Raw genomic sequence first — 53381 nt, 5'->3', positions numbered from 1 at the left:
GCGCCTCCATGCCGTCGGTCATGGCGACGACGCGGGCGGCCGCCGAGTCGAACGACACGGTCGCGATCGGCCGGGTCAGGTCGAGTGAGGTGACCGACGTCACCCGCACCGCCTCTCCGGCGGCCGGCGACGTCTCCACCGCGCACAGGCCGGTGCCCTGCTTCGTGGACCGCGCGAGCCGTACCGGCACGAGCAGGACGTCGGCGGCCTCCGCGCCGATCACCCCGGTCACGGTCCCGCTCACCGTGCCGTCCTCGCCGAGCGTCGCCACCGGACCCGGCGGCGCGTACGGCGAGGCGGCGAACGACACCGCGAGCGCGGCCGTCGCCTCCCCCGCGGCCAGCCGTCCCAGCAGCTCCGCCGCGACGTCTCCGCGCGCCTTCTGCCCAGCGGCCGTCAGCAGGGCCTGGGTGGCCAGGACGGCGCTGCTCAGGAACGGCACGGGAGCCACGGCCCGGCCCAGCTCCTCCAGCACGACGGCGGCCTCGCGGGCCGACGCGCCGCTTTCACGGGAGGCGGCGCCGCCGAGCTCCTCGGGGATCAGCAGCCCGGCCACGCCGATGTCTCGGGCCAGCGCCTTCCACAGCTCCGCGTCGTACGGCGTGCCCGACTCCGCCGTACGGGAGGCACGGTCGAGCAGGGCGGACGGGGAGCACTTGTCGGCGAGCAGGGCGCGCACGGCGGCCCGCAGCTCCTCCTCCACCTCCGTGTACAGCAGCGTCATCGGGGGAGGTCCTTCCAGGCGACGTCCTTGTCGGCGCGCGACTCGGCGGGCAGGCCGAGGACGCGTTCGGCGATGATGTTGCGCAGGATCTCGGAGGTGCCCCCCTCGATCGAGTTGCCCTTGGCGCGCAGGTAGCGGTAGCCCGCCTCGCGGCCGATGAAGTCGACCGTGTCGGGCCGGCGGAACGTCCAGTCGTCGTAGGCCAGGCCGTCCTCGCGGAGCAGTTCCACCTCCAGGCCCGACAGCTCCTGGTGCAGCCGGGCGAAGGCCAGCTTCATGCCCGACCCCTCCGGCCCGGGATGCCCGGCGGCGAGCTGCTCGCGCAGCCGTACGGCGGTCAGCCGCATGACCTCCGAGTCCACCCACAGCTTGAGCAGCCGCTGGTGCAGGTCGTGGGTGCGCAGCTCGGGCCGGGAACGCCAGGTCTCGGCGACGACGCCCATCATCGTGCGACGGCTCGGCGTGCCGCCGATGGCGACCCGCTCGTTCATGAGCGTGGTCTGCGCGACCCGCCAGCCGTCGCCCACCTCGCCCAGCCGCAGCGAGTCGGGCAGCCGCACCCCGGTGAGGAAGACCTCGTTGAATTCGGCCTCTCCGGTGATCTGACGCAGCGGGCGCACCTCGACGCCGGGCGCGTGCATGTCGCACACGAAATAGGTCAGCCCGCGGTGCTTGGGCACGTCCGGGTCGGTGCGGGCCACGAGGATGGCCCAGCGCGCCGTGTGCGCGCTCGACGTCCACACCTTCTGGCCGTCCACCACCCACTCGTCGCCCTCGCGTACGGCGCGGGTGGCCAGCGTGGCGAGGTCGGAGCCGGCGCCGGGCTCGCTGAACAGCTGGCACCACACCTCCTCGCCCGTCCACAACGGCCGCAGGAAGCGCCTCTTCTGCTCCTCGGTGCCGAAGGCGAGGATCGTGGGGGCCGCCATGCCGAGGCCGATGCCGATCCGGCCCGGCTGGTTGTCGGGCGTGCCCTTCAGCTCCCGGTCGGCCACGGCCTGCAGCCCGCGGGGCGCGCCGAGCCCGCCGAGGCCCTCGGGGAAGTGCACCCACGCCAGCCCGGCGTCGAACCGGGCGCGCAGGAACTCCAGGCGGTCCATGACCGCCGGGTCGTGCTCCGCGCGGAAGGCTCTGGCCCGCTCGGCGACCGACGCCTCATCCCATGTCACCAGCACATCACCCCATGTATCTCTTGAGTTCGCGGTAGGCCAGCGACCGCTTGTGGACCTCGTCGGGGCCGTCGGCGAACCGCAGCGACCGCGCCCCCGCCCACAGCGCCGCCAGCGGGAAGTCCTGGCTGAGGCCGCCGGCGCCGTGCGCCTGGATGGCCTTGTCCAGGATCCACTCCACGGTCGCCGGGCCGGCGATCTTGATGGCCTGGATCTCGGTGTGCGCGCCCTTGTTGCCGACCGTGTCCATCAGCCAGGCCGTCTTCAGCACAAGCAGGCGCAACTGCTCGATGCGCACCCGGGACTCGGCGATCCAGTCCTGGATCACCCCCTGCCTGGCCAGTTGCTTGCCGAACGCCTCGCGCGACAGCACCCGCCGGCACATCAGCTCGACCGCCCGCTCGGCCATGCCGATGAGCCGCATGCAGTGGTGGATGCGGCCCGGCCCGAGCCGCGCCTGGGCGATGGCGAAGCCGCCGCCCTCCTCGCCGACGAGGTTGTCCACCGGCACCCGTACGTCCTCGAACACCACCTCGGCGTGGCCGCCGTGGTCGGCGTCGTCGTAGCCGAAGACCGTCATGCCGCGCCGTACGGTCAGGCCGGGGGTGTCGCGCGGGACCAGCACCATGCTCTGCTGCCGGTGCTTGGGCGCCTCCGGGTCGGTCTTGCCCATGACGATGAAGACCTTGCAGTTCGGGTTCATCGCGCCGGTGATGTACCACTTGCGGCCATTGATGACGTACTCCCCGCCGTCCCTCCTGATGGAGGTCGCGATGTTCGTCGCGTCGGAGGAGGCCACCTCGGGCTCGGTCATCGCGAAGGCCGACCTGATCTCGCCGGCCAGCAGGGGCTCCAGATACTCCTTGCGCTGCCACTCGCTGCCGAACTCCGCGAGCACCTCCATGTTGCCGGTGTCCGGGGCGGCGCAGTTGGTGGCGGGCGGCGCGATGCCGGGCGACCTGCCCATGATCTCCGCGAGCGGCGCGTACTGCAGGTTGGTCAGCCCCGCGCCGCGTTCACCTGCTTTTTCGGAAGAGGGGAGGAAGAGGTTCCACAGGCCGCGCGAGCGGGCCTCGGCCTTGAGGTCCTCCAGCAGGGGCGGCGGACTCCACCCGCTGGCCGCCGCCTGTTCGTGGAAGGCCTGCTCGGCGGGGTGGACGCACTCGTCCATGAAGGCGAGCAGCCGCTCCCGATAGCGCTCCGTGGTCGCGTCGAACCCGAAATCCATCAGACCTCCATCAGCCCGCGGGCGACGATCGGGGCGACCTGATCGCCGACCTCGGCGAAGCCCTCCCCGACCGTGAGCCCCTTGGTGTATCGGAAATGGATGCCCTCGGCGATCACCGCGAGCTTGAAGCAGGCGAGGCCGACATACCAGCCGAGCCGGGACAGGTCACGGCCGGACGCCTCGCCGTAATGCGCGGCCAGCTCCGAGCTGGGCGGCACCTCCCCGGCCGAGCCGCGGTCGAGCGAGGCGACCTCGCCGTACAGGAGGAACAGCGCCAGGTCGGTGAGCGGGTCGCCGAGCGTGGACATCTCCCAGTCGAGCACGGCGCGCACCTCGCCGTCGGCGATCAGCGTGTTGCCGAGCTTGAAGTCGCCGTGGACGATCGCCGGCGGGCCGGAGACGGGCACGTCCCGGGCGAGCCGCTCGTAGAGGTCGTCGATGCCGGGCACCTCGCGGCTGCGCGAGGCGTCGAGCTGCCGCTTCCACCGGGCGACCTGCCGCTCCAGGAAGCCGTCGGGCCTGCCGAAGTCGCCCAGGCCCACACTCGCGGGGGTGATCGAGTGGAGTGCGGCCAGCACGTCCACCAGCCCGTGGGCGAGGGCGGGGGTGAGCGGCGGCTGCCCGCCCCGGACGTGTTCCATGACGTAGAAGGGCGCGCCGACGACCTCGGCGTCCCGGCACAGGTGGTAGGTGCGCGGGACCGGTACGCCGGTGTCCTGGAGCGCGCTCATGACCCGGTATTCGCGGCCCATGTCGTGCGCCGTCGCCAGGACGTGCCCGAGGGGCGGCCTCCGCACGACGTACGTGCTCTCGCCGTCTCCGACGACGTACGTCAGGTTGGACTTGCCCCCCACGATCAGCTCGGCGGTGAGAGGCCCCCGGGTCAGGCCCTCACGCTGCAGGTGTCCGGCGAGGCGGGTGAGGTCGAGGCCGGGCGGGTCAGGATTCACAGGGGAAGGATACCGACCAGCCGGTATGTGTGTCGACAGAGCCGGAAGTGGTCGTCCCCTATCGGCTCCGAGTGGCCCTCCGCTCGCACGATACGTCGCCGATAACGTCGTGCACATGACCGCGAAGATGCCCGCGCCGGCCGTGCTCGACGGCCGCGTCGTACGCCTGGAGCCGCTCGCCCCCGGCCACGTGCCCGACCTGTTCCTCGTGGCGCAGGACGAGGAGGTCTGGCGGTTCCGGCCGGAGCCCGTGCCGGAGACCGAGGACGACACCCGCCGGATGGTCGACAAGCTGCTCGCCGATCCCCGCACCACGCAGTTCGCGGTGGTCCTCAAGGAGACGGGCCGGGCGATCGGCTCGACCGGCTACTGGGACGTCGGCGGCTTCGACGAGAGCGTGGAGGTCGGCTCCACCTGGTACGGCAGGGCCTACTGGCGCACCGCCGTCAACACCGAGTGCAAGATCCTGCTGCTCGACCACGCCTTCGCCCTCGGGTTCGCCCGCGTGGTGCTCAAGACGGACATCCGCAATCTGCGGTCGCAGGCCGCCATCGAGCGCATCGGCGGCGTGCGTGAGGGCGTGCTCCGGCGGCAGTACCGCCGCCCCGACGGCACGTGGCGCGACAGCCCCCTCTACTCGATCCTCGACGACGAGTGGCCCGCCCATCGCGCCCGCCTGCTGACCGCCCGGTAGGTCACATGCTCGTGGCGACGCGGAGCAGGTCCCGGAAGGCGGCGTCCAGATCTTCGAGAGGCGGCACGCCGCCCGCGCCGACGACCGCGTCGAACAGCAGCCCCTCGACGTAGGCGACCATCTGGCGGCCGTGCCGTACCGGGTCGGGCGAGCCGGCGGCGGCCAGCACGGCGGTGGCGAGTTCGCGGAAGCGGCGCCCTATCTCGTCGTAGGTCTTGCGCAGCTCCGGACGCCGGGTCGCCTCCAGGGCCAGCTCGTATCGCGCGATCGTGGTCTCCCGGTGCACGGTGACCGCCGCGTGCGTCATCCTCGCCAGGAGATCCGCCACCTCGTCCCGGGACACCTCGGCCTCGGGTGTGGTCACGGCGGCGAAGACGGCCTCCTCGCGCTCGGCGAGCCGGGCCAGCGTCAGCCCGAGCAGCGCCGCGCGCGTACGCGCGTGGTTCGAGGTGGATCCCGGCGGGAGCCCGGCGGCCTCGTCGACCGCCCGGTGAGTGAGGCCGCGCATCCCCCGCTCCGCCAGGATCGCGATGGCCGCGTCGGCGACGAGGACCGCCCGCTGACTGCTCACCCTCACATCGTAGGGCCGGACTACGGCTGTAGTACGCTTACTACGGCTGTAGTGACGAGGAGGCGGGCATGGCGCACGCGGTGGTGATCGGGGCGGGCATCGGCGGGCTGACGGCGGCCCTCGCCCTGGCGGGCAAGGGGTGGTCGGTGACCGTCCTCGAACAGGCGGCGTCGATCGAGCCGGTGGGCGCCGGGCTGGCGGTCGCGCCCAACGCGCTCAGGGCGCTCGACGTGATCGGCGTCGGCGACGAGGTCCGGAGGCTCTCCGCGATCCAGGGCCGCAGCGGCATCCGGGTGCCGGACGGCCGGTGGCTGTCGCGTACCACCGCGGAGGACGCCACCGCGCGGTACGGCGACCCGATCGTGCTGCTCGCGCGGTCGTCGCTGGTCGGCATCCTCGCCGAGCGCCTGCCGCCGGGAGCCCTGCGGGTGAACGCGCGCGTCGTGTCGGCCGACCCCGCGACCGGGCGCGTCACCCTGGCGGCGAGCGACGCGGGGGCGGCGGAGACGATCGAGGCCGACCTCGTCGTGGCGGCGGACGGGATCAGGTCCCGGACCCGCGCCGCCCTGTTCCCCGGGCATCCCGCACCGGTCTACGCGGGCGTGACGAGCTGGCGGGCGATCGTGCCGCTGCCCGGGGTAACCGGCGCGTCGGAGACCTGGGGAGCGGGGCCGCTCTTCGGGGTCATGCCGCTCGCGGGTGGTCAGGTGTACTGCTACGCCACCGCGCCGGTCCCCGCGGGGCTGCGCGCGACGGACGAAAGAGAGGAACTGCTCCGGCTGTTCGGCCGCTGGCACGACCCGATCCCCGCGCTGCTGGCCGCCGCGGACCCGCAGGCCGTGCTCCGGCACGACGTCCACTGCCTCGACACGCCGCTGCCCGCCTTCCACGCGGGGCGGGTCGCGCTGCTGGGCGACGCGGCGCACGCCATGACGCCCAACCTCGGGCAGGGGGCCTGTCAGGCCATGGAGGACGCCGTCGTGCTCGCCGAGCGCGTCTCGCCGCACGGGTCTCCGATCGCGGATCCGGCCGCCGGGCTGGCCGTCTACAGCCGGGAACGGCTGGCGCGGACGACACCGATCGTGCGGCGGTCCCGGGCGATCGGCCGGCTCACCCGGTGGCGCAATCCGCTGGCTGTCGCACTCCGCGACGGCGCGATGCGCGCGGCGGGCCGGTTCGGGCCGAACGTCGCGATGCGGCAGTTCGACCCGGTCTTCGACTGGCGGCCCTGAGGAGCGCGCGGCTCAGGCGGCCTCGGACGCGACCACCGGTTCGCCGATCCTGTCCGGCTCGGCCGGTGCGGCGGCGCGCTTGGAATGGTCGGGCGCGAGGCGTCCGAGCGTGATCGTCCCGGCGATCAGCAGGGCGGCCGCGAGCAGCGCGGGGATCGCCTTGTCCGTTTCGGTGGGCAGCGACTCGCCCAGCAGCAGGGCCCCGGCGGTGACGGAGGTGATGGGGTCGACGACCTGGACCCCGGCGTAGGCGATGCCGAAGTAGCCCACGGCGTACGACTTCTGCAGCAGCACCACGGCGCAGACCAGCAGCACCGGGATGGCCAAAGTGAACCAGTGCAGCAGGTTGCCGAGGTCGCCTTCGAGCCCGCCGCCGACGACCCGGACGAACGTGGACACGGTCGCGGTGACCGCACCGGCGCCGATCGCCATCAGCAGCGCCTTCGACGGGCCCCTGAGCCAGCGCGCCGCGGTGAACGTGACGGCGGCCACCAGGCCGATGCACGCGATCAGCCCGATGGCGTTCGCGTCCGACAGGACCGGGGTCACGTTGTGCGCCGGGACCAGCAGCATCAGGCCGAGCAGGCCTGCCGCCACCGCGATCGACCCGGCGATCTCGGCCCGGCGCGGGCGCCTTCCGTGCAGGGTGGCGGCGAGCGGCACCGCGAAGACGAGCGTCGCCACGCTCACCGGCTGGACGACGACGAGCGGCGCCAGGCTGAGCGCCACCGCGTGCAGCGACGCCCCGGTGAAACCGATGATGCCGCCGATCCACCAGCGGGGCCTTCTGACGAGCGCGAGGGTCGCCCCCTCGCTCACCGCCTCGAACTGCTGCAGCGCCGCGCCCAGGGCGTACCCCAGCGCGCCGACGAGGGCGATCGCCACTCCCACCCAGGTCATGCGCGCCCGCCGGTGTGTCGAGAAATCACCACGCAAGCTTAGTGGGGCCCGGCGGGCGCCAAGGGAGCTCGCGACACAAGTGGGGCTTTCCGGGCAGGTCCCGGGATCCGCGGCGGCGCGGATCCCGGGAACGGGGGACGTGCGGCTCAGTCGGTGCCGCTGGACAGCGCGATGTCGATGACCCCGGTGTCCTCGCTCCTGAAGCCGGCGGACAGGTCGCCCTCCTTCACCCACGCCTCGCCGGTGACCGTGAGCATGCCGACCCGCTTGCCCGCCAGCGCGAGTTCGAGGACGTTGTAGCTCTGGGTCACCCACGGAGCGGGCCGGCCGCCCTCCTGCACCAGGGCCGCGCCGCCGCTCCTGACGACCCCGATGCGGTCGCCGGCCAGGACGAGCTGCTTCACGTTCGTGTTCGCGGTCGCCCAGGTGGCCGACGGGCCGTCGTACTTCACGAGGGCGACGCCGTCGGACCGCAGCACGCCGATGCGCTTGCCCGCCAGCGCGAGCTGCTTCACGCTGCCGTACTTCAGCACCCAGTTCGCCGACAGCCCGCCCTCCTTCACCCAGGCCTTGCCGTCCGCCGTCAGCACACCGATCCGGTCACCCGACAGCACGAGCTGCTTGATCCCGGCGTCGTGCTGCAGCACCCAGCTCGCCGACAACCCGCCCTCCTTCACCCAGGCCTTGCCGTCCCCGGTGACGACGCCGATCCGGTCACCCGACAGCGCGATCTGGACGACCCCGCCCTGCTGCAGCACCCAGCTCGCCGACACGCCGCCCTCCTTGACCAGAGCGTCGCCGCCGGCCTTCAGCACGCCGATCCGGGGCGGGGCGACGGCCGCCCGCCCGGGCTCGCCGGGCCGGGCCTGCGCACTCGCCGGGCTCGCGGCCGATCCGGCCAGCAGGCCCGCCGCGCAGGCGAACACCGCTCCGAGGAAGACCGGGCCGGGGCGCGTCGCTGAACGAGTCGCCATGAATGCCTCCGCGTCGCATCGGGCGGGCCCCCTGCCCGCCGAAATCGATCACGCTGAGACTAGATTCGTTCACGCGATGTAAGCACGCTGCCTGCATCGTCAGGAGAGTTCAGGACCTCTCCGGGCAGACACAGAAAAGGTGGCCTTCCGGGTCGGCGAGCACCACCCAGTCGCCCGGCTGGAACTCCGGCTTGGTGGCCCCGAGCGCGACGTACTCCTCCACCGCCTTGGCCACGTCGGGCACCCGGAAGTCGAGATGGAACTGCTTGTCCCCGCCGGGCCAGGAGGGGGCCTTCCGCTCGGGCACGCGCTGGAAGTAGATGCTCGTCGTGCCGTCGCCGATCCCGGCGTACTCCTCCTCGGCGTACTGCACCGGGAACCCGGTGATCTGTGAGTAGAACTCGGCGAGCCTCTTCGGCTCGGCGCAGTCGATGGTCACGGCGATGAGCTTCGCGATCGTTGTCATGACCGCCATCCTGCCGCCCAATCCTGTCAGGGAGTGTCAGGTACCCACACCATCGAAATCTTCGCCGATAGTGGGACCATGAACCGGGCATGTGGAACCAGTCCGGCAGGCGAGTCGTTGGAGCGGGTGTGGCGCGGGTAGGTGCATGGATCAGGCGGTTCCTGGACAAGCCGGGAAGTGTCGACCTGGCCCCCTTCCAGCGGATCGTCGCCGAGGCGGGCGAACTCGAGAGCGAAGTGGCCCAGCGGGCCGATCTCCGTCCCGCGGAGCCGGATCCCGCCTGGGTCGGCAGCGCCGACTTCTGCGCGGCGATGCGGGAGGCGGCCCGCCGGGCACTCGGCCAGCGGCCGTACGACGTGCAGCTCGTGGGCGTGCTCGCCATGCTGGAGGGCAACGTCGTGCAGATGGCCACCGGCGAGGGCAAGACGCTCGTCGGCGCCCTCGCCGCGGCCGGGTACGCGCTGCGCGGCGCGCGGGTCCACGCGGTCTCGGTGAACGACTACCTGGCCCGCCGCGACGCCGAGTGGATGGGACCGTTGTACGAGACGCTCGGCCTCACGGCCGGGTGGATCGCCGAGACCTCGGCCCCCGAGGAGCGCCGGGCGGCGTACGCGTGCGACGTGACATACGGCGCCGTCAGCGAGCTGGGGTTCGACGTGCTACGCGACCGCCTGCGCACGGATCCGGCCGAGCTGGTCGTGCCCGCTCCGGAGATCGCGCTCGTGGACGAGGCCGACTCCGTGCTCGTGGACGAGGCCCGCGTGCCGCTGGTGCTGGCCGGCACGGCCGACCCGGGCACGGCGCTGCCCGAGATGGCGGCACTCGTGCGGCGGCTGTCGCGCGGCTACCACTACACGATCGACGAGGAGGGGCGCAGCGTCTTCCTCACCCCGAAGGGCACCGACACGGTCGAGAAGGCCCTCGGGATCGACCTCTACGAGCACCCCGGCGTGGTGACCCAGGTCAACCTCGCCCTGCACGCCCACGCCCTGCTGACCAGGGACGTCGACTACATCGTCAGGGACGGCCGGGTCCACCTGATCAACACCTCGCGCGGCCGGGTCGCGGTGCTGCAGCGCTGGCCGGACGGGCTCCAGGCGGCCGTGGAGGCCAAGGAGCACCTGCCGGCGTCGGAGACGGGCGAGATCCTCGACTCGCTCACCGTGCAGAGCCTCATCCGCCGCTACCCGCGCGTGTGCGGCATGACGGGCACCGCGATCGCCGTGGCCGAGCAGCTGCGGGAGTTCTACGACCTCAAGGTCGCGGTCATCCCGCCCAACAAGCCGTGCGTACGCGCGGACGAGCCCGACCGGATCTTCGCCACGCTGGAGGACAAGGAACGGGCGCTGCTCGAGGAGATCGAGACCCGGCACGCCACCGGGCAGCCCATCCTCGTCGGCACGCTCGACGTCGCCGAGTCCGAGCGCCTGGCCGGGGCCCTGGAGGCCAGAGGGCTGAGCGCGACGGTGCTGAACGCGAAGAACGACGCCGAGGAGGCGCAGATCATCGCGAAGGCCGGCCGGCACGGCGCGATCACGGTCTCCACCCAGATGGCCGGGCGCGGCACCGACATCCGGCTCGGCGCCGGCGACCCCGGCGAGGAGCAGGAGGTCGCCGGGCTCGGCGGGCTCTACGTCATCGGCACCGGCAGGCACGAGAGCAGCAGGCTGGACGACCAGCTCCGCGGCCGGGCGGGACGGCAGGGCGACCCCGGCGGCTCGGTCTTCTTCGTCAGCGGCGAGGACACGCTCCTCACCGCGTACGCGCCGGAGCAGTCGCTGCCCCCGGCCGGCCGCGACGGCGTCGTGTCCGGCGCCGACGCCGCCGGACTGGTGGCGCACGCGCAGCGCGTGGCCGAGGGCGTCAACCTGGAAATCCACCGCAACACCTGGCGCTACTCACGGCAGCAGGAGCGCCAGCGGGCGGAGGTGCTGGACCGGCGCGACCGCGTCCTGCACGGCGACATCGGGGCGCGGGCCCTGGAGCAGGCCTGCCCGGAGCGCTACCGCGAGCTGTGCGAGGAGGCGGGCCGGGAGGCCGTCGAGCGGGCCGCCCGGCAGATCGTGCTGTATCACCTCGACCGCTGCTGGACCGAGCACCTCGGCTTCCTCGCCGACCTGCGCGAGGGCATCCACCTGCGGGCCCTCGGCCGGCTGAACCCGCTCGACGAGTTCAACCGCGAGGCCGTCCCGGCCTACCGGGCCATGCTCGACGAGGTCGAGCGGCGTTCCAAGGAAACCTTCGAGAAAGCCGACGTCACCCGGGACCTCGCGGAGCAGGGCCTCAAGCGGCCCACGGCCACCTGGACCTACCTGGTGCAGGACAACCCGTTCGGCTCAGAGTGGGACCGCGTGCTCAAGCGCGTGGCCGGGACGCTCAAGCGCAAACGGTAGCGGCCCGCGCCGCGTCCTACCGCTTGCGGTGGCGGCCCGCATGCGCGTGCGCGGGGCGGCTCAGCACGGCCTTGGCGCCGACGGCGACGAGCGCGCACACGACGATCGCGACCGAGAACGCGGGAACGGCCGCCTCTTCGAGCTGCCCGCTCGCGGCCGACGCCCGAGTGAACGCCGGGGAGGCCGTCGCCTCGCCGGTCCTCGCCGTCTTCACGGCCTTCGCCGTGGTCTTCGCCGTGGTCTTCGCCGTGGTCATCGCTGTGGTCATCGCTGTGGTCTTCGCGGCGGCCGAGGGTGCGGGAGACCCGCCGCCCTTCCCCGCCGTCGTGGCCGAGAGGGGAAACATCCCCACCCCGGCCGCCTGGATCCGCGCGGCGGGCTCGGCGGGCGGCGCGGGGGCCGCCGACGGAGCCGTGGACTGGGCCGTGGACTGGGCCGTGGACTGGGTCGCTGAGGGAGCCACGGAGGGAGCCACGGAGGCAGCGGGGGCCGCAGGGGCCTGGTTCTCCTTCACGCCGGGGGTGGACGCGGGAGCGGCGTCCTGGGGCGCGGCGGGAGCCGCGGAGGGAGCGGGAGCCGCGGTGGGACACGGCGGCGGGGGCTCCGCGTGGTCCCTGACGCCGTACGCGCCCGTCGAGAACGGCTTGGGCGCGCCCGTCTTGCCGAGGCCCTTGCCCCACTCGGTGATCACGTACTGCACCGGAATGTGGCCGAGACCGCCCGCGTCCTCGACGGTGAGCGAGCGGGTGTTCCAGGTGCCGCCGGTGAGCTCGGCGAACGTCTTGCCGTCGAGGTCGAGCATGACCCCGCTGCTGGAGGGCACGCCGGGACCGCGGTCGCCGACGAAGAACTCGGCCTTCTTCCCCTTGTAGATCACATAGCCCTTGGTGCCCATCGGCCAGCTAGGGCTGGCGGCCAGGCCCTTCTGCATCGGCTTACCCGACGCGGGGGCGCCGGTGTCGCCGTTGATGCCCGACCCGTCGTCCCAGAAGTACGACGCGGTCGTCTTGCCGGAGTGAAGGACGATCTCGCCACCGGCCGTCGGGCAGCCGACCGCCGGGATGGCGGGCGCCTCGGCCGGTTCCGGCCCGAGGACGTGGCTCACGACGGTCGCGATGTCGGCGTGGGGGTGCTGGGGGCCCGCCGGGGCGGGGCGGGCGGGGGCGTCCTGCCGGTTCGGGGACACGGCGGTCGCGTGGTGCGTCTCGCCCTTCGCCGGGCTCGTCTGCTCCAGGAGGGCGTCGTTGTGGGGGTCCGCGTAGCTGGAAATGGGGGATCTCCTGACTGGTCACGGTCGGATAACCGGACACTAGGCCAAGAACACCCCAAATCTCGACATCGCGGACAAAAGTTTTACTTTCTGGACGAATATCCCAGGAAGTGGCAAAGTCAGATGTGGACGCGCCCCCCTTCCGGGGGGCTGGAGGGAAGGAGGGCACGCCACGTACCGGGATCAGAACGACGGCGGACGGCCTCGCGGCGCGGCCCCGAAGGACTCCGGGCGCCGTCGCTGTCTCTGATCGGGGACGCCCCGGTGGAGCGGTCCCGGGCGTTCGGGTCCGGCCGGCACCCAGGCCGGCGGACACGCGCCGGACCGAAGCGTCGCCAACGAGACCGCCCAAGGCAAAGCGACGGACCCGTCGCCCCCGCCGAACTGGGCGTACGTGCCGGGAACGGCTGAAAATTTCAGCCGCTACGCCTGCTCGCCGCGCAGGACGGCGGCGGGGATCGGGATGGCCGGGAACGGGTTGTCCGGCAGGAGGATCAACCGGCGCGGCGCGGCCTGCTCCGCGGCCTCCAGATGCAGCAGAGCCGTCCCGATGCCCGCGGCTCCCACCATGTATCCGGTGTCCGCCGTGACCTCGCCGGGCCGCAGCCGCCGGTACGCCTGGTACCAGCGGAAGCCGGCGTCGTCGCCCGCGGTCGCCCGCCCGATCAGGTCGATCGCGAGCGTGCGCGCGAAGTCGAGGTACGGCCCAGCCCCCGTGGCCGCGTACAGGCCCACGAAGCAGTCGATCAGCCCGGCGGTGCCGCAGCACAGGCAGGCCACGTCCCAGTGACCCGGCGGCCGGGATCCGGGCACCCCGCTCTGCACGATGCCGTGCGCGAGCCGCTCCACCCAGTCGAGATCGCCCGGGTCGCCGGTGACCCGGTGCAGTTCGTAGAACATCCGGGCCACCCCCGCGGACCCCGAGCAGAAGCCGAGGTAGTTGAGCCTGCGGCCCTGCGGGAGGTGATGCGGCACGAGCGCGCATTTGTCGGTGACCACGCTGACCGTCCGGACAAAGTCGGCGCCCCGGCGGGCCGCCGCGAGGAACCGCTCGTCGCGGGTCACGCCGTACAGGCGGGCGAGCAGGAAGGCGGTGCCCGCCGTTCCGGACAGGAACCCGGGGGTGACGGAGTCCACGGGCAGGTCGGGGACGGCGTCCCCGCCGAAGCGGTGCCCGGGGACGGCGAGGCTCGCGATGCGCTCCCCCGCCTCGATCGCCACCTCCTCGTACGCCGGGACGCCGAGGATGCCCGCCGCGTGCAGCAGGGCGAGCACGATCCCCCCGTCACCGCGCTGCGCCGGGTCCCCGGTCCAGCCGATGCCCTCGCCCAGCGGACGGACGTCGCGGACGAGGCGGTCGGCGGCGGCTCGGGCCGCCCCGAAGACCTCCTCGTCGCCGGTGGCCCACCCCGTCTCCGCCAGCACGAAGACCACGCCCGCGAGCCCGTGGTAGAAGGTCGGGTCACGCCGCTCCGGCCAGGTGGCGGCGAGCCGGCGAGCTCCCGCGAGCGCGTCCCGCAGGTACGCCTCGTGGCCGGTGGCGGCGGCGAGTTCGAGGAAGAACAGCACGACGCCGGCCGCGCCGGCATAGAGGGAGGAGGCGTCACCGGCGCCGGACGACCGCCCCCGGGGATCGGGGTTGGCCCGCCATCGCCGTCCCAGGTCGTCGTCGACCCCCGCCGACCGCACCCAGCGCGCGGCCGTGACGGCGGCGGTGATAGGGCTCTCACGGGGCCAGGCGCTCATCACCCCAGTCTCCCACAAATCTGGTAGGAAATTAAGGCTACCACTCTTACAAACGGAAGCCTACGGGGAGTCGCGCACCCATCACACCGTCGGCACGGGAACGTCGGGGTGGCGTGCCGTGGCGACCGGGGCCGGCGGCGGCGCGGACAGGAGTCCGGGCAGTGTCCTGGCGTGGGCGATCGCGGCCGGCGTGTCCGGGAAGACGAGGCCGTCGCGGCGGAGGTGATCGGCCACCCCGAGCCCGCTGAGGACCTCGTCGTGGCCCGGCCGGATGCCCGACAGCAGCACGGTGATCCCCCTGCCCTCGAGCCGGGTGATCACGTCGCCGAGGACCCCCGCGCCGGTGGCGTCGATCGTGGACACGCGCGACATGCGCAGGATGACCACCCGCACGTCGGCGACCTCCGACAACTCCAGCAGGAAGCGGTGGGCCGCGCCGAAGAACAGCGGCCCGTCGAACCGGTAGGCCACGATGTGCTCGGCCAGCAGGCGCCGTTCCTCGTCGCCGTGGTCGCCGGTCTCCAGCGGGACCTGCTCGATCTGGGCGCTGCGCGCGACGGCCCGCAGGGCGAGCACGATCGCGACGCCGACGCCGACCGCGACGGCCGTGACGAGGTCGAGGACGACGGTCACGGCGAAGGTGAGGACCATGACCGCGGCGTCGCCCCGGGTGGCGCGGGCGATCGCGCGCAGCGATCCGACCTCGACCATGCGGACCGTCGTGGCCAGCAGCACCCCGGCCAGCGCGGCGAGCGGGATGCGCCCCACCAGGCCGCCCGCGCTGAACACGATGACGGCAAGCACGACGGCGTGCGTGAGGGCGGCCAGGCGTGAGCGCGCGCCCGAGCGGACGTTGACGGCCGTACGGGCGATCGCGGCGGTGGCGGGGATACCGCCGAAGAGCGGGGAGACGACGTTCGCCAGGCCCTGCCCGAACAGCTCACGGTCGGGGTCGTGGCGCTCCCCCACGCTCATGCCGTCGGCGACGGAGGCGCACAGCAGGCTCTCCAGCGCTCCGAGGGCGGCCACCGCGAGGGCCGCCGGGAGCAGCGACGTGATCGCGCCGCCATCGAGGAAGGGGCCGAGGAAGCTCATCGACGGCGCGGGCAGTCCGGCCGGAAGGGACCCGATGCGGGCGACGTCCAGCCCGGCGACCTCGGCCACGGCCGTGGCCGCCACGACCGTGAGGAAGGAGAACGGCACCGCCGGCCGCCACCGCGCCCCCAGCAGCATGACCCCCGCGACCACGAGCGCCAGCACGATCGGCACCGGACGCGGGTCGCGTGCGAAGTTCGCGACGGCGTCGCCGGCCGCCTGCCACACCCGTTCCCCCTCGCCCCGCACGCCGAGCGCCGCGGGCACCTGCTGCAACGCGATCACGACGGCGATGCCCGCCGTGAAGCCCTCGATGACGGGGGTGGGCATGTAGCGGGCGTACCTGCCGACCCGGGCCAGCGCGAGCACGACGAGCACGATCCCGGCGAGCAGGCCGACCGCGAGCACGCCACCAGGGCCGTGCGTGTGCACGATCGGCACGAGGACGACGGTCATCGCCCCCGTCGGGCCCGAGACCTGGAGGTTGCTGCCGCCGAAGACCGCGGCCACCGCGCCCGCGACGACGGCGGTCGCCAGGCCGGCCTGCGCGCCCAGGCCGGAGCCGACCCCGAAGGCCAGCGCGAGCGGCAGGGCCACCACCGCGACCGTGAGGCCAGCGATCAGGTCGCGGCCGGGGCTGCGGCGGGCCGGCCGCCAGTCGGCGGGCGAGGGCAGCAACCCCGCGACCCGCCCGTACAGCAGTCTGGCCGCGCCGGTCACTTCGCCGCCTCCGCCTGGAGCTCGGCCAGCAGCTCACCCTGGCCGGTGATCATGTCGGTGAGGATCCGCCGGGCCGCCGCGAGCAGGTCGACAACGTCGGGGGTGGCCAGCGAGTAGACCACCGTGCCCCCCTCCCTGACCGCGCTCACCAGGCCGGTACGGCGCAGCACGGCGAGCTGCTGGGACAGGTTCGACGGCTCGACCTCGATCTCGCCGAGCAGTTCGCGGACCGGGCGGGGGCCGTCCCGCAGAAGTTCGAGCACGCGGATGCGCACCGGGTGACCTAACGTGCGGAAGAAGTCGGCCTTGGCCTGATAGAGGGGAACGGGCATCGGGGTCACTCCGTCTCTCCCGCCGCCTCCAGGCTGATCCCGTGGTCGGCGGCCAGCCGCCGCAGGTTGTCCAGCCGGCCGGAGGCGATCTGGACTCCGTGCTCGTCGCCGGCCTCCCGCGCCCGCCGCAGGTCCTCGCGCGCTTCCCCGAGCCGGGCGCGCAGCTCCGCCGTGAACTCGTGCATGTCGTCCTCTCGTCCGTCAGACGAGAACAGCATATTCGCGATATGAAGAATTCTTCAATTCGTCAGCTCTGCGGCCCGCCCGGAGGAGGGCGGGCTTCAGGCGGGGCGCGGCGTGAAGGAACGCTGGTCGCGCCGCAGCGGGTGGCCCTCGGGGATCTCGACCAGCACGATCGGCAGGCCGTCGGGGTCCTCGATCCACATCTCCACCAGCCCCCACGGTTCGAGCCGAGGAGGCCGGGACACCGGCACCCCGGCCTCCACCAGCCGGTCGTGCTCCTTCTGGACGTCGCGCACCTGCATCCAGATCGCGGTGCCCGGCCCCCCGTCGCCCGCGCCGCGGGGAGAGACCTCGAGGAGCCCCTGCCCCAGGAAGAACACCATCCCGGGGTCCTCGGACGCCCCGAACTCCCGGCTGACGGCCAGGCCCAGGACCTCCCGGTAGAAACGGCGGCTCTCGGCCCGGTCGGCCGGTCGCAGAAGTATGCGGCTGCTCAGCACTTCCATGTGACCGTAGTGCCCATCCGGGGCATGCGGTTAAGGATGGATCGGGGAAAGCGGCGGCCAAGGCGCACATGGGCCTTTCGGCCCCTCCGGAAGTGACGGACCGCCGTGCCGCCGGAGAAACAGCGACGACAGACTGGTCGCCGACGCCCGTTGAGGATCACTGTGGAGGTCCGTATGACTGAAGACACCGCGCCCGCCGGCATGCCGCGCCTGGACAAGCTCGACCGTGAGGAGTGCCTGCGGCTGATCTCCCCGGGCGGCGTGGGCAGGATCGCGTTCAACAACCCCAGCGGGCCGGTGATCCTGCCGGTCAACTACACCGTCGAGCAGGGCGCCGTGCTGTTCCGCACCGCTCTCGGCGGCCCCATGGACGCCGATCTGCGCACCGGGGTCGAGGGGGCCGACTTCATGGTGGCCTTCGAGGTCGACCGCATCGACGAGAGCACCCGGGAGGGCTGGAGCGTCCTCGTCCGCGGCGGGGCCCACCATGTGACCGGCGACGTGAACACGAAGGTCGAGACCTGGGCGGGCGGCGAGCGCGAGCTGTACATCCGGATCGCGCCGGTCGAGATCAGCGGCCGGCGCATCCAGCACGGATAGCCGCGTCGTGGACGCCTGGGTCGTGGGCCGGCCGGGGCCCATGGCGACGCGGCCGCTGAGGCGGGCCGTGCTGCCGGACCCCGTGCCCGGGCCCGGGGAACTGCTGGTCCGGGTCGAGGCGTGCGCGGTCTGCCGCACCGACCTGCATCTCGCCGAGGGCGACCTGCCCCCGAGACGGCCACATACGGTTCCGGGGCACGAGGTCGTGGGACGGGTGGCGGGGCTCGGCCCGGACACGCCGGGGCCGCCGGTCGGCACCCGGGTGGGGGTGGCCTGGCTGCGCTCGACCTGCGGCCGGTGCCGCTACTGCCTGCGCGGTGCGGAGAACCTGTGCCCGGCGTCCGCCTACACCGGATGGGACGCCGACGGCGGCTACGCGGAGCTGCTGACCGCCCCCGCGGCGTACGTCTACCCGCTGCCGGAGGACACTCCGGCGGAGACGCTCGCGCCGTTGCTGTGCGCGGGGATCATCGGATACCGCGCGCTGGTCCGCGCCGACCTGCCGCCGGGCGGGCGGCTGGGGATCTACGGGTTCGGCGCCTCGGCCCACCTGACCGCCCAGATCGCGATCGCCGAGGGCGCGACCGTGCACGTCATGACGAGGTCGGCGGCGGCCGGGGAGCTCGCGCTCCGGCTGGGCGCGGCCTCCGCGGCGGGCAGCGCCGACCCGCCGCCCGAGCCCCTGGACGCGGCGATCCTGTTCGCCCCGGTGGGCGACCTCGTGCCGGTCGCGCTGGCCGCGCTCGACCGGGGCGGCACGCTCGCGGTGGCGGGGATCCACCTCACCGACATCCCGGCGCTGAACTACCAGCGTCATCTGTTCCAGGAGCGGACGCTGCGCAGCGTCACGGCCAACACCCGCGCCGACGGACGGGAGTTCCTGCGGCTGGCGGCCCGTCATCACCCACTGGTCACCACGACGCCCTACTCCTTCGACACGGCCGACAGGGCCCTGGCCGACCTGGCCGCCGACCGGGTCGAGGGAGCGGCCGTCCTGCTCATGGACAGGTGACGGCCGGCACCGGCTCCAGATGGAACAGGCCGCCCTTCACGTCCGCGAGGTCGGCGGCCGGACGGGGCGTCCTCCCGGCCAGCGCCATCAGCACGTCTGTGGTGGTGACCAGGCCCCGCAGGATGTCGTCCGGCCCGAGCACGGGGACCGCGCCGCAGCCGGAATCGGCCATCAGCGCGGCGATCTCGGACAGCGGGGCGTCCGGGGCCGCCCGGGGACAGCGCACGCCCCGCACGAGCGTGCGCACCTGCTTGCGGGACTGCTCGGCGGGCCCGCCCGACCAGTTGCCGGCGATGTCCTCCCGTGCGAGGACGCCGACGAGCCGGCCGCAGGCGTCCACCACTGGCAGATGGTGGACCCCGGCCCGCCACATCAGCTCCCACGCCATGAGGGGCGACTCCTCCGGCTCCACCGTGACGAGCGTCCGGGTCATCACCTCGGACGCCGTCATGGTCTCGACGCTCATCACTTCTCACCGCCTTCCGCCGGACCGGTCCCCCACGGCCCGCCCGCGGATACGGCCCGGCTCACGTCGTCCGTCTCGTACGTCATGGAGGACTCGACGTCCACCACGCCGTCCACGCGCCAGACCTCGTCGATCAGGGCGCGGAGCTGGGACCGCCGCTCCACGCCGCCGTCGAGGTGGACGATCCCGTCCTCGACCCGTACGGCGCACTGCCTCGAGTAGCGCACCACGACCTCCAGGACGTCGTCACGGATGTCCTCCCCCGGCCGGCAGAACGCTCTGATCAGGTCCGACTGTTTCACCAGCCCGGTGATGCGGCCGCTCTGCCCGTCCACCACCGGAAGCTCCTTGATCCTGTTGCAGTGCATCAGCCAGGCGGCCCGGCGCAGCGGGGTGTCCTCGGTGACCGTGATCACGGGGCTGGTCATGATCTCGGACACGGTGCGGCCCCTCGCCTTCCTGCGCTCCCTGCGGCGGGACGGTCCCTCGATGAACAGGTCGCCGGGCCGCCGGTCCAGATCCTTGAGCAGCAGGTCGTCGTCGCTCACCATGCCGATCACGCGCCGGTCCCCGTCCACGACCGGTACGGCGCCGACGTGGAACCGGCACATGGCGGTGACCACGTCGCTGAACGAGGCCGTCGCCTCGACCGCCACCACGAACCTGTTCATCACGTCCCGGACGGTCATCGGCATGGCGCCCTCCTTCGACTCCCCCAGCCTTGGTCATGACCGGCTGCGAGGCGACCGGCGAATGTCACCGCACTATGGGACCTATGTCCTAGGAGTGTCATTCGCCGGAGATACGCCAGTACCTTGTGAGATGTGCAGAATGCCGCGATCCTCACCGTCGACGACGACCCTTCCGTCTCCCGGGCAGTGGCTCGTGACGTCCGCCGCCGATACGGCGACCGCTACCGCGTGATCCGGGCCGAGTCCGGCCTCAGCGCGCTCGACGCGCTACGCGAGATCAAGCTGCGCGGCGAGCAGGTCGCCGTCATCCTGGCCGACTACCGGATGCCCCAGATGAACGGCATCGAGTTCCTCGAAGCCGCCATGGACGTCTTCCCGCTGGCGCGCAGAGTGCTGCTGACCGCCTACGCGGACACGGACGCGGCCATCAACGCGATCAACATCGTCGACCTCGACCACTACCTGCTCAAGCCGTGGAACCCGCCGGAGGAGAAGCTCTATCCGGTGCTGGACGCGCTGCTGGAGTCGTGGCTCGCCACCCCCGTCGTGACGATGCCGGAGACCAAGATCGTGGGCCATCGCTGGTCGGCGCAGTCGTTCGCGGTGCGCGACTTCCTGGCCCGCAACCTCGTGCCGTACCGCTGGCTGCGGGCCGACGAGGCCGAGGGCGCACGACTGCTGGCCGCCGCCGGGATGAGCGAGACGGACGTGCCCGTGGTGATCACCACGGGCGGCAAGGCCCTGGCGCGGCCCACGGAGGCCGATCTCGCCGCGCACGTCGGGATGGCCACCACCCCGGCCTCGGAACTCTACGACCTCGCCGTGATCGGCGCGGGTCCCGCGGGCCTCGGCGCCGCGGTGTACGGCGCGTCCGAGGGGTTGCGGACCCTGCTCGTGGAGCAGCGGGCCACCGGCGGGCAGGCCGGGCAGAGCAGCCGCATCGAGAACTACCTGGGCTTTCCCGACGGGGTCTCCGGCGCCCAGCTCACCGACCGTGCCCGCAGGCAGGCGCTGAAGTTCGACGCCGAGCTGCTCACCACCCGCGAGGTCGTCGGCCTCGAACGCAGCGGCTCGGCCACTCTGCTGCGCTTCGGCGACGGCACCGCCGTGACGGCGCACACGGTCGTGCTGGCGACCGGGGTGTCCTACCGGCTCCTGGACGCGCCCGGCCTGGCCGACCTGACCGGCCGGGGCGTCTTCTACGGCGCGGCCGCCACCGAGGCCCCGAGCTGCGCCGGCGAAGAGGTCTACATCGTGGGCGGGGCGAACTCGGCCGGGCAGGCGGCGGTGTACTTCTCCCGGTTCGCCCGCAAGGTGCACATCCTCATCCGGGGCGACGACCTCACCCGGTCGATGTCGCGCTACCTGATCGACCAGATCGAGGCCATTTCGGCGATCGAGGTCCACCCGCGCATCCAGGTGGTCGGCGGCGAGGGCCGCGACCACCTGGAGCGCCTGATCCTGTGCGACGGGCGGAGCGGCCGGACGACGTCCGTGCCCGCGTCGTGGCTGTTCGTCTTCATCGGCGCGGAACCGCGCACCGACTGGCTCGGCGACGTGGTCGCCCGCGACGGAGGCGGTTACGTGCTGACCGGCTCCGACCTGCTCGCGGACGGCCGCCGCCCGCCCGGGTGGACGCCCTCCAGGGACCCCTATCACCTGGAGTCGAGCATGCCCGGCGTCTTCGCGGCCGGCGACGTGCGGGCCGGTTCGGTCAAGCGGGTCGCCTCGGCGGTGGGAGAGGGCGCCATGGCGGTCTCACTCGTGCACCGCTATCTGGAGGACACATGACCGACCATCCGAGCGAGCCGACCCTGCCGCCCGGCGAGCTGCGCACGCTCTTCCTGTTCGAGGCGCTGGACGAGGCGCAGCTCGCCCGGCTGTCGGAGGCGGGCCGGGTGGAGCGGCGGCTCGCCGGGACCCGCGTCTACCAGGAGGGCGAGCCGGCGACCTGCTTCTTCGTGCTGCTGAGCGGCACGGTCGCGATGAGCAGGCGGGTGCAGGGCGACGAGGTCGAGGTGAGCCGCACCGGCCAGCGCGGCGTGTACGGCGGCGCCACGCAGGCGTACATCACCGGCGAGTTCTCCCAGCTCTACATGAACACGCTGACCGCGGTCACCGACGCCGAGTTCTTCGTGCTGCCGGCCGAGGTCATCAGGGAGTGCGTGCGCGAGTGGTTCCCGATGGCGATGCACCTGCTTGAGGGGTTGTTCCTCGGCATGCGCGCCACGCAGACGATCGTCGGCGAACGGGAGCGGCTGCTCGCGCTCGGCTCGCTGTCGGCCGGTCTGACCCACGAGCTGAACAACCCGGCGGCCGCCGCCGTACGGGCGACGTCCGCGCTGCGCGGGCGGGTGGCGGGCATGCGGCAGAAGCTCGCGATGATCGCCGACGGGCGGCTGGACGGCAGCCAGCTGCACGACCTCGTGGAGCTGCAGGAGGACGCGGTCAAGCGGGCCGCGTCCGCCCCCGAGCTGTCCCCGCTGGCGCGCTCCGACGCCGAGGACGCGGTCGCCGACTGGCTGGACGACCACGACATCGTCGGCGGCTGGGACCTGGCGGCCACGCTGGTGGCCGGAGGCGTCGACGCGGTCTGGCTCGACCAGATCGCCGGGGCGGTGGGCGAGGACAACCTGGAGCCGGCGGTCCGGTGGCTCACCTACACCGTGGACACCGAGCTGCTGATGTCCGAGATCGACGACACGGTCAACCGGATCTCCGGTCTGGTCGCCGCCGCCAAGCAGTACTCCCAGCTCGACCGCGCTCCGCACCAGACCGTCGACGTGCACGATCTGCTCGACGCCACGCTGACCATGCTGCACGGCAAGATCCCCGAGGGCGTGCGCACGCTCAAGGAGTACGACCGGTCGCTGCCGCTCATCCCCGCGTACGCGGCGGAGCTGAACCAGGTGTGGACGAACCTCATCGACAACGCGCTCGGCGCGATGGACGGCGCGGGCACGCTGACCCTGCGCACCCGGCGCAAGGACGGCCACCTGATCGTCGAGGTCGGCGACACCGGCACCGGCATCCCGCCCGAGGTCCGGCCCCGCATCTTCGAGCCGTTCTTCACCACCAAGCCCGTCGGTGAGGGCACCGGCCTGGGCCTGGACATCTCCTATCGGATCGTCGTCAACAAGCACCACGGGGACATCCGGGTGGAGTCGCGCCCCGGCGAGACGTGGTTCCGGGTCTACCTGCCCATCGCGGCCTGAAACCGGCCACGCCAGGCTGACCGTACAGTTGGGGCATGGGCATGGTCAGCACCGTGGGTCTCGTCCTGCACCCGCAGCGCGACTCCAAGGAGGCGATCGACACGATCGTCGAGTGGGCGCGCAAACGGGACGTCACGGTGCTCGGACTGCCCGACGAGGTCGGGCGCATCGACTGCAGCGCGGTCGCGGTGGACGCCCCGGCCCTGGTGAAGCGGTCCGACCTCCTCGTCAGCCTCGGCGGCGACGGCACGATGCTGCGCACGATGCGCCTGATCGCCGGGCGGCCGACCCCCGTCCTCGGGGTGAACCTGGGACGGCTCGGCTTCCTCGCCGAGATCGACGTGGACGAGCTCGCCCCCGCGCTGTCGGCGATCGACGAGCACAGATACACGGTCGAACCGCGCATGGCGGTCCGGGCGACGAGCCACGACGGCCGGATGGTGACGGCCTTCAACGACATCGCCCTCGTGCGCATCCCCGGCGACGGGCTCGCGGCGGTCTCCGTCTCCGTCTACGGCGAGCCGTTCGTCCGGTACGCCGCCGACGCCGTGATCGTCTCCACCTCCACCGGGTCCACCGCGTACAACTTCTCGGCCGGCGGCCCGATCGTCTCCCCGACCGTCGAGGGCTTCCTCGTCGTCCCCGCCGCCGCCCACTCGGCGTTCAACCGGGCGCTGGTCCTGTCGGCGGACGAGGAGGTGACGCTCGACGTGCTCTCCACCAGCGGACAGCTCGCCATGGAGGTCGACGGCACGATAGGCGGCCACCTGTGCCCCGGCGACCGGCTCACCGTCACCGCGCTGCGCGCCGCCGCCCGCGTCGTACGGCTGGGGACGACCACCTTCTACGAGCGGGCCCGCCGCAAGCTCCGCGTGAACGGCAGCGCCGAGGTCGACTGAGCCGCCACCCTTCGCCACTTGATCACCTGGTCGTCCGGCGAGCGTGCGGCTTGACCTGGAGCACGCTCCAGCTCCTACGGTCCTCCTCATGACGGCACAGCACAGGATCGGCAGTGGTTTCGGCCCCCGCACCACCGCGCGCGAGGTGCTCGCGGGAATCGACCTGTCCGGGCGGACGGCCCTGGTCACCGGGGGATACTCCGGGCTCGGCCTGGAGACGACGCGGGCGCTGAGCGCGGCGGGGGCCCAGGTGATCATCCCCGCCCGCAGGCCGGCGGCGGCGAAGGAGGCGCTGCGCGACATCCCGCGTACGGAGACGCACGAACTCGACCTGGCCGACCTGCGCGGTGTTCGCGTGTTCGCGGAAACGCTCGTGGAGACCGGCAGGACCATCGACCTCGTCGTCGCCAACGCCGGGATCATGGCCTGCCCGGAGACCCGCGTCGGGCCGGGGTGGGAGGCCCAGTTCGCGGTCAACCACCTCGGTCACTTCGCCCTCGTCAACCGCCTGCGCCCGGCTCTGGCCGACGGCGGGGCACGGGTGGTGTCGGTGTCCTCGGGTGCCCATTTCGGGTCCGGGATCCGGTGGAACGACATCCACTTCCGGGACGGGTACGACAAGTGGCTGGCCTACGGGCAGTCGAAGACGGCGAACATCCTGTTCGCCGTGCATCTCGACGCGCTCGGGGCCGCCGCCGGCATCCGGGCCTTCTCCCTGCACCCCGGCAGCATCCTCACCCCGCTCCAGCGGCACATCCCCCGTGCGGAGCAGGTCGCCCTGGGCTGGATCTCTCCCGGCGGCACGCCGGCGGAGGACTTCAAGACACCGGAGCAGGGCGCGGCCACGACCGTCTGGGCGGCGACCTCCCCTCTGCTCGAGGGTCACGGCGGGGTCTACTGCGAGGACTGCGACGTCGCCGAGGTCGCCACCGGCGACACGGCCGGCGGGCGGGTCGCGCCGTGGGCGGTCGATCCCGGGGAGGCGGCCCGGCTCTGGGACCTGTCCGCCGAGCTGACCGGCGTCGACGCGTTCTCCTGACGCGCGCCTCGCCTCCGGCCGCGGGCGGCCCATCGTGACGGGCCGCCCGCCGCCGTGAGGACTACAGCAGGTTCTCGATCTCGGCCAGTTCCTCCGGCGTGAGCGCCGGCGCGTCGAGGGCCGCGATGTTCTGCTCGAGCTGCCCGACCGAGCTCGCCCCGACCAGCACGGACGTGATCCGCCGGTCGCGCAGGATCCACGACAGGGCGAGCTGGGCGAGCGTCTGGCCGCGCTCGAGTGCGATCTTGTTGAGGCCGCGCAGGGTCTCCAGCAGGTCGGGCGTGAGCCGGTCCCGCGTGAGGAAGTGGCCGATCGCCATCCGCGAGCCGGCCGGCACCTCGCCGTCGAGGTAGCGGCCGGTGAGCAGGCCCTGCGCCAGCGGCGAGTAGGCGATACAGCCCGCTCCGGCCTGCTCCAGCGTGTCGAGCAGCCCGTCCTCCACCCATCGGTCGAGCATCGAGTAACGCGGCTGGTGGATCAGGAGCGGGGTGCCCAGCTCGCGCAGCACGGCGGCGGCCCGCTCGGTCTGCTCGGCCGAGTAGTTCGAGATGCCCACGTAGAGCGCCTTGCCGGAGCGCACCGCCGTGTCGAGGGCGCCCATCGTCTCCTCGATCGGGGTGTCCGGGTCGGGCCGGTGGGAGTAGAAGACGTCGACGTAGTCGAGTCCCATCCGGCTCAGCGACCGGTCGAGGCTGGCCAGCAGATACTTGCGCGATCCCCACTCGCCGTACGGGCCGGGCCACATGTCGTAGCCTGCCTTGGTCGAGATGAACAGCTCGTCGCGGAAGGGCCGGAAGTCCGCGCGCAGGTGGCGGCCGAAGTTCTCCTCCGCCGAGCCGTACGGCGGGCCGTAGTTGTTGGCCAGGTCGAAGTGGGTGACGCCGAGGTCGAAGGCCCGGCGCAGGACGGCACGCTGCACGTCGAGAGGGTGGCCGTCGCCGAAGTTGTGCCACAGGCCGAGGGAGATCTCGGGAAGCAGCACCCCGCTCCTTCCGCTGCGCCGGTACCGCATGTCGTCGTACCGGGTGGGGGCGGGGGCGTAGGGGTTCGGGATCATCCGCGACCTTTCCTCGTGCGACCGTGGCCCGTCCTTTGCCCGGGCCTTGCTCCAGCAGTACCAGGAAACCGCACGTGTCAACGGCCGGGCAGGCGGGGGGAGGGCGTTCAGGCCGGAGACGCGGGCCGGCGGGGTCGGAGCGGGGGCGCCCCGGCGCGTGCCGTCACCGTACGCCTCTCGGGCGGAACTGGACGCTGATGCGGGCGCCGATCACCTTTGTGGACTTCGGGATCGCGTGCTCCCAGGTGCGCTGGCAGCTCCCGCCCATGACGATGAGGTCGCCGTGGCCCAGCTCGTGCCGCAGCGTCGGGCCTCCCCCGCCGCGCGGGCGCAGCAACAGCGGGCGTGGTGTGCCGACCGACACGATCGCGACCATGGTGTCCTGCGTGCTGCCGCGTCCGATCGTGTCGCCGTGCCAGGCGACGCTGTCGCGGCCGTCCCGGTAGAGGCACATGCCCGCCGTTCGGAACCGCTCGCCCAGCTCCTCCTCGTAGTGGGCGTCGAGCAGGTCCCTCGCCTCGGCCAGGACGGGATCGGGCAGTTCCTCGCCCTCGTCGTAGAACTTCAGCAGCCGCGGCACGTCCACGACCCGGTCGTACATGTGCCTGCGCTCGGCGTGCCAGGGCACCGCGTCGAGGAGGCGTTCGAAGAGCACGTCCGCCCCCTCGACCCAGTGCGGCCGGACGTCGATCCAGGCGCCCCGGTCGAGCTGCGTGCGCCGCACCGACGAACCGAGCGGCCCGATCTGAACGTCCCTGCCCCAGTCCAGCAGCGAGGCCTGAAAAGCCGTCATGGCATCGATTGTATTAGAACAGGTATTCGATCATGCCATGTGCCTGGAGCGGCGACCGGGATGAGGCACAGTGCGCGCCTTCAGCCGGTCCGGGCCATCGCCGCGAGGCGGCGGGCGAGCAGAGCGGCGGCCTCCCGCAGCTCCGGGGGATCAAGCACCTCCGCCTCGAACCCCAGCAGGGCCACCCGTACGGCGAGCCACTGCGGGTCGTCCCCGCCGACGACGAGCACGCACGCTCCGTCGCGGTCGTCTTCGACGCGCCCCACCTGGGGCGGCACCAGCTCGCGCACCCGATCGGGCGGGGCGTGCAGCCGCACCCGGGCGAGACACCGGTACGGCGCCTCGGTCACGGACCGCTGCACGTAGGCGACCGGGTCCGGATGCTCGCCCGGCCGGAAGCGCCAGGTCGTCGTCACCGCCTCGCGCATCCGGTCAAGCCGGAAGGTGCGCCAGTCGTCGCGGTCCACGTCCCGGGCCATCAGGTACCAGCGGCGGCCCGCGACGACCATGCGCACCGGCTCGACCGTGCGTTCGCGCTCCCCTCCGTCGCGACCGGCGTACCGGAACCGCACCCGGACGGCGTCGCGACAGGCCCGCGCCAGCGTCATCAGCAGTTCCGGGTCGATCTCGTCGGCGGGACCGGCCAGAGTCTCGGTCGCCCCGTACACCGCCCGGATCTCGGCGCGCAGCCGGGGCGGCATCACCTGGTCGAGCTTCGAGAGGGCCCGCAGCGCCGCCCCGCCCGCCCCGGCGACCGTACTTCCCGACGCGAGCCGCAGGGACACCGCCGTCGCGATCGCCTCCTCGTCGTCCAGGAGCAGCGGCGGCAGCCGGGTGCCGGCGCCGAGCCGGTAGCCGCCGCCGACGCCCGCCGTCGCGTGCACGGGATAGCCGAGCGCGCGCAACCGCTCCACGTCGCGGCGCACCGATCGGTCGGTGACCCCCAGCTCCGCGGCGAGCTCGGCGGCGGTCCAGGACGGCCTGCGCTGCAACAGCACCAGCAGCCGCAGCACCCGCTCGGTCGTCGACTCGGCGCTCATGCGGCCATCGTACGGATCACGGAACGAAACTGTCCGCTATGTGGGGGAGCCTGAAGCCATGAGCGACCAGACGTGGAACCCCCTGCTCCGAGAGCAGATCACCTGGCACTGGACCCACCAGCTGCGCGGCCGCCTCGACGGGCTCACGGACGACGAGTACTTCTGGGAGCCCGCGCCCGGCTGCTGGAGCGTGCGCCCGCGCGGCGCCGGCGCCGCACCCGTGCAGGCCGGGTCCGGCGCGATGACCATCGATTTCGCGATGCCGGCACCCGACCCGCCGCCGCTCACGACGATCGCCTGGCGGCTCGGGCACGTAATCGTCGGCGTGCTCGCGATGCGCAACGCCGCGCACTTCGGCCGCCCGCCGGTCGACTACCAGTCGTTCGCGTACGCCGCCTCCGCGGCCGAAGCGCTGGCCCAGCTCGACGCGGAGTACGCCACATGGCTGGCCGGGGTCGAGTCCCTCGGCGAAGCCGGCCTCGCCCGCCCGTGCGGGCAGGCGGAAGGGCCGTACGCCGACCATCCTCTGGCGGTGCTGGTGCTCCACATCAACCGCGAGCTGATCCATCACCTGGCCGAGGTGTGCCTGCTCCGCGATCTCTATCTCCACACCCGCCGGCAGGCGAGCTGACACGTCCTCGTGGTGTTCTAGCGCTGCTTCGTCCGCGGCGCGAACGAGGGCGCGGAGAAGGGCCGACGTCCCGGACCGGACCGAGCCGGGCCGGTCCGGTCCGGTCCGGGACCTCTTCAGCGCCCGCCCAGAAGGCGGACGGGGCAGCCCAGCTCGGCGCCCACCCGGTCGAGCAGGACGGCGAAACCGTCGCGCGTCCGCGGTCCGAACCGCCGGAAGAACCCGTTGGCCAGGGGCACTCCCCAGCGCAGGCGCTCGGCCACGTTGCGGACCTGGTGGACCAGCAGCGTGCCGGCCGGATCGGGCGCGAGGCGGTATTCACCGCGGTACCACCAGCCGCCCTGCACGGCCAGCCGGTCCGGGCCCACCTCGACCGTCATCGCGTGCCCGGGCGCGGCGAGCACGAACCGGTCCGGTCCACCGGTGAGCGCTCCGCCGTGCTCGGCCAGGAGGAAGCAGTTGTGCCGCCCCACCTGCCCCGGCCGTACTCGCAGGATGAGGCCGGCCACCCGGTCGACCGGCGCCTCGACGACGCCGCGCACCTCGCACAATGGGGCCTCGGCGGACGTCACGGCGCACCGATCCGCGTGTTCTGGAACGACGCGAGGCGCCAGCCGTCGCCCGCTCTGACCACGGTGAACGTCATGATCGAGTCACGGCCCGAATCGGAGTCGCCGTCCGGCAGGGACGATCCCCCGGTGGTCACGACCAGCGCCGCGTCCGGGCTCAGCAGGCGGATCTTCCGCAGCGGGGGCGCGGCGGCCGGCGCGCCCAGCCGGGACCCCTTCAGCGGGCCCTCGAACAGGGCCCGGTGGCTGTCCTCGATGGCCCGGCGGCCCTCCATGTGGGCCCCGAAGTACGTCACATAGTCGGCGTCCTCGGTGAACAACCCCGCGAAGGCGGCGGCGTCCCCGTCGTTCCAGGCCGCGGTCAGCGCGTCCAGCAGGCGGTGGATGTCGCCGGACACGGTCTCCAGCGCGGTCTCTGACATGGTTGCGACTCCTCTCGGATGACCGCGAAGCCGCCTATCCTTCGGAGTGCGAGCCCTGATCGGCCGCTTCGCGGGTGGTCGGGTCGAGCGCCGGCCGGATGTTGGCGCATCCGGCCGGCGCGTCACTGCCGGTCGAGCTGTCCGGCGTTCGTCTCGGTGCTCCAGGTGATCCGGCCCGACCGGATCTCGGCGAGGGTCGCGCGGACCCACGCCAACTCGGCGGCCTTCATCGCCCGGTCGTACTCCACTTCGAGGACCAGCACGCGCGGCAGGCCCGAGCCGTCCAGCGTCTCGATGTGCGCGTCGGCGGCGACGATCGCGCCCTCCAGCGTGGCGGCGCGGGTGCTCAGCGCCCGCTCCGCCTCGGGGACGGAAAGGCATCCCATCAGCGACACCGCGGCCAGGAAGACCTTGGTGTCGCCGTCCGGCTGTTCCAGCAGACGACGCAGCCGGGTGCTCAGCTCGGCCCGCCCCTCCTCGGTCACCCGGTAGACGGTGCGTTCCGGCCGACGGCCCTCCCTGCTGGTCTCGACCGGAGCGATGAGCTCGTCACGGGCCAACCGGTCGACCGCGTGGTAGAGGCTGCGGGGCAGGCCGCCGATGTAGTCCTTGTGCGTGTCGATGACGAACCGGTGCAGCTCATAGGGGTGGGCGGGCCGTACGGACAGCAGGGCGAGCACCGTGAGCCCGACCAGATCCCTGTCCGCCCGCCCCATCACACCCCCATCGTCTTATTGCAATCCGCACTATAGCGAGACGCAATCCGACAGGGAACCCCCTGCGCCGAAGCACACCGGCGACGCGCCCCGCGAGGCACAACACCCGGGCCTCGCGGGCGGGTCGAAACGAAGGCATATACCCCCATAAATCGTCATCAAAGAAGAATGCTCGCACTCCCATTTCGTTGCTGAACAGATATTCACGGCGGTAACCATTCGGACGCGGAAACGCGTCCAACACCGTCACACCGATGACCAGCGAACGCCCCGAGCATCGCGAGGAAAGGTGCACTTCATGAGCGATCAGACGTCCGAGGCCCTCGTCGCACCCGAGGCGACTACAGCCCCCCTCACGCATGAGGGCGACGTTCGCGGACCCCGGAAGGCACCCGCCACCCCCCGCACCATGCCGAAATGGGAGTCCGAGGCGCGCAACCGCATCCGCACGGCGATACGCCGGTACGGCAAGCCCCTCAGCGATCTCATCGCCCGCGACGCCAACGAGGGTGACACCCGCCTGCTCGTCACCGATTTCCTCTGCGAAGGGCTGGGGTACGACAAATACGAAGATCTGACAACCGAATACCAGGTCAAAGGCGAATTCGCCGACTACGGCATACGCGTGGACAAACAGCTGGCCGCGTTCATCGAGGTCAAGCGGTGCACGCAGAAACTGGGCGTCAAACACCTGCGGCAGGTGCAGATGTACGCGGTGAACGAGGGCGTCGAATGGATGGTGCTGACGAACGGGCAGGTGTGGCAGGTCTACCACCTCACCGGCGGTCTCCCGGTCGTCGTCGACCTGGCCCTGCAGGTCGACCTCCTCGACGAAGGAGGGCTGAGCGGGAAGGCCGACGCGCTCTTCTACCTCAGCAAGGAGGCGTTCAAGCGCCGGCTGATCGACGACCTGTGGAAGGCCCGCGCGGCGACGGCGCCGAGATCCCTCATCCGCGTCCTCCTCACGCCCGTGATCCTCGACGCCGTACGGAAGGAACTGCGGCGGCAGACGGGACACAACGCGGACGAGAAGGAGATCGAGCGCATCCTCCAAGCGGAGGTCCTCAGGCCCGATCTCCTCGCCTGAACAGCGGAGGGCAGGGGCGGATGGATCCGTCGCAGGCGCCGGCAACGGCGCCTGCGCGGTCCACGTCGTCCACTACATCAGGGACCGTCCGCGGCACGGCCGCTGACCGTGCCGGCGGCCCTCGGTCACCCGGTGATCGCGGGGTCGGCGGTGACCGCGGCGGTCAGCTCGGCCTGGGCCGTCAGCGCCGCGGCGAGGGCCTCGGGGTCGTCGGCGTCGAGCGTCATCGCGCATCCCCTGCGGATCGCGTCGAGGTTCACCGGCCCGCGCCTGGTCGCCCACCAGCGGCCGACGTCCGACCGCCAGATGATCCAGCCGGCGTGGTCTCGTGCGATGTCCTCCAGCGTGGTCATGTCACCCATCTCCAACGGCTGCTCGCGGAAGTGGGCCAAGCTAAGCGCTTTTGAAGCGGTTGGAGTATCAGCCAGAGGACGTCCAATCACAGCCAGTAGCCGCGCGAACACGGAATCTCCCGTAGTGTCGGCGTGTCACGCTGACACAGTGTGCTGGGGGTGCGACATGCCGGCCAACCACCGCCATCCGCAAAATCGCCGGCTCGCGTGGGAACGCCTGCAGCGCGGGTGGTCCTACGAGGAGCTGTGCGAACGCATTCGCACGTCCATGCGGTCGTGCGACGAGAAGGACACCGGCCTGACGGCCAACACGGTCAGGCGATGGGAGACCGGCGAGCGGTGGCCGGATCCGCGCTATCGCAAGCATCTGGTGACGATTTTCGACAAGCCCGCGAGCGAACTGGGACTGCTCACCCCCGACGAGATGGCCATGCGGCCGGTCACGGAGGTGGTGGACGAGATACGGAGGCTGCTGAGCATGATCGCCGCAGACGGCATCGACCGCTCCACGTTCCTGCGGGGGCTCTTCGGCGCGGGCGTGCTCGCTCCGCTCCTCGGTGAGGGCGGCGAGCGTCTTCCCGCGGCGGTGGAACGCGGGCGCGGGGTCGACGCCGAGTCGGCCGAGGCGTTCGCCCGGGTGGTCGACAAGCAGGCCGCCCTCTACTGGACCTCGCCCCCGGACGACATCTTCCAGGCGTCGGTCGCGCACACGCGGCTCGGCATGAGCCTGCTGCGGGCGGCCCCGGAGGGGGCGGTCCGGCACACGCTGGCCGAGGCGGCCGCCCGCTCGGCCCTGCTGTCGGGCAGGGTCGCCTTCTTCGACCTGAACGACGGTCCCACCGCGGCGCGGCTGTTCCGCATGGCCCTGTCGGCCACCCGGGAGTGCGGCGACCATCCCCTGGCCGCCGCCGTGCTCGCCCACGCGGCGTTCGTGCCGGGGTTCGAGGGCCACCGTACGGACGCCCTGGGCCTGCTCGACGCCGCGTTCGCGCACGCCTGGCACGGCGTCGGCCCGCTGACCAGGGCATGGCTCCACTGTGTGGCGTCGGAGATCTCGGCCCGCTGCGGCGAGCCGAAGGAGTGCATGCGCCACATCGACCGGGCCGACCACATGATCGACGCGAGCGGCGACGACCCGTCCTGGCTGGACTTCTTCGAGCGGGCCAGGCTCGACGGCTTCGCCGGCTACAGCGCGCTGACGGCGGGCAACCACGAGGAGGCGGCCCGCCGGTTGCGCAAGGCGCTCGACGACCTGGGCCCGAACGGCGGCAAGCAGCGCTCGGTGCTGCTCGCCGACCTCGCCGCCGCGCACGCCTCCGCCGACGGCGACCAGGCCGCCGAGCATCTCCGGGAGGCGGTCGACGCGCTCGAGGACCAGTGGTACGCGATCGGGCACGACCGTGTCCGCGGCGTGCTCAAGGTCCTGCCGCCCGCGGCGGCCACGCGGGCGCTGGACGAACGGCTGGCCGAGCTCGGCCGCGCCCGGCACCCCGAGCTCACGATGTGACGGCGGCCCCCGTCCCCCACGCCGCGCGCAGCGCCTCGATCTCCGCCGGAGAGCTCTCGCGGGCGATGTACGGGATGTCCAGCAGGTGCATCGTCCCGGCGGTGGACAGGCGTTCGCGCACGACGGCGGAGTCGTCGAGCACCTGGCGGTACAGCGACGCCCCGTCCATGCAGAAGACGTCGACGAGCGCGATCCTCCCGTCCACCGCCCGGCGGACGTTGCCGTGGTTGAGGTCGATCCCGTCCCACCACGGCGTCCGCGCCCGCCACTCCTCGTCCACCGTGAGGGCGGCGCGCCGTACGGCGTCGAGCGCCTCGTCGCCCTCCCCCTCGCGCCATCGGCGGGCCACCTCCGCCGCCTCCTCCGGTGCGGCCGAGGCCAGGAACTCCAGCACCGTGAGCGAGCCGCCGCCGTCGAGGGCCTCGGCGAGCGCCACCTGCGGCAGGTACGGGTTGCCGGGGCAGCGACGGCACAGTTCGAGGAAGGCCGGATAGGCCGGGTCGAACGGGCAGATCCGCGCGGCGAACAGGCCGCGGGGCGAGCGCAGCCCGACGGCCCAGTCACCCACGCCGCAGGGCGTCCAGCCGAGCCTGGCGAGGACGGCCAGCGCGTCCCGGTGGTTCACCGCACTCCAGTCGCGGCCGAGCAGCGGCGTGACGTCGGCATCGTGATCGAGCTTCATCCCGGCGACTCTAGAGGCTCGTCGCCCGGCTCAGCTTCTCCCATCGGTCCAGGTCCGCGCGGAGCATCTCGTGGTGGGCGCGGAGGGCGTCGACCGCGTCGTCACCCAGGGCGAGCCGCAGTGGCGGCTCGGCGTCGTCCAGCACCTGGAGGATCGCCCGCGCGGCCTTGGCCGGATCGCCCGGCTGCGTGCCGTCCATGCCGTCCACGAAGGCCCGGGTCGCGCCCGCGGACAGCCGGTAGGCGTCGATGGGCTCAGAACGGTGCATGCGGTGGCCGCCGAACTCGGTGCGGAACGCGCCCGGCTCGACGATCAGCACCCGTACGCCGAAGGGCGCGCCCTCGGCACGCGGCTGTTCGACCGGGACACCCGGGGCACCCGCCTCACCACGGGCGGTACGACGCGGCCTTCACCCGGCCGCCGCTCGTGGACGACCTGAAGACGGTCACGCTGGTCACCGAGCGCGTCTGCGCGGTCCTGCCTACCGGTCACCCGCTCGCCGGGCGGGCCGAGCTGCGGCTCGCCGACCTGGCCGGCGAGCCCTGGGTGCTCACGCCGCGCGGCTCGTGGGAGCCGTGGCACCGCAAGTACGACGAGGACTTCCGCCCCGCGGGCTTCGAGCCGCGGGTGACGCAGCGGGCCGAGGGCGTGCCGAGCCTGCTCGGCCTGGTCGCCGCCGGGGTCGGGGGCACCCGGCTCGCCCGGTCGGCGCACAGCCTGCGACGCACCGGGGTCGTGTTCGTGCCGCTCGCGGATGAACGGGCCGAGACCGTCATGGCCTGGCACCCCGCGCGCGACCGGCAGGCCGTGCGGAACCTGCTCGACGTGGCGGTGGAACTGGCCGCCTCGATCGACCTCACGGAGGCCGGTTGAGCCGTCAGTCGCCGTTGTGCTTGCGGACGAGCGCGGGAAGCTCGGCCAGCGAGTCGACATGGAACAGGCAGGCCCGGGCCGCCGTCTCGTCGCGGAGGATGTGGCCCCACGGGCCCCGCCGTACGAGGGCGGTGCGCAGCCCGGACTTCTGGGCGGGCCGGATGTCGTTGTCGAGGCGGTCGCCCACGTAGAGGACGGATTCCGCCGGGCAGCCGGCCTCCGTCACCAGCCGGTCGAAGAAGGACGTGTCGGGCTTCTCCACCCCCCAGCCGTCAGAGGTGCCGATCACGTCCACGGGCAGGTCCAGGGCGCGCAGGATGGTCTCGGCGCGGGCGGTCTGGTTGCCGGCGAGGCCGACACGCACTCCCATCTCCCGCAGCTCGGCCAGGCAGGGCCGGGCGTCGGGGTAGAGGTTCTCCTCGCCGAACGTCTCGGCCTGGCCTTCCCAGACCCGGCGTTCCCGCTCGGCGTGCAGGTCGAAACCGGGCCGGAAGTGCTGGAAGGTGTCCCGGTAGTCGCCGCCGCGCGCGATCACGGCGCCGAACACGGCGGAGAAGGTGTGCCGCGGGACGCCCAGCCAGTCGGCCCAGGTGCCGTATTCGCGGGTCTCGTCCACCAGGGTCTCTCCGACGTCGAAGAAGACGGCCTCCAGCCGCATCGGTACCTCCCGTCTCTCACGCTGCATGCACCTTACGCGGATTCGGCCGGCCTCCACTGCCCCGTCGGACAGGACCGAAGCCGCCAGGGGCACCGAAGAAGATTCGGTTCCCTCATGGACAGGGGACGGCGGCGGAGGACAGGCTGGACGGGTACGCCTCACGAGCCTTGGGAGCCGCGATGAGCCTGTCCGACCTGCAGCCCGTGCCCGCCGACCAGCTCGCCTTCCGGCTGCCGCCGGCCTTCGCCACCGTGGAGGAGGAGCGGCGTCACCGCAAGGAGCGGCTCGCGGCGGCGCTGCGCCTGTTCGGGAGGTTCGGCTTCGAGGAGGGCGTGGCCGGCCACATCACGGCCCGGGACCCGGAACACACCGACCATTTCTGGGTGAACCCGTTCGGCATGTCGTTCAAGCAGATCAAGGTCGGCGACCTGATCCTGGTCAACCACGAGGGCCAGGTGGTGGAGGGCCGCCATCACGTCAACCAGGCGGCGTTCGCCATCCACTCGATGGTGCACCGGGCCAGGCCCGACGTGGTCGCCGCCGCCCACTCCCACTCGGTGTACGGCAAGGCCCTGTCGGCGCTCGGGACGCTGCTGGAGCCGCTGACGCAGGACGCGTGCGCGTTCTACGAGGACCACGCCCTGTTCGACGACTACACGGGGGTGGTCGTGGAGACCGAGGAGGGCCGCCGCATCGCGCGGGCGCTGGGCTCGCACAAGGCGGTCATCCTGCGCAACCACGGGCTGCTGACCGTGGGCGACAGCGTGGAGGCGGCGGCCTGGTGGTTCATCACGATGGAACGCAGCTGCCAGGCGCAGCTCGCGGCCAAGGCCGCCGGGCCGACGGTGCCCATCTCGCACGAGAACGCCAAGCTCACGCATGGCCAGATCGGCAACGACCTCGTCGGCTGGATCAACTTCCAGCCACTGCTGGACCAGATCCTCGCCTCCGACCCCGATCTCCTCGATTGACCGGTCGCCCGGGCCCCGGACACCGCCGGGACCCGGGCGACACCGGCTACGGCATGGGCACGGTGTCCTTCCACGTGGTGCCGGCGCTCCGGAACGCGTTCACCCTGGAGGTGATCTCGGCCGGAGCCACGGCCTCGTTCTTGCTGAAGTAGAACCAGTCGACCTGCTGCGTGTAGACGCGCGGGGTGGCGCTGCCCAGCAGCCCGCCGGAGATGAACCAGAGGTTGAAGTTCACCGACTGCGGCGTCTCGGGGTAGTAGTCGCCGCCGTGCTCGGCGAACAGCGTGCCGTCGATGTAGTAGCGGACCATGCCCCCGGAGACCTGGAGCACGAGGTCGTGCCAGCCGGCGTAGCTCGCCGTCCGCTCGGTGTGCGTATTGACCGCGAGCCAGGGCTCGTTGCGGTAGGTCTCCCAGGTGGTGGTGTACATGATCGGGCCCTGCGCGCCCCAGCCGCCGTTCGGCAGGTACTCGAAGTCCTGCTCGCTGTAGTCCGGGTCGAGGTCGTAGGCGAGGGGCGTGATGGTGAAGAACGTCTCCACGATGTTGTCGCCGTCCGGTCCGCTGTCGGGGGCGTCGGCGAACTTCACCCGCGCGGCGTACGTGCCCTCGAAGAACTTGCGCTGGTGCAGGAACTCGGCCTGCGAGGTGCCCCCCGAGGTGCCGTCGGTGGACGCCCGCAGTTGCAGCGCCTTGTTGCTCCCGCTCACGACGGGGAAGCTCACGTTGGACGCCGGCCAGCTCGCGCCGGGGACGCCGGGGCCGCCGCTGTTGGTCCGTACGGTCCAGTTGTGCGCCGTGATCTGGGGGTCGGACGAGGAGGCGTAGGCGAAGTCGTCGAAGACGACCCCGCTGCCGCCGCCCGGCCCGCCCGGCGAGGGCGAGGTGGAGGGGGACGGGGACGGCGAGGGGTCCGTCACGCCCGCGGGCGGGGTGCCCCACACCAGCGTGCCGCCCTGGTGGACCGTGACCTTGTCCCAATCGCCGTACGTCGTCCGGGCGGGGCCGAAGGAGTAGTCGTCGCTCTGTCTGATCGTCTGCCAGTCGGCCCGGTAGAAGCGCAGTTGCAGGTCGCCGGTCGACACGCCGGCGGCCAGGCTGCCGGAGGTGAAGCCGACCTCCAGGTAGCGGTCGGCCGTGGCCGTTCCCGGCGAGATCGTCTGGAAGGTCCCGGTGACGGTGGAGCAGGAGATCACCGCCCACGAGCAGGCGAAGCGGTACTGCTGCGCCGGTGAGTCGGCCCTGAAGTAGTAGCGGATCTTGACGGTGTTCAGCGGCACCGCCGTGGTCCCGCTGTTGACCAGGTCGAACCAGGGCTCCACCTGGTCGGCGGTGGCGCCGGTCGCGCTCGTCTTGTAGCGCAGGCGCAGCGACTGGGCCGCCTGCGCGGGCAGCGCTACGACCAGCGCGGCCAGCAGGACGGCCGCGAGGCCGCCCCATAAGAGCTTTCGTGACACCGCAGTCTTCCTTTCGTGGGGGGTGGATTGCGGAGTTCAGGGGATGACCGGCCCCGGCCGGACGCCCAGGGACTCCAGATGAGGGGTGAGTCTGCGCAGGAAGTCGCGGTAGTCCCCCGCCGTGCCCCAGGCCACTTCGGCGAAGGCGCACAACCGGGGGAACGCCATCGCCTCGACGTGCTCGGGCGTGGGCATGTACTCGGTCCAGAGCTGGCACTGCACCCCGAGGATCCGGCCCGCCGCCCCCTCCGGGGCCGGGGGCGGCGTGAACCCGTAGACGTCGGCGAGGGAGAGCATCCGGCCGTGCGGGCCGGGGGCGTCGGCCGGGTAGTCGAGGTAGGTGCTGGTGTGCGGGGCCAGCACGACGTCGAGCCCTTCGAGGGCCGCCCGCGGTCCGCTCTCGTGGTCGAGCCACGTCATCGCCGTGACGCCGGGGGGCCCACCAGGGGTGTCGTACCAGTGGATCGGGCGCCGGCCCCGGGAGGTCACGTACGCGCCGACGGTGGAGGTGAACCACGCCCGCGCCGCGTCCGGGCCCGGCAGCCCGAGCTCGGCGATCCGCCGCAGCGCCGCCTCGCTGTGCGCCCACTCGTCCGGCGGGCACTCGTCGCCGCCGAGGTGGACGTACTCGCCGGGGAACAGGTCCATGACCTCGTCGAGCACGTCCCGGCAGAAGCCGATGGCCGCCGCCTCCAGGTTGAACACGTGCGGGCTGATCCCCCACGAGTCGCGGACCGGCAGACGGCGTGACGGGTGGTTGCCGAGCCAGGGATAGGCGGCGATCGCCGCCTGCGCGTGCCCCGGCATCTCGATCTCGGGCACGATCGTGACGAACCGGTCGGCGGCGTACGACACGATCTCCCGGATGTCCTCCTGCGTGTAGTGCTCCCCGCTGACCTCGGTGAGCCGGGGATAGCGCTTGATCTGCAGCCGCCAGCCCTGGTCGTCGGTCAGGTGCAGGTGCAGCCGGTTGAGCCGGTGGACCGCCAGCAGGTCGATCAGCCGCAGCACGAAGTCCTTCGGCATGAAGTGCCGGGCGACGTCGAGCATCACTCCTCGCCAGGAGTGCGCGGGCCGGTCGGTTATCCGGCACAGCGGCGCCTCGGGGCCGAGCGCCGCCAGGGTCCGCAGGCCGTAGAAGCGCCCGGCGGGTCCTCCCGCCGCCAGCTCCGCGCCGCCCGGCGTGACGTCGATGCGATATCCCTCCTCTCCCAGCCGGGGATCGTCGGGCGCGTGCCGTACGAGGCCGTCGTGGAGCGTGACGGTTCCCCCGAGCACGGCCGCCTGGCGGGGCCGCGGAATCATCATCTGGGTCATCCCTTCACCGCGCCCGCGATCATCCCGGAGGACACGCGGCGCTGGAGCACGAGGAAGACGAGCAGGACGGGAAGCATGAACAGCGTGGCGGCGGCCATCGTGGCGCCCCAGTCGGTGCCGAAGACGTTGGCGAACCCGGACAGCCAGATCGGCAGCGTACGGTCGCCCTGGTCCTTGATCATGAGTGCGTTGGCGAAGGCGAACTCGTTCCACGCGGTGATGAAGCCGAACAGCGACGTGGACATCAGGCCCGGCGCGAGCAGCGGCAGCACCACCCGGCGGAACGCCTCGGCGCGGCCGCAGCCGTCCATCAGCGCGGCCTCCTCCAGCTCGGGCGGGACCGCCGCGATGAACCCGCGCAGCGTCACGATCGTGAACGGCAGCGTCGTGACGAAGTACACCAGCGTCAGCGTCGGCAGCCGGTCGAGCATGTCCGCGTCGCGGGCGATGATGTAGACCGGCACGAGCAGCGCCGACCAGGGGGCGGTCTGGGCGACGAAGACCATCAGGATGAACCCGCGCCGCGCCGGCCAGCGCAGCCGGGCCACGGCGAAGGCGGCCGGCAGCGCCACGACCAGCGCGAGCACCACCGCGCCGAGCGTGACCGCCAGGCTGTTGCGCCAGAACGTCCAGAACCCGGGGGCACGTACGGCCGTCGCGAAGTGGTCGAGGGTCGGCCGGGCGGGCCAGAACGCCGGCGTCTCGGTCAGGATGTCCACCGTCGGCTTGAACGCGGTGATCACCATCCAGTAGACGGGGAACACCGACACCGCCAGCACGCCCACGGCTGCCAGGTTGAGCGCGGCCCTCCTCACGCTCCCTCCTCCCGGAACATCCGCCGCAGGTGGACGACCAGCACCGCGAGCAGCATCAGCACGGTCAGCGTGGAGACGGCCGACCCCAGGTCGTACCGGTGCAGCGACTGCGCGATCTGGAACGCGTAGACCGGCAGCGTGGCGGTGGCGCCGCCGGGGCCGCCCTTGCTGATCGCCCAGATCTGCGCGAAGCAGGTGAGGACCCAGATGACCTCCAGCGACGTGATCAGGCCGAACAGCGGGCGCAGGATGGGAAACGTGACCCGGCCGAAGACCTGCCACGGCCCGGCCCCGTCGATCCGGGCCGCCTCGTACAGCTCTCCGGGAATGGTGGTGAGTCCGGCGTAGAGGGTGAGCGCGGCGAACGGCACCGACTGCCAGACCACCAGCGCGACCAGGATCGCGAAGGTCGCCCGTCCGTCGGCGAACCACGTGTAGTCGCGGAAGGAGTCGAAGCCGAGCCTGACCAGCACCCAGTTGACGACGCCCAGACGCGACTGGAAGAGCCACTGGAAGATCGTCGTCGCCGCCAGCACCGGCGTGGCCCAGGTGAGCACCATCCCGCTCATGACGGCCAGCCGCATCCGGCGTCCCAGGTGTGGCAGCATCAGCGCCACGGCGGTGCCGATCACCATGATCAGTACGACGTTGGCGGCGGTCCACAGGAAGGTCCGCCGTACGACCGCCCAGAACTCCGGCCCGCCGAGGGCCTCGCCGTAGTTGGCGAGGCCCTCGAAGGCCGCCCCGCCCCTGATCAGCTCGCCCAGCCGGAAGTGCTGGAAGGAGATGACGACGCTGCGGGCCAGCGGGTAGACGAGCAGGCACGCGAAGGCGGCCAGGGCCGGGGCCACCAGCAGGTACGGCCAGAGCGCGCCTTTTCTGCGGGTTCTCGCCTCGGCGAGGAGAGCGGGACGGGCCGTGCGGGCGAGGGCACGCGCCATGTCAGGACCTGGTGTTGAGGATCGTGGTGATCACGCCGGAGGCCTCCTTCGCCGCGGTGGCCGCGTCCCCTCCGGTGAGCACCTTGGTCATGTACTCCTTGATGACGTTCCTGGCCTCCACGGCCGCCCAGTTGGGCGAGTTGGGCGTGGCGTGCCCGACCGCGGCCCCCGCCGCCATCGCCGCGGTGGCCTCGTCGCCGCTCAGGACACCGGCGAACGAGGTGCGGTTGGGCACATAGCTCATCTCCTTGGCCATGTCGAGCTGGAACTTCTCCCCCGCCAGCGCCTTGACCACCTCGTACGCCTCGTCGGGGTGCGCGGACGCCTCGGGGATGATCAGATCGGACCCTCCGGTGAAGACGGCGCCCGGCTTGTCCGCTGTCTTGCCGGGGATCGGAAAGAAGCCGAGCCTGCCCTTGAGGTCCGGGTTCGCCTTCTCGATCGCGACCGCGCCGCCGGGCGCGGAGATGATCTGCGCGACGTCGCCCTTGCCGAACACGTCGGCCTGCGGCGGCCTGGCCTCGTCGGAGTCCCTGGGTCCCTTGCCGAGCGCCTGGAGCCGTTCGTAGAACGCCATCCCGGCGAGCGCCTGCGGCGTGTCGAGCGTCCCCTTCCACTGGCCGCCCTCTTCGACGGCGAGGTCGCCGCCCTCGTCCCAGACGAACCCCGCGAGGGTGTACCAGTTCTGGCCCGGCAGGTAGATGCCCTGCACGCCGCCCTTGTTCAGCTTGGTGGTGACGTCGATCCACTCGTCGCGGGTCTTCGGCGGGGAGGTGACACCCGCCTTGGCGAACAGGTCCTTGTTGTAGACGACCACTCGGTTGGCGGCGTACCAGGGGATGCCGTACTGCCTGCCGCCGATCTTCCCCGGCTCGGCCAGGCCGGGCAGCCAGTCGGCGCCGCGGAGGTCGGCGACCTTGCCGGTGAGGTCCCTGACCCCGCCGCTGGCGGCGTACTCGGCGACCTGGGTGTTGCCGACCTCGATGACGTCGGGGGCGTCCTTGCTGGCCAGCGCGCTGGTGACCTTCTGCCCGATGCCGTCCCACTCCTGGATCTGGACGTTCAGGGTGATTCCGGGATGCGACCGCTGGAAGTCGTCCGTGAACCGCTTCACGATCGCGTCCGACAGGCTGTCGCGCATGAACCACACGGTCAGCGTGGTCGTACCGGTCTGTCCGGATGTCCCGGGCTCGGACGCCGAGCCGCAACCGGCGAGCGCGAGGCTGAACGCGGCCGCCGCGGCGAGGAGGCGTAACCTCATCGGTCCTCCCAGTGGTCAGTTATTGGTAAACCGTTGAGAGGAGAGTGGTCTTAACCAGTCGGGCTGTCAAGAGGCGATATTTCGGGTTATCACCAGGCCGAGATGGGGAGGAGTGGTCAACTACTGGTAAGGTCTGGGGCGTGCAGAGACTTCCAGCGGGCCTCAAGCGCGACCGGGTCAGAGACGTCCTGCTCGACCTGATCGCCGACAAGGAGCCCGGCACCGCCATCCCCTCGGAACGCGACCTGTCCCGGGAGCTCGGCGTCTCCCGCCCGACCCTCCGCGCGGCGATCGACGGGCTCGTACGGCAGGGCATGCTCGTGCGGGAGCACGGGCGGGGGACGTTCACCGGCCGCCGGAAGGTCACCCAGCCCCTCGCGGCCGGCGACGACTCCTTCCACGCCCCCGCCGCCGAGGGGAACTGGCTCAGCCGCATCCTCGAGTTCGACTCGGCCCCGGCCACCGCCCGGCTGGCGCACCGCCTGCAGGTCTCGCCCGCCGACCCGGTCCTGCGTGTCGTACGGCTGCGTCTGGTGGACGACGAGCCGATGGCGATCGAGCGCATCCACCTGCCGCACCGCCTGGTCGAGTCCCTGCGGCCCGAGGACATGGTGTCCGGGTCGTTCTACCGGTTCCTGCGCACGAGGTTCGGCGTCGACGTCCGCCGCGCCACCCAGAGCATCGAGCCGACCGTCACCGACGAGACCGAGGCCGAGCTGCTCGGCGTCCCCCAGCACGCCCCCGCCCTGCTCATCGAGCGCACGGCCCGCGAGGCCGGTGGCCGGGTCGTGGAGTTCACGAGGTCCATCTACCGCGGCGACCGCTACCGGATCACCTCGGAACTCCACTTCGACGACTCCTCCGGCTGACCGCCGAAAGACAGTCACTCACAGTGGTCGAGATGTGCGAAAACAGTGATCGGGAGGTCTCTGATCGGCCACACTGGGTGCCGCACACCCCCCAGAAAAGGCGATGGGGAGAGGCCCTTCCGGGCGACTCCCCTGCCTAAGTTCCTCTTGAGAGTACTTTCCCCGGAGGGCTGTGCGCAACCAGTAACGCCGCAGTCACTCAGCCGAAGGGGTATCTCGCCGATGGGAGCCATCAGCAGCAGGCCTGAAACCGGGGCTCTGGTCAACGCTCGGATCCAGGAGTTGCTGGAATCGTGGCGTCCCTGGCAGCGGCGCCTGTGGGACGTGGGCACGGTGCTCGCCCTGCGCGAGGCGGTGGAGGCGGCCGACTGGGTCGGACGCCACGTCCTCTCGCAGGCCTCCCTCGCGTGGTACGCCCGGGAGTCGCTGCTTCCCAGGCTCAGGACCGACAGCGCCCTGGGGGACGGGCCGATCCGCCGGCACCTGCACCAGATCTGCGTCAGACCGATCAAGCCGGGCGCCCGCAGTCAGCGCGCGCTGGCGCTCCTGTCGGACCTCGTGGCCGACGGCTATCTTCGTCGCTGGCGTGATCTCCTTACCTCCGGCCGCGTTCATGTGGAACGTTCCGCCCGGTGTATCGCCGCTCATCTACTGGACGAGGGTTTCCATCAGGATTTCCTCCGGCGTGAGATCAAGACACGGCTGGCCGGATCGGCCGACCCGGCCGACCTGATCGATTTCCTCATCGAACTTGAGTCACGCGGAGCCCATGAGTACGAAGGCCTGATCGTCATCCAGGACAAGGTGCCCGCGCCACAGGTGGCGAGCAAATCACCTCACTGGGTGGCCAGGGAGGAGGTCAGCCACCTACTGGGGACGGCATTTCCGCACATGGAACATGTGAGAGCGAGCGGAGGCCTGCTGTTCCGCGTACGGGCTCGCGACCACGTCTCGGCGGTGCAGCAGGTGACCGAGTCGTTCGACCGGGTCCGCAACAGGGTGCGTTACCGGCGGGGGCAGACGGCGCTCGACGTCTATCCCAAGGTGTTCATCTCGGGGCTGGCCGAACCGCAGGACTTCCGGCGGGGCGACCCGGCGGTGACCGTGCTGTCGCTGGAACGCGTCGGCGTGCTCTACGACCTGCCCGACGCCGGCGCGCACGGGCTGCGCATCGACGACGCGCTCGAACTCGCCGCGCCGCTCACGGAGAGCTCGCCGAGCACGGCCGTGGCGGGAGCCTGGGCCGCCGTCGAATCGCTGCTCTTCTGCGACACCGACGAAGCCGATCGCGAGGAGGGGCGGGCGGTGGCGGCGGACCGGGCCGCCGCGCTGGTGGCGGCGGGCTGGCCACGCGCCGAACTGACCGCCCTCAGCTACGACGCGCGGATCCGCGAGGAGGACCCTCGCCTGTGCCGCGACCTCGACCTGATCGGCGGCAACAACCGCGAACGCGCCAGGCGGATGGTCCGGTGGCTGAGCGCGGAGCCGGTCGTGCGCGTGGACGACCCCGTGACCACGGCCGCGCTCGGCCGGATGCGCGAGCTGGTCGCCGCACCGTCGGTGACCCTCGGCCGCGTGGAGCGCTATCTGCGCGGTTGCTTCCGGCGCCTCTACCGCCAGCGCAACATCGTGCTGCATGGAGGTTCGACGCGATCGATCGCGCTGCCCTCGACCGTGCGGACGGCCGGGCCGCTCGTGGGCGCCGCCCTGGATCGACTCGCGCACGGTCACGCGGTCTCGGGCGTCGCTCCGCTCGACATGGCCGGCCGCGCGGAGCTGGCCCTGCGGGTCGTGGAGGACGCCGACGGCTGGGGGCCGCACGAGTTGCTCGACGCCTGAAACCGGACGTACGGCGGCTCGTGCCGTCGGCGTAGACGTCGGCCGGCGCCGCTCGGACGCCTGCCGCGGCCGGTCGTCGTGGCCTCGGATCAAGCGCCTCCCCGGGTGACCTTGGCGCGTGGGTCGAGGACGGCGCGGTCGGCGGCGGCCCGGCCGGAGATCCAGCCCTCCCGGTTGCTGATCGCGCCCGCGCCGACCATGGTCAGTGTCGGGAAGAGCTCCTCGACCCTCGCCTCGACCTCGGCCTCCCGGGCCGCCAGCACCGGCAGCAGGTCTCGCCCGGTGTCGGCCGCGGCCTCCCGCATCGCCTGTCCCGCCGCCTCCCGCAGCCGCTCGCCGATGCGCTGGGCGTACGCCGCGAGGAACGACTGCCGGAACGACCGCGTGCGGGAACGGCCGAGGCCGTCACGGCGGGACCCCGCGAGCCTCATCGCCGTCGTGGCCTGCACCAGCAGGGAGGTGAACAGCACCTCCACCGCGGCCAGGTCCGCGGGGAACCCGAGCACGGTGGCGAACCCGAAATGCCGGCTCCATACCGAACGGCAGTGGTTGGCCGAGGCGATGACGTCCAGCAGCATCGCCTTCGGGCCCTCGTAGGGCGCGTCGACGCCCAGCCGGCGTCCCTCCGGCCGCCCGGCTCCGCTCTGGCCGGCCGTCCGGGCGGCCAGCAGCGCGGCGTCGATGCTGTGCCGGGCCATCAGCGACTGGGCCGCCGCGGTGAACGTCTCGGCCTCCGCCTCGAACTCGGTCGACTCGGCCTTGGCCAGCAGTGCCCGGACCCGGGCGAGCATCCGCTCGTCCACGGCGCCGCCACGGGAGCCGGGCGTACGGCGGGCCGTTCCCGGCACCGGGCACAGCCGTTCCAGCGGCGGCAGCGTGGCCAGCAGGCGGATCACCCGCAGCGCGCAGGCGACCATCCCGATCCGGTCGCCGTCCTCGCGGAGACATTCCTCGTCACGGCCCCACCACACCGTCGCGCCGAGGGCCGCGAGCTGGTCCAGCCAGCGCTCGTCCACCGTCGCGGCGGCGTAGGCCCGCATCTCGGCCGCGACGGCGTCGGTCACGAGGCGGACGTGCCGGGCCTCAAGCCGCCGCCCGACCAGCCGGACGACGTCGGCGGGCTGCCAGCCGCGCTCCCAGGCGAGTGTCACGTGCCGGTTCAGCGCGTCCAGCAGGGCGCGGTCCACGAGTGCGCGCAGTCCCTGGCCCTGCGCGAGGATCCGCACGCATCGCCGGAACTCGGTCTCGTCGCGGCGGCGCGCCGCCTCCAGCGCTGCCGACAGCAGCTCGGCCACCAGCTCCTCCGCCGCCCGCCCGGGGGACTGCGACGACCAGGGGAAGCTCCACGCGGCCTCGCCCGGCGGCCCGAGGCTCCGCCGCCGCGTGTCTTCCCGCTCTCCGGCTCCACGCCGCCGGTTCGCCCCGATCATCCGCTCGCCCTCCCCCGATCGGCGCCCTCCGGCGGCCCTCGACGGCCGCCCGGCCGGGTCGTGCGAGCGATTCTGTCAGGCCCGGCCACCGGCTCCGTGACGTTGTCCACAGGCGTCACAGGGGCCCGAGCAGCCGGAAGCGTTCGGCCACGATCAGCGTGTCGTCGTCGATCACCGGTGGTCCGCCGAGGACGGCGGACATCTCCGGGCCGGTCCAGAAGCGCTCGTGGGAGGCCCTCCACTGGGCGACGGTGTCGTACCCCTCGCCCTCGTCGCGGGCGAACGCCTCGTCGACCTCGCGGATCGGCAGCACGCGCACCTGGGTCGTCTCCAGTAGCGCCAGGCGCCGCCCGGCGGAGTCGATCAGCGCGGTCCACCGGCCGGCCACCGGGAGGGGGTCGCCGCAGTGCTCGTAATCCGCCAGCAGGCCCGCGGTGGCCGTCTTGTCCCCGCTCAGGATCGCCGCGACCAGACGCTCGCGCAGCGGCCCGGGAAAGGCGAACTCGGCCACCGGCGGCTCGCCCAGCGGGAAGAACGCCTCCGCTCGCCAGATCTCGCCGTCGAAGACCCGTAGCGTCACACCGCCGACGTACGTCGTCACGGGAGGCCCGGCCGCCTGACCCGCGTCGCCGGGCAGTCCCTCCGCGAGTGCGAGGTGCGGCGCCGCGAGCCCGTCCCCGTACGGCACGGCCTCCGGCCAGCGGCCCCCCACCGTCTCGGTGAGCTCGCGCACCGGGCCGTCCGGCTCCGGGGCGAGGTGGAGCACGCCCCGGGAGCGGCCGGCCTTCGCGAACGCGACCTCGAACGGCCGCCGCGCCGCGAACAGGTTCCGCAGGCCGGCGAGCACGCCGTCGTCGAGGCGCTCACGCGGCAGGAACGGATACAGGACGCTGACGTGCGCGGGCATGCCGTACGCCGGGGAGAAGCCGTAGCGTTCCCGCAGGCCCCGGACCAGGGGCTCGGCCGAGGGAACCTCCACCACCAGGGCGGTCTCACCGATCTCGAAGGGTGCCATGCCCGACATCCTGCCTTCGGAAGGTCACCCGGACGACCGGATGCATGAGTGCATCACGTACCCCTCTGGGCATTTACATGGACGATTCGGCCAGATTAAATCTTTATTTCCAGATACATAGTGATCTGGGCCACATTGGTGCCGAGCCTGATCGTGCGAGGAGTGGTGCCCGATGGTGTTGTCGCTGGTGCAGCGGATGCTCTCCGCTCTCGGCCAGGGGTTCGTACGGCTCGGACGGTACTGGGCCGCCCAGTTCGGCGTCGCCTGCACGCTGACCTGGGCCCCCGACGCGGCCCCCCTCGCACGCGAGCAGGAGGAGGAGACCGAGCACTGGGACTGGTCGATCCCCTACCACTGGTACGAAACCTCCCGCTGACACCGCGCCGCCGCGAACCGGCCGGCCCAATGTTCCGGCGGATCGCCGTTCACCGCTCGATACTGTCCCCATGAAGGACGTCCGTTGCGAACGCTGCGATCTGCCCGTGGGTTTGGGCTGCTCCTGCCGGGGAGTCTCGCCGAAGGCGCTCGTCCCCTTCGAGATCCTGATCTCTCCCAGTCGATTCGCCCACCTGCCCGGAGGATGCGGCCACACGGCCAGCCCGGAGACCATGGAACGCGACTGGGGACGGGTACGTGATCCTCGACCGGGCTCGTGGCTCGGCATCGGCCCCGACACTCCCCTGCGAGCGCGGGAGGGAAACCTGGATGCGTTCGCCGTGCGGCGATGCCAGGACTGCGACAACGGATTCCCCGGCACCGGGTGACGGTGGCGGGTGGCCGCGCGGTCGGGAAGCTCCGGCGGCGAGCCGGCGGCAAGAGACGAAGTCAGGGGCCCCGCACGCGGAAGGCCCAGGCCGGCTGTGCCGGCCTGGGCCTTCTTGTGTGCGCCGCCAGGGACTCGAACCCCGGACCCGCTGATTAAGAGTCAGCTGCTCTAACCAACTGAGCTAGCGGCGCCCGCCCCATAAGAGTAGCGGCATCCGGAGGTGTTCCGCGCCACGGCGCGACCGATCGCGGCGGATGGCGGGCGACCAGATGATGTCCTGCCCTTACGTGTCCGGGATGTTCCCCTTCTCCCGTTCGGGTACGGAGAGTGACGACGAAGGGAGTGAGCACCATGACACCGGATCTCTGGTCGTATTCCGACACCGTGAGCGGCACGGGGCAGCAGATGGACATCGCCGGATACGACGTGCAGGCCGTGGACGGGAAGATCGGCTCCGTGGACGAGGCCACCTATGAGGCGGGCCAGAGCTACATCGTCGTGGACACGGGCCCGTGGATCTTCGGCAAGAAGGTCATGCTCCCCGCGAGTGTGGTGACGAGGATCGACTTCCAGGATCGCAAGGTCTTCGTCAGCCGCACCAAACAGGAGATCAAGAACGCGCCTGAATTCAACGAGGCGGCGATGAGCGAGCCGGGCTACCGGGACCGCGTCGGGGAGTACTACGGGCGTTTTCCCCGCACTTCGTCCATGTGACGGCGGAAAGGGGCCGCGCCGCCACCGCGGCGCGGCCCCCTTCTCCTCTTCCCGGAGACCCCTCCCGGCCCCTCCTCCGCATGGACCGGGACGGCGGCCGGAGCGGGCCTCTCAGGGCCAGGTGCTGTCGGGCCTGGGTGTCGTAGGGGCGATGATGTGCAGCCGCTCCAGGAGCGTGACGAACGTCGAGGCGTACGGCGACGGCGCGGCGACCGAGGCGACCCGGTCCCAGTCGACCTGCTCCCGCATGGCACGGACCATCGGCAGCAGCGAACCGTAGTCGCAGGCGTGCTCGGACAACGGCAGTATCCAGGAGATCACAAGATCGGTGGCTTCGAGGACGGGCAGGCTCAGCGCCGCGGTGTTGATCGGCTCGGCTCGAGCGATCATCGCCTCGGTCACCGGCCTGTCGGCGAGTGAGAAGATCAGGTCGACGAGCACGCCTTCCTCGTCGAACGCCTTGACCAGCCAGTCCTCCGGTGGTTTCGCGGTCCGGAAACCCAGGCTCTCCAGGGTTTTCAGCGCGAGCGGGACGTCTTCCTCGACCAAGGCGAAGTCGACGTCGTGCAGTGATGGCGCGGCGCCCCTCGCGTAGCCGGCGCAGCCTCCGGCCAGGGCGAAGCGCACCCCGGCCTCCTTGAGACCGGCCCCGGCGCGCTTGAGCGTTTCAAGAATCGCGTCGGTGACTTCGTGACTGTGACTACCCACTCACGTCGCTTGCCCAGCCATGTTCGCCGCAAACAATCCCGGGTAGAGCGCGCTCATGACCGAGACCCTCCAGGAGATCAAGCGCGAGTACGAGGGCGACGAGAGCCGTCCGCTCGCCTCGTACGCACGGGTTCTCGCGGTGTACGGCGGGGCCGTAGGGGCGCTGCTGGCCGCGGCGAAACTGACGGGCCACAAGTGCCCGGAGAAGATCAAGGTGATGGACCTCATGCTCATGGGGCTGTTCACGCACCGGCTCTCGCGGACGCTCGCGAAGGATCCGGTCACCAGCCCCATTCGCGCCCCCTTCACCCGCTATGAGGGTGTCTCCGGTCCGGCGGAGCTCAAGGAGCAGGTCCGCGGCCACGGACTGCAGCATGCCGTGGGCGAGTTGCTGACCTGCCCGTTCTGTCTGTCCCAATGGATCGCCACGGGATACGCGGCGGGCACGGTGTTCTTCCCCCGGGTGACCCGGCTGGCCGGGGCCACCATGGCGGCCGTGGCCATGTCCGACTGGCTCCAGCTCGCGTACGCGCGCCTGATGAAGGCCGCCGGATGAGCGAGCGGACCGACACCGCACGACGCGACTCCGAGCCGCCGTGCGGGGAGGCGGCATGAGCGAGGTGCTGGAGCCGTTGGAGAACACCGACGAGCACCCGAAGGAGCGCGTCGACCGCGAGCTGGGCGAGCTGCTGCAGGGTCTGCGGGTGGCCGCGACGGGCGTGCAGGTGCTGTTCGCGTTCCTGCTGACGCTTCCGTTCTCCGCCGGGTTCGAGAAGATCGACGCGACCGGGAACTGGCTGTTCTACACCGCGGTCGTGGCCGCGGCGATCGCGTCGATCTGCCTGATCGCTCCGGCGACGCAGCACCGGATCCTGTTCCGGTCGGGACTCAAGGAGCTGCTGCTGCACCGGGCGAACCGGCTCGGCGTGGTCGGCGGACTCGCCCTGGCCGTTGCCATGGCCTGCTCCACCGCCCTGGTCATGGACGCGCTGACCGGCGTGTGGCCGACGGCGCTGATCGGTGCGGGTGTGGCGCTGCTGTCCGGGTGGCTCTGGTTCATCCAGCCGCTCCTGTCGCTGCGCCTGGTCAGGAACGACGGCTGAGGAACCACCAGGAGAGCGCGACCGCGTGCACCGCGGTCGCGCTCTCGCGCGATCAGCTCGCTTCCCGCAGGCGCGGCAGGATCCGCGTCGCGTAGAACTCGAAGAACCCGTCCTGGTCCGGGCCGATCTGGTTGACGTAGACCTCGTCGAAGCCGGCGTCCACGTACTCGCGGATCGCGTTCAGGTGCGCCTCGGGAGAGGGTCCGCAGGGCGTGGACCGGGTCGCGGCCTCCTCCGTGACGAGCTGCGCGAGCTGCTCGAAGTGCCGGGGCAGCGGCAGGAGCTGTGCGGCCTCGCCCGGGATCCCCTGGTTGGGCCAGAGCCGGTGGACGGTCCTGCGCGCCTCGGCCTCGTCCTCCGACCAGCACACCTTCAGCCCGGCCGCGCAGGGTTTGCCCTCGCCGCCCGCCTTGTGGAACGCCTCCACCATGTCGGCGGCGGGCGCGGTATGGATGTAGCCGTCGCCGAGCCGGCCCGCGAGCTCGACGGACTTGGGCCCGAAGCCCGAGATGTAGATCGGCGGGGGCTGGTCCGGCAGCGAGTACAGCCGGGCCGTGTCCACCTCGTAGAACTCGCCGCGGTACGTCACCAGCTCACCGGTCCACAGCTCCCTGATGACGTCGAGGGCCTCCTCCAGCATGCGCTGGCGCTCCTCGGCCGGGGGCCACTGGTCGCCCAGGATGTGCTCGTTCAGCGCCTCTCCGGTGCCGACCCCGAGCCGGAACCTGCCGTCCAGAAGGATCTGGGCGGTCGCCGCGGCCTGGGCGATGATCGCCGGGTGGATGCGGATGATGGGGCAGGTGACGGCGGTGGTCACCGGTAGCGAGGTGGCCTGCGAGACAGCCCCGATGACGGACCACACGAACGAGCTCTCGCCCTGCTCGTCCAGCCACGGGTGATAGTGGTCCGAGATCCACAACGCCTCGAAGCCGGCCTCCTCGGCGAGTTTCGCCTGGCGGACCAGCTCCTTCGGATCATGTTCCTCACTGGACAGGAAATAGCCGAAAGTGGTCATGTATCACCACATGCCCGATTATTGTCAAGCAAACGTAACAATGAGCGCTGGTAAGGCAAATTCGATCGGCCCCAGGCCTGAATGATGTTACGTGGCCCTTTGTACGGGCAGTGGAGGGCCATGGCTACTCTGCTTTGGATCATCGCCGTGGTACTGGTAATCGCCGGGATCTACGTGATCCTGGCCCGTCGGGACATCCTCTGGGGGATCGTCCTCATCGTCATCGGATTCCTCGTCGGCCCCGGTGGCGTCAGTATTTTCAATCCCTAGTCGCACCTCACCCACCCTGCTCGCGGACACCGAGACGGCGGCCGGCCACAAGGGCCGGCCGCCGTCTCACGACTGAACGCTCAGCAATGGTCGCCGTTCAGGCAGTAGACGGTGTACGCGTGCTTGATGACCGGAAGGGCGACATTACGCACCCGGATGCCTCCGGGAGTCACGCCCTTTTCCGTGCCGGCGTGCGCGTGGCCGTGAATGAAGAGATCCGCGCCCTCGGCGTCGGCCGCCTCGGCCAGCATGTAACTGCCGAGGAACGGATAGATCTCCGGCGGCTCGCCCATCAGCGTGTCCTTGACCGGCGAGTAATGGCTGAGCACGATCTTGTGGTCGGCGTCGAGCTCCTTGAGCGCGCGCCGCCACCGCTCGGCGATCTCCTTGGTGTGCCGGACGAACGCCTTCGTCTCCGGCTCGCCGAACTCGCTCGCGCATTTTCCGGCGAAACCGCCGCCGAAGCCCTTGCCTCCGGCGACTCCGAGCCGTACGCCGTCGACGGGGATGACCGTGCCCTCGTCGTCGAGGACGGTGATGCCGGCGTCGCGGAGGAGGTCGATGATCTCCTGGTTGCAGTCGGAGTGGTAGTCGTGGTTGCCGAGCACGGCGACGACGGGGATGGGCAGGTTGCTCAGCTCCTCGGCGACCACCCGGCCTTCGGGGATCGTGCCGTGCCTGGTCAGATCGCCTCCTACCAGCAGCACGTCCGCGCGGCGCTCGATGCCCTCGATCTTCTTGCGATAGTGACCGCGCAGATCCTCGCCCAGATGGATGTCCGCGACGGCGGCGATCCGCAACTCCCTCACAGATGCTCCTCCTCTCCCGGCTCCCGCACCTCCACCAAGGTGATCTCGTTGTGCACCCGCAGGCCCGGAGCCGCTTCCCGGGCGACGTTCTCGATCTGGTGGCGCCGCTCGTCACAGGAGACCTGCCCGCGCAGATAGACCTCTTCTCCTCGCACATCCACCCGAATGCCCAGCTCGGTGGTCCGATCGTCCTCCGCGAGAGCCCGCTGGACGCGGGCCGCGACATAATGCGGCGTCTCCATCTCTTCCCCTCGTGTCCCCCTCGGTTCTGTATCGCTAGCGCTGCCCGGCCCTTGCCGGGCGAAACCAGGGGTTTGACAGGCGCTAGTGTGGATATGGTTCTTGGTATTCCTGGTGCCTAAGACGCAGGTACCTCCTTGGCGTGAGCATGCCGTGACGGAGGAGCGTCTTGGGAACGCGTGACCGGTTTTCACCCCGCCCCGGCCGAAGCACCGCGGGCACCGGAGGCACCTCTCACCGCACCTCTTCCACGGGCACCGCCTCCTCCGGCCGTCCCCACGACACGGCCCCCCACGACACGGCCCCCCACCTCGCGGCCCCCTCCGTACGGGCCGTCTACGGCATCCCCCACCGGCCACGCGCCACCGTCCCCGCGGG

At 71.8% G+C, this 53381-nt stretch carries 58 protein-coding genes, 1 tRNA gene and 1 pseudogene (1 of these 60 running past the window's edge); 22 read left to right on the top strand and 38 right to left on the bottom strand.

What is annotated here, in order from left to right:
* The 4 genes in view from AB0J39_RS09885 to AB0J39_RS09870 are tightly spaced (at most 7 nt apart) and all read right to left on the bottom strand, a layout consistent with a single transcriptional unit that may run on beyond the window.
* Positions 1–724 carry the 5' portion of an acyl-CoA dehydrogenase family protein gene (locus tag AB0J39_RS09885; protein WP_363463018.1) on the bottom strand. The gene continues 476 nt to the left of window position 1, outside the view, so only the first 724 of its 1200 coding nucleotides appear in the window; its start codon is at positions 722–724; the stop codon falls past the left edge of the window.
* A complete protein-coding gene (locus tag AB0J39_RS09880) occupies positions 721–1893 on the bottom strand; it encodes an acyl-CoA dehydrogenase family protein (protein WP_363463017.1) in 1173 nt (390 codons plus the stop codon). The genes AB0J39_RS09885 and AB0J39_RS09880 overlap by 4 nt, the downstream gene beginning before the upstream one ends.
* Before the next feature lie 7 nt (positions 1894–1900).
* Positions 1901–3121 (bottom strand): acyl-CoA dehydrogenase family protein, encoded by a 1221-nt coding sequence (locus AB0J39_RS09875; RefSeq protein WP_363463016.1) that lies wholly within the window; start codon positions 3119–3121, stop codon positions 1901–1903.
* On the bottom strand, positions 3121–4071 hold the full coding sequence (locus tag AB0J39_RS09870) for a phosphotransferase family protein (protein ID WP_363463015.1): 951 nt from the start codon (positions 4069–4071) through the stop codon (positions 3121–3123). The genes AB0J39_RS09875 and AB0J39_RS09870 overlap by 1 nt, the downstream gene beginning before the upstream one ends.
* A 115-nt stretch (positions 4072–4186) precedes the next feature.
* Between AB0J39_RS09870 and AB0J39_RS09865 the strand changes: the two genes are divergently transcribed.
* The gene (locus AB0J39_RS09865; protein ID WP_363463014.1) at positions 4187–4765 is read left to right on the top strand and encodes a GNAT family protein; all 579 of its coding nucleotides are present in this window, start codon (positions 4187–4189) and stop codon (positions 4763–4765) included.
* Position 4766: 1 nt separating this feature from the next.
* Here AB0J39_RS09865 and AB0J39_RS09860 read toward each other — a convergent pair whose 3' ends face one another.
* Positions 4767–5336, bottom strand: coding sequence for a TetR/AcrR family transcriptional regulator (locus tag AB0J39_RS09860; protein WP_363463013.1), 570 nt, complete (start codon positions 5334–5336; stop codon positions 4767–4769).
* Between the two features lie 68 nt (positions 5337–5404).
* Between AB0J39_RS09860 and AB0J39_RS09855 the strand changes: the two genes are divergently transcribed.
* Positions 5405–6568, top strand: coding sequence for an FAD-dependent monooxygenase (locus AB0J39_RS09855; protein ID WP_363463012.1), 1164 nt, complete (start codon positions 5405–5407; stop codon positions 6566–6568).
* A 12-nt stretch (positions 6569–6580) separates the two neighbouring features.
* Here the strand turns inward: AB0J39_RS09855 and AB0J39_RS09850 are convergent, their stop codons facing one another.
* The 3 genes from AB0J39_RS09850 to AB0J39_RS09840 form a co-directional block, all read right to left on the bottom strand.
* Positions 6581–7468: a DMT family transporter gene (locus tag AB0J39_RS09850; protein WP_363463011.1), complete on the bottom strand. Its 888-nt coding sequence runs from the start codon at positions 7466–7468 to the stop codon at positions 6581–6583.
* Positions 7469–7614: 146 nt separating this feature from the next.
* On the bottom strand, positions 7615–8442 hold the full coding sequence (locus AB0J39_RS09845; protein ID WP_363463010.1) for a hypothetical protein: 828 nt from the start codon (positions 8440–8442) through the stop codon (positions 7615–7617).
* Between the two features lie 109 nt (positions 8443–8551).
* Entirely contained in the window at positions 8552–8908 is a 357-nt protein-coding gene (locus tag AB0J39_RS09840; protein WP_169987786.1) for a VOC family protein, read from the bottom strand.
* Between the two features lie 128 nt (positions 8909–9036).
* Between AB0J39_RS09840 and secA2 the strand changes: the two genes are divergently transcribed.
* The gene (gene secA2 / locus AB0J39_RS09835; protein ID WP_363463009.1) at positions 9037–11301 is read left to right on the top strand and encodes an accessory Sec system translocase SecA2; all 2265 of its coding nucleotides are present in this window, start codon (positions 9037–9039) and stop codon (positions 11299–11301) included.
* Between the two features lie 16 nt (positions 11302–11317).
* Here secA2 and AB0J39_RS09830 read toward each other — a convergent pair whose 3' ends face one another.
* The 6 genes from AB0J39_RS09830 to AB0J39_RS09805 all read right to left on the bottom strand — a co-directional run bounded on the left by AB0J39_RS09830 (position 11318) and on the right by AB0J39_RS09805 (position 17153).
* On the bottom strand, positions 11318–12328 hold the full coding sequence (locus tag AB0J39_RS09830) for a hypothetical protein (RefSeq protein WP_363463022.1): 1011 nt from the start codon (positions 12326–12328) through the stop codon (positions 11318–11320).
* Between the two features lie 666 nt (positions 12329–12994).
* Positions 12995–14317: a lanthionine synthetase LanC family protein gene (locus AB0J39_RS09825; protein WP_363463008.1), complete on the bottom strand. Its 1323-nt coding sequence runs from the start codon at positions 14315–14317 to the stop codon at positions 12995–12997.
* Between the two features lie 81 nt (positions 14318–14398).
* A complete protein-coding gene (locus AB0J39_RS09820; protein WP_363463007.1) occupies positions 14399–16132 on the bottom strand; it encodes a SulP family inorganic anion transporter in 1734 nt (577 codons plus the stop codon).
* Entirely contained in the window at positions 16129–16464 is a 336-nt protein-coding gene (locus tag AB0J39_RS09815; RefSeq protein WP_346224726.1) for a metalloregulator ArsR/SmtB family transcription factor, read from the bottom strand. The genes AB0J39_RS09820 and AB0J39_RS09815 overlap by 4 nt, the downstream gene beginning before the upstream one ends.
* A gap of 5 nt (positions 16465–16469) precedes the next feature.
* Positions 16470–16682 carry a hypothetical protein gene (locus AB0J39_RS09810; RefSeq protein ID WP_363463006.1) on the bottom strand — a complete coding sequence of 71 codons (213 nt, stop codon included), beginning with the start codon at positions 16680–16682 and terminating at the stop codon, positions 16470–16472.
* A 63-nt stretch (positions 16683–16745) separates the two neighbouring features.
* Positions 16746–17153, bottom strand: coding sequence for a VOC family protein (locus AB0J39_RS09805; RefSeq protein WP_363463005.1), 408 nt, complete (start codon positions 17151–17153; stop codon positions 16746–16748).
* A 174-nt stretch (positions 17154–17327) separates the two neighbouring features.
* Here AB0J39_RS09805 and AB0J39_RS09800 point away from each other — a divergent pair, with 174 nt between their 5' ends.
* The gene (locus tag AB0J39_RS09800) at positions 17328–17753 is read left to right on the top strand and encodes a pyridoxamine 5'-phosphate oxidase family protein (protein ID WP_363463004.1); all 426 of its coding nucleotides are present in this window, start codon (positions 17328–17330) and stop codon (positions 17751–17753) included.
* A 7-nt stretch (positions 17754–17760) separates the two neighbouring features.
* Positions 17761–18765, top strand: coding sequence for a zinc-binding alcohol dehydrogenase family protein (locus tag AB0J39_RS09795; RefSeq protein WP_363463003.1), 1005 nt, complete (start codon positions 17761–17763; stop codon positions 18763–18765).
* On the opposite strand, the gene AB0J39_RS09790 is transcribed toward AB0J39_RS09795, so the two are convergent.
* Together AB0J39_RS09790 and AB0J39_RS09785 are read right to left on the bottom strand one after the other, a co-directional pair.
* Positions 18752–19231 (bottom strand): CBS domain-containing protein, encoded by a 480-nt coding sequence (locus tag AB0J39_RS09790; RefSeq protein WP_363463002.1) that lies wholly within the window; start codon positions 19229–19231, stop codon positions 18752–18754. The two genes, AB0J39_RS09795 and AB0J39_RS09790, sit on opposite strands and share 14 nt — an antisense overlap.
* Positions 19231–19926, bottom strand: a complete 696-nt coding sequence (locus tag AB0J39_RS09785) for a CBS domain-containing protein (RefSeq protein WP_363463001.1) — start codon at positions 19924–19926, stop codon at positions 19231–19233. The genes AB0J39_RS09790 and AB0J39_RS09785 overlap by 1 nt, the downstream gene beginning before the upstream one ends.
* A 129-nt stretch (positions 19927–20055) precedes the next feature.
* Between AB0J39_RS09785 and AB0J39_RS09780 the strand changes: the two genes are divergently transcribed.
* The 4 genes from AB0J39_RS09780 (at position 20056) to AB0J39_RS09765 (ending at position 25076) form a co-directional block, all read left to right on the top strand.
* Entirely contained in the window at positions 20056–21714 is a 1659-nt protein-coding gene (locus tag AB0J39_RS09780; protein WP_363463000.1) for an FAD-dependent oxidoreductase, read from the top strand.
* On the top strand, positions 21711–23138 hold the full coding sequence (locus tag AB0J39_RS09775; RefSeq protein ID WP_363462999.1) for an ATP-binding protein: 1428 nt from the start codon (positions 21711–21713) through the stop codon (positions 23136–23138). Before AB0J39_RS09780 ends, AB0J39_RS09775 begins: the two co-directional genes overlap by 4 nt.
* A 35-nt stretch (positions 23139–23173) precedes the next feature.
* Positions 23174–24037 (top strand): NAD(+)/NADH kinase, encoded by an 864-nt coding sequence (locus AB0J39_RS09770; protein ID WP_363462998.1) that lies wholly within the window; start codon positions 23174–23176, stop codon positions 24035–24037.
* An 88-nt stretch (positions 24038–24125) separates the two neighbouring features.
* Positions 24126–25076, top strand: coding sequence for an SDR family NAD(P)-dependent oxidoreductase (locus AB0J39_RS09765; protein WP_363462997.1), 951 nt, complete (start codon positions 24126–24128; stop codon positions 25074–25076).
* Positions 25077–25137: 61 nt separating this feature from the next.
* On the opposite strand, the gene mgrA is transcribed toward AB0J39_RS09765, so the two are convergent.
* The 3 genes from mgrA to AB0J39_RS09750 form a co-directional block, all read right to left on the bottom strand.
* Positions 25138–26133, bottom strand: a complete 996-nt coding sequence (mgrA, locus tag AB0J39_RS09760; protein WP_363462996.1) for an L-glyceraldehyde 3-phosphate reductase — start codon at positions 26131–26133, stop codon at positions 25138–25140.
* A 163-nt stretch (positions 26134–26296) separates the two neighbouring features.
* Positions 26297–26926 (bottom strand): alpha-ketoglutarate-dependent dioxygenase AlkB, encoded by a 630-nt coding sequence (locus AB0J39_RS09755; RefSeq protein WP_363462995.1) that lies wholly within the window; start codon positions 26924–26926, stop codon positions 26297–26299.
* An 80-nt stretch (positions 26927–27006) separates the two neighbouring features.
* Positions 27007–27966, bottom strand: coding sequence for a YafY family protein (locus AB0J39_RS09750; RefSeq protein WP_363462994.1), 960 nt, complete (start codon positions 27964–27966; stop codon positions 27007–27009).
* A gap of 58 nt (positions 27967–28024) precedes the next feature.
* Here AB0J39_RS09750 and AB0J39_RS09745 point away from each other — a divergent pair, with 58 nt between their 5' ends.
* Positions 28025–28597: a DinB family protein gene (locus AB0J39_RS09745; protein ID WP_363462993.1), complete on the top strand. Its 573-nt coding sequence runs from the start codon at positions 28025–28027 to the stop codon at positions 28595–28597.
* Positions 28598–28713: 116 nt separating this feature from the next.
* Here the strand turns inward: AB0J39_RS09745 and AB0J39_RS09740 are convergent, their stop codons facing one another.
* The 3 genes from AB0J39_RS09740 to AB0J39_RS09730 all read right to left on the bottom strand — a co-directional run bounded on the left by AB0J39_RS09740 (position 28714) and on the right by AB0J39_RS09730 (position 30304).
* Complete coding sequence (locus AB0J39_RS09740) at positions 28714–29169, bottom strand: hypothetical protein (RefSeq protein ID WP_363462992.1); 456 nt, start codon at positions 29167–29169, stop codon at positions 28714–28716.
* Positions 29166–29588, bottom strand: a complete 423-nt coding sequence (locus AB0J39_RS09735; RefSeq protein ID WP_363462991.1) for an SgcJ/EcaC family oxidoreductase — start codon at positions 29586–29588, stop codon at positions 29166–29168. The genes AB0J39_RS09740 and AB0J39_RS09735 overlap by 4 nt, the downstream gene beginning before the upstream one ends.
* 122 nt (positions 29589–29710) lie before the next feature.
* A complete protein-coding gene (locus tag AB0J39_RS09730) occupies positions 29711–30304 on the bottom strand; it encodes a PadR family transcriptional regulator (RefSeq protein ID WP_363462990.1) in 594 nt (197 codons plus the stop codon).
* A gap of 409 nt (positions 30305–30713) precedes the next feature.
* Between AB0J39_RS09730 and AB0J39_RS09725 the strand changes: the two genes are divergently transcribed.
* Positions 30714–31391 carry a type I restriction enzyme HsdR N-terminal domain-containing protein gene (locus AB0J39_RS09725; protein WP_363462989.1) on the top strand — a complete coding sequence of 226 codons (678 nt, stop codon included), beginning with the start codon at positions 30714–30716 and terminating at the stop codon, positions 31389–31391.
* A 125-nt stretch (positions 31392–31516) separates the two neighbouring features.
* Here AB0J39_RS09725 and AB0J39_RS09720 read toward each other — a convergent pair whose 3' ends face one another.
* Complete coding sequence (locus AB0J39_RS09720; protein WP_363462988.1) at positions 31517–31744, bottom strand: hypothetical protein; 228 nt, start codon at positions 31742–31744, stop codon at positions 31517–31519.
* A gap of 166 nt (positions 31745–31910) precedes the next feature.
* Here AB0J39_RS09720 and AB0J39_RS09715 point away from each other — a divergent pair, with 166 nt between their 5' ends.
* Complete coding sequence (locus tag AB0J39_RS09715; protein WP_363462987.1) at positions 31911–33251, top strand: helix-turn-helix transcriptional regulator; 1341 nt, start codon at positions 31911–31913, stop codon at positions 33249–33251.
* Here the strand turns inward: AB0J39_RS09715 and AB0J39_RS09710 are convergent.
* The gene (locus AB0J39_RS09710; protein WP_363462986.1) at positions 33241–33933 is read right to left on the bottom strand and encodes a hypothetical protein; all 693 of its coding nucleotides are present in this window, start codon (positions 33931–33933) and stop codon (positions 33241–33243) included. The genes AB0J39_RS09715 and AB0J39_RS09710 overlap by 11 nt on opposite strands.
* 10 nt (positions 33934–33943) lie before the next feature.
* The gene (locus tag AB0J39_RS09705; RefSeq protein ID WP_363463023.1) at positions 33944–34252 is read right to left on the bottom strand and encodes a hypothetical protein; all 309 of its coding nucleotides are present in this window, start codon (positions 34250–34252) and stop codon (positions 33944–33946) included.
* A gap of 80 nt (positions 34253–34332) precedes the next feature.
* Between AB0J39_RS09705 and AB0J39_RS09700 the strand changes: the two are divergent.
* Positions 34333–34806: pseudogene (locus AB0J39_RS09700) on the top strand (LysR family substrate-binding domain-containing protein); the annotation flags it as partial.
* 4 nt (positions 34807–34810) lie between these two features.
* Here the strand turns inward: AB0J39_RS09700 and AB0J39_RS09695 are convergent.
* Positions 34811–35464: an HAD family hydrolase gene (locus tag AB0J39_RS09695; RefSeq protein ID WP_363462985.1), complete on the bottom strand. Its 654-nt coding sequence runs from the start codon at positions 35462–35464 to the stop codon at positions 34811–34813.
* Between the two features lie 179 nt (positions 35465–35643).
* On the opposite strand from AB0J39_RS09695, the gene AB0J39_RS09690 reads away from it, so the two are divergent.
* Positions 35644–36435, top strand: a complete 792-nt coding sequence (locus AB0J39_RS09690) for a class II aldolase/adducin family protein (protein WP_363462984.1) — start codon at positions 35644–35646, stop codon at positions 36433–36435.
* A 46-nt stretch (positions 36436–36481) separates the two neighbouring features.
* Here the strand turns inward: AB0J39_RS09690 and AB0J39_RS09685 are convergent, their stop codons facing one another.
* The 5 genes from AB0J39_RS09685 to AB0J39_RS09665 are packed head-to-tail and all read right to left on the bottom strand — an operon-like array spanning position 36482 to position 42225.
* Complete coding sequence (locus tag AB0J39_RS09685; RefSeq protein ID WP_363462983.1) at positions 36482–37891, bottom strand: cellulose binding domain-containing protein; 1410 nt, start codon at positions 37889–37891, stop codon at positions 36482–36484.
* 36 nt (positions 37892–37927) lie between these two features.
* Positions 37928–39199, bottom strand: a complete 1272-nt coding sequence (locus AB0J39_RS09680) for a beta-N-acetylhexosaminidase (RefSeq protein ID WP_363462982.1) — start codon at positions 39197–39199, stop codon at positions 37928–37930.
* A gap of 5 nt (positions 39200–39204) precedes the next feature.
* Positions 39205–40023 carry a carbohydrate ABC transporter permease gene (locus tag AB0J39_RS09675; RefSeq protein WP_363462981.1) on the bottom strand — a complete coding sequence of 273 codons (819 nt, stop codon included), beginning with the start codon at positions 40021–40023 and terminating at the stop codon, positions 39205–39207.
* The gene (locus AB0J39_RS09670) at positions 40020–40964 is read right to left on the bottom strand and encodes a sugar ABC transporter permease (RefSeq protein ID WP_363462980.1); all 945 of its coding nucleotides are present in this window, start codon (positions 40962–40964) and stop codon (positions 40020–40022) included. Before AB0J39_RS09670 ends, AB0J39_RS09675 begins: the two co-directional genes overlap by 4 nt.
* Before the next feature lies 1 nt (position 40965).
* Positions 40966–42225: an extracellular solute-binding protein gene (locus AB0J39_RS09665; protein ID WP_363462979.1), complete on the bottom strand. Its 1260-nt coding sequence runs from the start codon at positions 42223–42225 to the stop codon at positions 40966–40968.
* Positions 42226–42365: 140 nt separating this feature from the next.
* Between AB0J39_RS09665 and AB0J39_RS09660 the strand changes: the two genes are divergently transcribed.
* Positions 42366–43094 carry a GntR family transcriptional regulator gene (locus AB0J39_RS09660; protein ID WP_363462978.1) on the top strand — a complete coding sequence of 243 codons (729 nt, stop codon included), beginning with the start codon at positions 42366–42368 and terminating at the stop codon, positions 43092–43094.
* Positions 43095–43316: 222 nt separating this feature from the next.
* Positions 43317–44933, top strand: coding sequence for a hypothetical protein (locus tag AB0J39_RS09655; RefSeq protein ID WP_363462977.1), 1617 nt, complete (start codon positions 43317–43319; stop codon positions 44931–44933).
* Between the two features lie 89 nt (positions 44934–45022).
* Here the strand turns inward: AB0J39_RS09655 and AB0J39_RS09650 are convergent, their stop codons facing one another.
* Positions 45023–46363: a DUF2786 domain-containing protein gene (locus AB0J39_RS09650; RefSeq protein WP_363462976.1), complete on the bottom strand. Its 1341-nt coding sequence runs from the start codon at positions 46361–46363 to the stop codon at positions 45023–45025.
* Between the two features lie 115 nt (positions 46364–46478).
* Positions 46479–47378 (bottom strand): 2'-5' RNA ligase family protein, encoded by a 900-nt coding sequence (locus tag AB0J39_RS09645; protein ID WP_363462975.1) that lies wholly within the window; start codon positions 47376–47378, stop codon positions 46479–46481.
* A 172-nt stretch (positions 47379–47550) separates the two neighbouring features.
* Here AB0J39_RS09645 and AB0J39_RS09640 point away from each other — a divergent pair, with 172 nt between their 5' ends.
* Entirely contained in the window at positions 47551–47754 is a 204-nt protein-coding gene (locus tag AB0J39_RS09640) for a hypothetical protein (RefSeq protein ID WP_363462974.1), read from the top strand.
* 507 nt (positions 47755–48261) lie between these two features.
* On the opposite strand, the gene AB0J39_RS09635 is transcribed toward AB0J39_RS09640, so the two are convergent.
* Positions 48262–48335: transfer RNA gene (locus AB0J39_RS09635), tRNA-Lys, on the bottom strand.
* Positions 48336–48495: 160 nt separating this feature from the next.
* Here AB0J39_RS09635 and AB0J39_RS09630 point away from each other — a divergent pair.
* Positions 48496–48858, top strand: coding sequence for a PRC-barrel domain containing protein (locus AB0J39_RS09630; protein ID WP_346224691.1), 363 nt, complete (start codon positions 48496–48498; stop codon positions 48856–48858).
* Positions 48859–48969: 111 nt separating this feature from the next.
* Here AB0J39_RS09630 and AB0J39_RS09625 read toward each other — a convergent pair whose 3' ends face one another.
* Positions 48970–49566, bottom strand: coding sequence for a nucleotidyltransferase family protein (locus AB0J39_RS09625; protein ID WP_346224690.1), 597 nt, complete (start codon positions 49564–49566; stop codon positions 48970–48972).
* 55 nt (positions 49567–49621) lie between these two features.
* Between AB0J39_RS09625 and AB0J39_RS09620 the strand changes: the two genes are divergently transcribed.
* A complete protein-coding gene (locus AB0J39_RS09620; RefSeq protein WP_363462973.1) occupies positions 49622–50122 on the top strand; it encodes a DUF1360 domain-containing protein in 501 nt (166 codons plus the stop codon).
* Positions 50123–50177: 55 nt separating this feature from the next.
* Positions 50178–50669, top strand: a complete 492-nt coding sequence (locus tag AB0J39_RS09615; RefSeq protein WP_363462972.1) for a DUF6328 family protein — start codon at positions 50178–50180, stop codon at positions 50667–50669.
* 52 nt (positions 50670–50721) lie between these two features.
* Here the strand turns inward: AB0J39_RS09615 and AB0J39_RS09610 are convergent, their stop codons facing one another.
* A complete protein-coding gene (locus tag AB0J39_RS09610; protein ID WP_363462971.1) occupies positions 50722–51684 on the bottom strand; it encodes an LLM class F420-dependent oxidoreductase in 963 nt (320 codons plus the stop codon).
* A 120-nt stretch (positions 51685–51804) separates the two neighbouring features.
* Between AB0J39_RS09610 and AB0J39_RS09605 the strand changes: the two genes are divergently transcribed.
* The gene (locus AB0J39_RS09605; protein WP_169947694.1) at positions 51805–51954 is read left to right on the top strand and encodes a GPGG-motif small membrane protein; all 150 of its coding nucleotides are present in this window, start codon (positions 51805–51807) and stop codon (positions 51952–51954) included.
* An 80-nt stretch (positions 51955–52034) separates the two neighbouring features.
* Here AB0J39_RS09605 and AB0J39_RS09600 read toward each other — a convergent pair whose 3' ends face one another.
* Together AB0J39_RS09600 and AB0J39_RS09595 are read right to left on the bottom strand one after the other, a co-directional pair.
* The gene (locus AB0J39_RS09600; RefSeq protein ID WP_363462970.1) at positions 52035–52763 is read right to left on the bottom strand and encodes a metallophosphoesterase; all 729 of its coding nucleotides are present in this window, start codon (positions 52761–52763) and stop codon (positions 52035–52037) included.
* Positions 52760–53005, bottom strand: a complete 246-nt coding sequence (locus AB0J39_RS09595; RefSeq protein WP_030505965.1) for a BON domain-containing protein — start codon at positions 53003–53005, stop codon at positions 52760–52762. Before AB0J39_RS09595 ends, AB0J39_RS09600 begins: the two co-directional genes overlap by 4 nt.
* A gap of 167 nt (positions 53006–53172) precedes the next feature.
* Here AB0J39_RS09595 and AB0J39_RS09590 point away from each other — a divergent pair.
* On the top strand, positions 53173–53381 hold a 209-nt coding region (locus AB0J39_RS09590; protein ID WP_363462969.1), incomplete at its 3' end, for a hypothetical protein.

Origin of the sequence: Microbispora sp. NPDC049633 (assembly GCF_040675265.1) — a bacterium.
Lineage (GTDB): Bacteria > Actinomycetota > Actinomycetes > Streptosporangiales > Streptosporangiaceae > Microbispora > Microbispora maris.
Note: the sequence above shows the minus strand (reverse complement) of the source record. Positions and strands in the feature narration are given on the sequence as shown.

What these genes read in the sequence shown, in the direction of transcription:
- AB0J39_RS09765 (WP_363462997.1), top strand. Translation starts at nt 24,126, where the DNA reads ATGACGGCACAGCACAGGATCGGCAGTGGTTTCGGCCCCCGCACCACC.
- AB0J39_RS09775 (WP_363462999.1), top strand. Translation starts at nt 21,711, where the DNA reads ATGACCGACCATCCGAGCGAGCCGACCCTGCCGCCCGGCGAGCTGCGC.
- AB0J39_RS09825 (WP_363463008.1), bottom strand. Translation starts at nt 14,317, where the DNA reads ATGAGCGCCTGGCCCCGTGAGAGCCCTATCACCGCCGCCGTCACGGCC.
- AB0J39_RS09730 (WP_363462990.1), bottom strand. Translation starts at nt 30,304, where the DNA reads ATGGGGCGGGCGGACAGGGATCTGGTCGGGCTCACGGTGCTCGCCCTG.
- AB0J39_RS09785 (WP_363463001.1), bottom strand. Translation starts at nt 19,926, where the DNA reads ATGCCGATGACCGTCCGGGACGTGATGAACAGGTTCGTGGTGGCGGTC.
- AB0J39_RS09850 (WP_363463011.1), bottom strand. Translation starts at nt 7,468, where the DNA reads ATGACCTGGGTGGGAGTGGCGATCGCCCTCGTCGGCGCGCTGGGGTAC.
- AB0J39_RS09640 (WP_363462974.1), top strand. Translation starts at nt 47,551, where the DNA reads ATGGTGTTGTCGCTGGTGCAGCGGATGCTCTCCGCTCTCGGCCAGGGG.
- AB0J39_RS09800 (WP_363463004.1), top strand. Translation starts at nt 17,328, where the DNA reads ATGACTGAAGACACCGCGCCCGCCGGCATGCCGCGCCTGGACAAGCTC.
- AB0J39_RS09610 (WP_363462971.1), bottom strand. Translation starts at nt 51,684, where the DNA reads ATGACCACTTTCGGCTATTTCCTGTCCAGTGAGGAACATGATCCGAAG.
- AB0J39_RS09615 (WP_363462972.1), top strand. Translation starts at nt 50,178, where the DNA reads ATGAGCGAGGTGCTGGAGCCGTTGGAGAACACCGACGAGCACCCGAAG.
- AB0J39_RS09810 (WP_363463006.1), bottom strand. Translation starts at nt 16,682, where the DNA reads ATGCTGTTCTCGTCTGACGGACGAGAGGACGACATGCACGAGTTCACG.
- AB0J39_RS09655 (WP_363462977.1), top strand. Translation starts at nt 43,317, where the DNA reads ATGGGAGCCATCAGCAGCAGGCCTGAAACCGGGGCTCTGGTCAACGCT.
- AB0J39_RS09665 (WP_363462979.1), bottom strand. Translation starts at nt 42,225, where the DNA reads ATGAGGTTACGCCTCCTCGCCGCGGCGGCCGCGTTCAGCCTCGCGCTC.
- AB0J39_RS09680 (WP_363462982.1), bottom strand. Translation starts at nt 39,199, where the DNA reads ATGATGATTCCGCGGCCCCGCCAGGCGGCCGTGCTCGGGGGAACCGTC.
- AB0J39_RS09815 (WP_346224726.1), bottom strand. Translation starts at nt 16,464, where the DNA reads ATGCCCGTTCCCCTCTATCAGGCCAAGGCCGACTTCTTCCGCACGTTA.
- AB0J39_RS09725 (WP_363462989.1), top strand. Translation starts at nt 30,714, where the DNA reads ATGCCGAAATGGGAGTCCGAGGCGCGCAACCGCATCCGCACGGCGATA.
- AB0J39_RS09715 (WP_363462987.1), top strand. Translation starts at nt 31,911, where the DNA reads ATGCCGGCCAACCACCGCCATCCGCAAAATCGCCGGCTCGCGTGGGAA.
- AB0J39_RS09755 (WP_363462995.1), bottom strand. Translation starts at nt 26,926, where the DNA reads ATGACGGCTTTTCAGGCCTCGCTGCTGGACTGGGGCAGGGACGTTCAG.
- AB0J39_RS09770 (WP_363462998.1), top strand. Translation starts at nt 23,174, where the DNA reads ATGGGCATGGTCAGCACCGTGGGTCTCGTCCTGCACCCGCAGCGCGAC.
- AB0J39_RS09745 (WP_363462993.1), top strand. Translation starts at nt 28,025, where the DNA reads ATGAGCGACCAGACGTGGAACCCCCTGCTCCGAGAGCAGATCACCTGG.
- AB0J39_RS09620 (WP_363462973.1), top strand. Translation starts at nt 49,622, where the DNA reads ATGACCGAGACCCTCCAGGAGATCAAGCGCGAGTACGAGGGCGACGAG.
- AB0J39_RS09710 (WP_363462986.1), bottom strand. Translation starts at nt 33,933, where the DNA reads ATGAAGCTCGATCACGATGCCGACGTCACGCCGCTGCTCGGCCGCGAC.
- AB0J39_RS09595 (WP_030505965.1), bottom strand. Translation starts at nt 53,005, where the DNA reads ATGGAGACGCCGCATTATGTCGCGGCCCGCGTCCAGCGGGCTCTCGCG.
- AB0J39_RS09845 (WP_363463010.1), bottom strand. Translation starts at nt 8,442, where the DNA reads ATGGCGACTCGTTCAGCGACGCGCCCCGGCCCGGTCTTCCTCGGAGCG.
- AB0J39_RS09840 (WP_169987786.1), bottom strand. Translation starts at nt 8,908, where the DNA reads ATGACAACGATCGCGAAGCTCATCGCCGTGACCATCGACTGCGCCGAG.
- AB0J39_RS09605 (WP_169947694.1), top strand. Translation starts at nt 51,805, where the DNA reads ATGGCTACTCTGCTTTGGATCATCGCCGTGGTACTGGTAATCGCCGGG.
- AB0J39_RS09630 (WP_346224691.1), top strand. Translation starts at nt 48,496, where the DNA reads ATGACACCGGATCTCTGGTCGTATTCCGACACCGTGAGCGGCACGGGG.
- AB0J39_RS09875 (WP_363463016.1), bottom strand. Translation starts at nt 3,121, where the DNA reads ATGGATTTCGGGTTCGACGCGACCACGGAGCGCTATCGGGAGCGGCTG.
- AB0J39_RS09720 (WP_363462988.1), bottom strand. Translation starts at nt 31,744, where the DNA reads ATGACCACGCTGGAGGACATCGCACGAGACCACGCCGGCTGGATCATC.
- AB0J39_RS09690 (WP_363462984.1), top strand. Translation starts at nt 35,644, where the DNA reads ATGAGCCTGTCCGACCTGCAGCCCGTGCCCGCCGACCAGCTCGCCTTC.
- AB0J39_RS09790 (WP_363463002.1), bottom strand. Translation starts at nt 19,231, where the DNA reads ATGAGCGTCGAGACCATGACGGCGTCCGAGGTGATGACCCGGACGCTC.
- AB0J39_RS09650 (WP_363462976.1), bottom strand. Translation starts at nt 46,363, where the DNA reads ATGATCGGGGCGAACCGGCGGCGTGGAGCCGGAGAGCGGGAAGACACG.
- AB0J39_RS09695 (WP_363462985.1), bottom strand. Translation starts at nt 35,464, where the DNA reads ATGCGGCTGGAGGCCGTCTTCTTCGACGTCGGAGAGACCCTGGTGGAC.
- AB0J39_RS09750 (WP_363462994.1), bottom strand. Translation starts at nt 27,966, where the DNA reads ATGAGCGCCGAGTCGACGACCGAGCGGGTGCTGCGGCTGCTGGTGCTG.
- AB0J39_RS09645 (WP_363462975.1), bottom strand. Translation starts at nt 47,378, where the DNA reads ATGGCACCCTTCGAGATCGGTGAGACCGCCCTGGTGGTGGAGGTTCCC.
- AB0J39_RS09805 (WP_363463005.1), bottom strand. Translation starts at nt 17,153, where the DNA reads ATGGAAGTGCTGAGCAGCCGCATACTTCTGCGACCGGCCGACCGGGCC.
- AB0J39_RS09865 (WP_363463014.1), top strand. Translation starts at nt 4,187, where the DNA reads ATGACCGCGAAGATGCCCGCGCCGGCCGTGCTCGACGGCCGCGTCGTA.
- AB0J39_RS09670 (WP_363462980.1), bottom strand. Translation starts at nt 40,964, where the DNA reads ATGGCGCGTGCCCTCGCCCGCACGGCCCGTCCCGCTCTCCTCGCCGAG.
- AB0J39_RS09735 (WP_363462991.1), bottom strand. Translation starts at nt 29,588, where the DNA reads ATGTCAGAGACCGCGCTGGAGACCGTGTCCGGCGACATCCACCGCCTG.
- mgrA (WP_363462996.1), bottom strand. Translation starts at nt 26,133, where the DNA reads ATGATCCCGAACCCCTACGCCCCCGCCCCCACCCGGTACGACGACATG.
- AB0J39_RS09855 (WP_363463012.1), top strand. Translation starts at nt 5,405, where the DNA reads ATGGCGCACGCGGTGGTGATCGGGGCGGGCATCGGCGGGCTGACGGCG.